The sequence below is a fragment of the Pseudalkalibacillus decolorationis genome (genome assembly GCF_024609785.1).
Classification (GTDB): Bacteria; Bacillota; Bacilli; order Bacillales; family Fictibacillaceae; genus Pseudalkalibacillus; species Pseudalkalibacillus decolorationis.
Map to the genome: position 1 here is coordinate 55,723 of NZ_JANHJQ010000008.1, position 57,671 is coordinate 113,393.

General features: G+C 39.5%; 54 protein-coding genes (1 of these 54 running past the window's edge). 19 read left to right on the plus strand and 35 right to left on the minus strand.

Going from position 1 to position 57,671, the window contains the following annotated elements; genetic code table 11:
• From NON16_RS09300 to NON16_RS09350, 11 genes are all read right to left on the minus strand, one after another.
• Positions 1-599, minus strand: a 599-nt coding sequence (locus NON16_RS09300) for an IS4 family transposase (protein WP_257348638.1), incomplete at its 3' end; no start/stop codon positions are given.
• Positions 600-722: 123 nt separating this feature from the next.
• The gene (locus NON16_RS09305; protein ID WP_257348640.1) at positions 723-1,283 is read right to left on the minus strand and encodes a DUF1206 domain-containing protein; all 561 of its coding nucleotides are present in this window, start codon (positions 1,281-1,283) and stop codon (positions 723-725) included.
• A 147-nt stretch (positions 1,284-1,430) separates the two neighbouring features.
• Complete coding sequence (locus NON16_RS09310; protein WP_257348642.1) at positions 1,431-3,233, minus strand: IucA/IucC family protein; 1,803 nt, start codon at positions 3,231-3,233, stop codon at positions 1,431-1,433.
• A gap of 227 nt (positions 3,234-3,460) precedes the next feature.
• Entirely contained in the window at positions 3,461-4,813 is a 1,353-nt protein-coding gene (locus NON16_RS09315; protein ID WP_257348644.1) for a lysine N(6)-hydroxylase/L-ornithine N(5)-oxygenase family protein, read from the minus strand.
• Entirely contained in the window at positions 4,776-5,339 is a 564-nt protein-coding gene (locus NON16_RS09320) for a GNAT family N-acetyltransferase (RefSeq protein WP_257348842.1), read from the minus strand. Before NON16_RS09320 ends, NON16_RS09315 begins: the two co-directional genes overlap by 38 nt.
• A 22-nt stretch (positions 5,340-5,361) precedes the next feature.
• Positions 5,362-7,170, minus strand: a complete 1,809-nt coding sequence (locus NON16_RS09325) for an IucA/IucC family protein (protein WP_257348646.1) — start codon at positions 7,168-7,170, stop codon at positions 5,362-5,364.
• Positions 7,163-8,707: a pyridoxal phosphate-dependent decarboxylase family protein gene (locus NON16_RS09330; RefSeq protein WP_257348843.1), complete on the minus strand. Its 1,545-nt coding sequence runs from the start codon at positions 8,705-8,707 to the stop codon at positions 7,163-7,165. The genes NON16_RS09325 and NON16_RS09330 overlap by 8 nt, the downstream gene beginning before the upstream one ends.
• A 5-nt stretch (positions 8,708-8,712) precedes the next feature.
• Positions 8,713-10,068, minus strand: a complete 1,356-nt coding sequence (locus NON16_RS09335) for an aspartate aminotransferase family protein (RefSeq protein ID WP_257348648.1) — start codon at positions 10,066-10,068, stop codon at positions 8,713-8,715.
• 373 nt (positions 10,069-10,441) lie between these two features.
• A complete protein-coding gene (locus NON16_RS09340) occupies positions 10,442-11,170 on the minus strand; it encodes an amino acid ABC transporter ATP-binding protein (protein WP_308216596.1) in 729 nt (242 codons plus the stop codon).
• Positions 11,167-11,811, minus strand: coding sequence for an amino acid ABC transporter permease (locus NON16_RS09345; protein ID WP_257348650.1), 645 nt, complete (start codon positions 11,809-11,811; stop codon positions 11,167-11,169). Before NON16_RS09345 ends, NON16_RS09340 begins: the two co-directional genes overlap by 4 nt.
• A gap of 155 nt (positions 11,812-11,966) precedes the next feature.
• Positions 11,967-12,740 (minus strand): transporter substrate-binding domain-containing protein, encoded by a 774-nt coding sequence (locus tag NON16_RS09350; protein ID WP_257348652.1) that lies wholly within the window; start codon positions 12,738-12,740, stop codon positions 11,967-11,969.
• A 263-nt stretch (positions 12,741-13,003) separates the two neighbouring features.
• On the opposite strand from NON16_RS09350, the gene NON16_RS09355 reads away from it, so the two are divergent.
• The gene (locus NON16_RS09355; RefSeq protein ID WP_257348653.1) at positions 13,004-14,080 is read left to right on the plus strand and encodes an SEC-C metal-binding domain-containing protein; all 1,077 of its coding nucleotides are present in this window, start codon (positions 13,004-13,006) and stop codon (positions 14,078-14,080) included.
• Between the two features lie 219 nt (positions 14,081-14,299).
• On the opposite strand, the gene prpB is transcribed toward NON16_RS09355, so the two are convergent.
• The 5 genes from prpB to NON16_RS09380 form a co-directional block, all read right to left on the minus strand.
• On the minus strand, positions 14,300-15,199 hold the full coding sequence (gene prpB, locus NON16_RS09360; RefSeq protein WP_257348655.1) for a methylisocitrate lyase: 900 nt from the start codon (positions 15,197-15,199) through the stop codon (positions 14,300-14,302).
• Positions 15,200-15,213: 14 nt separating this feature from the next.
• Positions 15,214-16,656, minus strand: a complete 1,443-nt coding sequence (locus tag NON16_RS09365; protein ID WP_257348657.1) for a bifunctional 2-methylcitrate dehydratase/aconitate hydratase — start codon at positions 16,654-16,656, stop codon at positions 15,214-15,216.
• Positions 16,657-16,751: 95 nt separating this feature from the next.
• Positions 16,752-18,254 carry a tripartite tricarboxylate transporter permease gene (locus tag NON16_RS09370; RefSeq protein WP_257348659.1) on the minus strand — a complete coding sequence of 501 codons (1,503 nt, stop codon included), beginning with the start codon at positions 18,252-18,254 and terminating at the stop codon, positions 16,752-16,754.
• A 14-nt stretch (positions 18,255-18,268) separates the two neighbouring features.
• Positions 18,269-18,718, minus strand: coding sequence for a tripartite tricarboxylate transporter TctB family protein (locus NON16_RS09375; protein ID WP_257348660.1), 450 nt, complete (start codon positions 18,716-18,718; stop codon positions 18,269-18,271).
• A 61-nt stretch (positions 18,719-18,779) separates the two neighbouring features.
• Positions 18,780-19,784 carry a Bug family tripartite tricarboxylate transporter substrate binding protein gene (locus NON16_RS09380; RefSeq protein ID WP_257348661.1) on the minus strand — a complete coding sequence of 335 codons (1,005 nt, stop codon included), beginning with the start codon at positions 19,782-19,784 and terminating at the stop codon, positions 18,780-18,782.
• A 264-nt stretch (positions 19,785-20,048) separates the two neighbouring features.
• On the opposite strand from NON16_RS09380, the gene NON16_RS09385 reads away from it, so the two are divergent.
• Positions 20,049-20,372: a hypothetical protein gene (locus NON16_RS09385; protein WP_257348663.1), complete on the plus strand. Its 324-nt coding sequence runs from the start codon at positions 20,049-20,051 to the stop codon at positions 20,370-20,372.
• Between the two features lie 486 nt (positions 20,373-20,858).
• Here NON16_RS09385 and NON16_RS09390 read toward each other — a convergent pair whose 3' ends face one another.
• From NON16_RS09390 to NON16_RS09400, 3 genes are all read right to left on the minus strand, one after another.
• The gene (locus NON16_RS09390; protein WP_257348665.1) at positions 20,859-21,623 is read right to left on the minus strand and encodes an SDR family NAD(P)-dependent oxidoreductase; all 765 of its coding nucleotides are present in this window, start codon (positions 21,621-21,623) and stop codon (positions 20,859-20,861) included.
• Between the two features lie 137 nt (positions 21,624-21,760).
• Entirely contained in the window at positions 21,761-22,447 is a 687-nt protein-coding gene (locus NON16_RS09395; protein ID WP_257348667.1) for a response regulator, read from the minus strand.
• Between the two features lie 13 nt (positions 22,448-22,460).
• Positions 22,461-24,059: an ATP-binding protein gene (locus NON16_RS09400; RefSeq protein ID WP_257348668.1), complete on the minus strand. Its 1,599-nt coding sequence runs from the start codon at positions 24,057-24,059 to the stop codon at positions 22,461-22,463.
• A gap of 327 nt (positions 24,060-24,386) precedes the next feature.
• Here NON16_RS09400 and NON16_RS09405 point away from each other — a divergent pair, with 327 nt between their 5' ends.
• Positions 24,387-25,616: a helix-turn-helix domain-containing protein gene (locus tag NON16_RS09405; RefSeq protein ID WP_257348670.1), complete on the plus strand. Its 1,230-nt coding sequence runs from the start codon at positions 24,387-24,389 to the stop codon at positions 25,614-25,616.
• Positions 25,617-25,769: 153 nt separating this feature from the next.
• Here NON16_RS09405 and NON16_RS09410 read toward each other — a convergent pair whose 3' ends face one another.
• From NON16_RS09410 to NON16_RS09425, 4 genes are all read right to left on the minus strand, one after another.
• Positions 25,770-27,434: a M4 family metallopeptidase gene (locus tag NON16_RS09410; RefSeq protein WP_257348672.1), complete on the minus strand. Its 1,665-nt coding sequence runs from the start codon at positions 27,432-27,434 to the stop codon at positions 25,770-25,772.
• A 115-nt stretch (positions 27,435-27,549) separates the two neighbouring features.
• Entirely contained in the window at positions 27,550-28,143 is a 594-nt protein-coding gene (locus tag NON16_RS09415) for a CalY family protein (protein ID WP_257348674.1), read from the minus strand.
• A gap of 89 nt (positions 28,144-28,232) precedes the next feature.
• The gene (gene sipW / locus NON16_RS09420; protein WP_257348676.1) at positions 28,233-28,790 is read right to left on the minus strand and encodes a signal peptidase I SipW; all 558 of its coding nucleotides are present in this window, start codon (positions 28,788-28,790) and stop codon (positions 28,233-28,235) included.
• Positions 28,791-28,803: 13 nt separating this feature from the next.
• A complete protein-coding gene (locus tag NON16_RS09425; RefSeq protein WP_257348678.1) occupies positions 28,804-29,616 on the minus strand; it encodes a DUF4047 domain-containing protein in 813 nt (270 codons plus the stop codon).
• Positions 29,617-30,212: 596 nt separating this feature from the next.
• Between NON16_RS09425 and NON16_RS09430 the strand changes: the two genes are divergently transcribed.
• The 8 genes from NON16_RS09430 to NON16_RS09465 all read left to right on the plus strand — a co-directional run bounded on the left by NON16_RS09430 (position 30,213) and on the right by NON16_RS09465 (position 37,040).
• A complete protein-coding gene (locus tag NON16_RS09430; RefSeq protein ID WP_257348679.1) occupies positions 30,213-30,527 on the plus strand; it encodes a PadR family transcriptional regulator in 315 nt (104 codons plus the stop codon).
• Positions 30,528-30,543: 16 nt separating this feature from the next.
• The gene (locus NON16_RS09435) at positions 30,544-31,197 is read left to right on the plus strand and encodes a hypothetical protein (protein WP_257348680.1); all 654 of its coding nucleotides are present in this window, start codon (positions 30,544-30,546) and stop codon (positions 31,195-31,197) included.
• Complete coding sequence (locus tag NON16_RS09440; RefSeq protein ID WP_257348681.1) at positions 31,198-32,025, plus strand: undecaprenyl-diphosphate phosphatase; 828 nt, start codon at positions 31,198-31,200, stop codon at positions 32,023-32,025.
• A gap of 344 nt (positions 32,026-32,369) precedes the next feature.
• Positions 32,370-32,744, plus strand: coding sequence for a MarR family winged helix-turn-helix transcriptional regulator (locus NON16_RS09445; RefSeq protein WP_257348682.1), 375 nt, complete (start codon positions 32,370-32,372; stop codon positions 32,742-32,744).
• A 268-nt stretch (positions 32,745-33,012) separates the two neighbouring features.
• On the plus strand, positions 33,013-33,966 hold the full coding sequence (locus NON16_RS09450) for an ABC transporter permease (RefSeq protein ID WP_257348683.1): 954 nt from the start codon (positions 33,013-33,015) through the stop codon (positions 33,964-33,966).
• Positions 33,956-34,903, plus strand: coding sequence for an iron chelate uptake ABC transporter family permease subunit (locus NON16_RS09455; protein ID WP_257348684.1), 948 nt, complete (start codon positions 33,956-33,958; stop codon positions 34,901-34,903). Before NON16_RS09450 ends, NON16_RS09455 begins: the two co-directional genes overlap by 11 nt.
• Positions 34,900-35,658, plus strand: coding sequence for an iron ABC transporter ATP-binding protein (locus tag NON16_RS09460; RefSeq protein WP_257348685.1), 759 nt, complete (start codon positions 34,900-34,902; stop codon positions 35,656-35,658). Before NON16_RS09455 ends, NON16_RS09460 begins: the two co-directional genes overlap by 4 nt.
• Before the next feature lie 428 nt (positions 35,659-36,086).
• Positions 36,087-37,040, plus strand: coding sequence for a siderophore ABC transporter substrate-binding protein (locus NON16_RS09465; protein WP_257348686.1), 954 nt, complete (start codon positions 36,087-36,089; stop codon positions 37,038-37,040).
• A gap of 71 nt (positions 37,041-37,111) precedes the next feature.
• On the opposite strand, the gene NON16_RS09470 is transcribed toward NON16_RS09465, so the two are convergent.
• Positions 37,112-37,858: a MerR family transcriptional regulator gene (locus tag NON16_RS09470; protein ID WP_257348687.1), complete on the minus strand. Its 747-nt coding sequence runs from the start codon at positions 37,856-37,858 to the stop codon at positions 37,112-37,114.
• 121 nt (positions 37,859-37,979) lie between these two features.
• Between NON16_RS09470 and NON16_RS09475 the strand changes: the two genes are divergently transcribed.
• Positions 37,980-38,117, plus strand: a complete 138-nt coding sequence (locus NON16_RS09475) for a hypothetical protein (protein WP_257348688.1) — start codon at positions 37,980-37,982, stop codon at positions 38,115-38,117.
• 97 nt (positions 38,118-38,214) lie between these two features.
• Here NON16_RS09475 and NON16_RS09480 read toward each other — a convergent pair whose 3' ends face one another.
• The 4 genes from NON16_RS09480 to NON16_RS09495 form a co-directional block, all read right to left on the minus strand.
• Positions 38,215-39,039 (minus strand): MBL fold metallo-hydrolase, encoded by an 825-nt coding sequence (locus NON16_RS09480; RefSeq protein WP_257348689.1) that lies wholly within the window; start codon positions 39,037-39,039, stop codon positions 38,215-38,217.
• Between the two features lie 533 nt (positions 39,040-39,572).
• Positions 39,573-40,271 carry a nuclease-related domain-containing protein gene (locus tag NON16_RS09485; RefSeq protein ID WP_257348690.1) on the minus strand — a complete coding sequence of 233 codons (699 nt, stop codon included), beginning with the start codon at positions 40,269-40,271 and terminating at the stop codon, positions 39,573-39,575.
• A gap of 181 nt (positions 40,272-40,452) precedes the next feature.
• Positions 40,453-41,208 carry an AAA family ATPase gene (locus tag NON16_RS09490; RefSeq protein ID WP_257348691.1) on the minus strand — a complete coding sequence of 252 codons (756 nt, stop codon included), beginning with the start codon at positions 41,206-41,208 and terminating at the stop codon, positions 40,453-40,455.
• 60 nt (positions 41,209-41,268) lie between these two features.
• Positions 41,269-41,904, minus strand: coding sequence for a hypothetical protein (locus tag NON16_RS09495; protein WP_257348692.1), 636 nt, complete (start codon positions 41,902-41,904; stop codon positions 41,269-41,271).
• Positions 41,905-42,568: 664 nt separating this feature from the next.
• Between NON16_RS09495 and NON16_RS09500 the strand changes: the two genes are divergently transcribed.
• Together NON16_RS09500 and NON16_RS09505 are read left to right on the plus strand one after the other, a co-directional pair.
• Entirely contained in the window at positions 42,569-42,697 is a 129-nt protein-coding gene (locus NON16_RS09500; RefSeq protein WP_257348693.1) for a hypothetical protein, read from the plus strand.
• Between the two features lie 113 nt (positions 42,698-42,810).
• The gene (locus tag NON16_RS09505; protein WP_257348694.1) at positions 42,811-44,553 is read left to right on the plus strand and encodes an ABC transporter ATP-binding protein; all 1,743 of its coding nucleotides are present in this window, start codon (positions 42,811-42,813) and stop codon (positions 44,551-44,553) included.
• Positions 44,554-44,643: 90 nt separating this feature from the next.
• On the opposite strand, the gene NON16_RS09510 is transcribed toward NON16_RS09505, so the two are convergent.
• Positions 44,644-45,459, minus strand: coding sequence for a peptidoglycan-binding protein (locus NON16_RS09510; RefSeq protein ID WP_257348695.1), 816 nt, complete (start codon positions 45,457-45,459; stop codon positions 44,644-44,646).
• A gap of 182 nt (positions 45,460-45,641) precedes the next feature.
• Positions 45,642-46,157: a helix-turn-helix domain-containing protein gene (locus tag NON16_RS09515; RefSeq protein WP_257348696.1), complete on the minus strand. Its 516-nt coding sequence runs from the start codon at positions 46,155-46,157 to the stop codon at positions 45,642-45,644.
• A gap of 173 nt (positions 46,158-46,330) precedes the next feature.
• On the opposite strand from NON16_RS09515, the gene NON16_RS09520 reads away from it, so the two are divergent.
• Together NON16_RS09520 and NON16_RS09525 are read left to right on the plus strand one after the other, a co-directional pair.
• Complete coding sequence (locus NON16_RS09520) at positions 46,331-47,635, plus strand: MFS transporter (protein WP_257348697.1); 1,305 nt, start codon at positions 46,331-46,333, stop codon at positions 47,633-47,635.
• A gap of 114 nt (positions 47,636-47,749) precedes the next feature.
• On the plus strand, positions 47,750-48,733 hold the full coding sequence (locus tag NON16_RS09525) for an ornithine cyclodeaminase family protein (RefSeq protein WP_257348698.1): 984 nt from the start codon (positions 47,750-47,752) through the stop codon (positions 48,731-48,733).
• 263 nt (positions 48,734-48,996) lie between these two features.
• Here the strand turns inward: NON16_RS09525 and NON16_RS09530 are convergent, their stop codons facing one another.
• The 3 genes from NON16_RS09530 to NON16_RS09540 form a co-directional block, all read right to left on the minus strand.
• Positions 48,997-49,878: a GNAT family N-acetyltransferase gene (locus tag NON16_RS09530; RefSeq protein ID WP_257348699.1), complete on the minus strand. Its 882-nt coding sequence runs from the start codon at positions 49,876-49,878 to the stop codon at positions 48,997-48,999.
• 71 nt (positions 49,879-49,949) lie between these two features.
• Complete coding sequence (locus NON16_RS09535) at positions 49,950-50,462, minus strand: GNAT family N-acetyltransferase (RefSeq protein WP_257348846.1); 513 nt, start codon at positions 50,460-50,462, stop codon at positions 49,950-49,952.
• Positions 50,463-50,673: 211 nt separating this feature from the next.
• Positions 50,674-52,248, minus strand: a complete 1,575-nt coding sequence (locus NON16_RS09540; RefSeq protein ID WP_257348700.1) for a hypothetical protein — start codon at positions 52,246-52,248, stop codon at positions 50,674-50,676.
• 293 nt (positions 52,249-52,541) lie between these two features.
• Between NON16_RS09540 and NON16_RS09545 the strand changes: the two genes are divergently transcribed.
• The 3 genes from NON16_RS09545 to spoVB all read left to right on the plus strand — a co-directional run bounded on the left by NON16_RS09545 (position 52,542) and on the right by spoVB (position 56,042).
• Positions 52,542-53,507 carry a helix-turn-helix transcriptional regulator gene (locus tag NON16_RS09545; protein ID WP_257348701.1) on the plus strand — a complete coding sequence of 322 codons (966 nt, stop codon included), beginning with the start codon at positions 52,542-52,544 and terminating at the stop codon, positions 53,505-53,507.
• A gap of 83 nt (positions 53,508-53,590) precedes the next feature.
• Positions 53,591-54,052 (plus strand): SRPBCC domain-containing protein, encoded by a 462-nt coding sequence (locus tag NON16_RS09550; protein ID WP_257348702.1) that lies wholly within the window; start codon positions 53,591-53,593, stop codon positions 54,050-54,052.
• A gap of 454 nt (positions 54,053-54,506) precedes the next feature.
• Positions 54,507-56,042, plus strand: a complete 1,536-nt coding sequence (gene spoVB / locus NON16_RS09555; RefSeq protein WP_257348703.1) for a stage V sporulation protein B — start codon at positions 54,507-54,509, stop codon at positions 56,040-56,042.
• A 9-nt stretch (positions 56,043-56,051) separates the two neighbouring features.
• Here the strand turns inward: spoVB and NON16_RS09560 are convergent, their stop codons facing one another.
• Complete coding sequence (locus tag NON16_RS09560) at positions 56,052-56,870, minus strand: SPL family radical SAM protein (RefSeq protein ID WP_257348704.1); 819 nt, start codon at positions 56,868-56,870, stop codon at positions 56,052-56,054.
• A 189-nt stretch (positions 56,871-57,059) separates the two neighbouring features.
• Positions 57,060-57,671, minus strand: partial view of an alpha/beta hydrolase gene (locus NON16_RS09565; RefSeq protein WP_257348705.1) — the 3' portion only. The gene runs 336 nt beyond the window's last position; only the last 612 of its 948 coding nucleotides appear in the window; the start codon falls outside the window, past its right edge; its stop codon occupies positions 57,060-57,062.

A 57,671-nucleotide genomic window follows, 5' to 3' on the forward strand; every position in this document is an offset into this window, starting at 1 on the left:
TCATAATCCAGGTAGCCACGGTCAAAGACGTACATGCATTCTTTATCGTCTACCATGACTTCAAGCTGACTGCGATCATGTTCTTTCGCATTGGTAAGGACAGCTTTTTCAGGATACGATACGCCTTTTTCCGCGAACACAAGGCGTAAATGTAACTTCACGCCAGCCTTGGTTTTACGGAATTTAGCCCATTTGTGATTCGTTAAATTAAGTGGTAATGTACTCGAATCAATGATCTTTAAAGGCATGGTGATTTTTGCATGGTTCGTTTTCCTCTGAATTTGAACGACTAAATCTAGATATAACCGTTGAAAGATCTCTGGATTGATCGTATTGAGTCGTCGTGACAGCTGTGAAACACGAATTGAATCTAGGTTCGTACCGATTTGTAGCTGGTCATCGAAAAGACAATCGCTCAACGCGTGTAGACTTTCCGTTTCGTGCAGCTGTGCAAAAAGCAGTAACTTTAAAAATGAATCCGTCGTAAGTTTTTTCGTATAATGATCTAATTTCATCGTTTTCACGTTCTCTTCAAATAATTGAAGATTTATCGGTGAAAACCATTGTCCAAATGAAGTTTTTGGTGTAATCTTGTCCATGAGATTGGTCCTTTTTAGTGGATTTGGACGGGTTAGCACCTGACTTTTCCATTATAAAGGACTTTTTCTTTGCACAAAATTAAATTATTGAAGATTTTGAGTATTTTTATAATTAAGTTTTGTTTAATGCAACACTAGTGATCCGTTATAAATTTGATAACAACCAAATCCGATGATAATTATACCCACGATCCCTATAATCCATTGACCGAATGGTTGAGCTAAAAGCTTTGCAGTCCACGTTTGTTTAGATCCACCCGTGCTCCCAGCATGCAACGCAATCTTTGCTGCTTTTAACGCAATGAATGTATAGATAGTTGCAGCTATTAAATAGGCGAGACGGGTGAATAGCCCTTTAAAGTCAGTGCCTTTGTTCTCCGGGTCTAGGAAAACTTGAATGGCTTGCCACATAACGTAACCGATTAACCCTACAGCAACCGCCCACAATAAAACCTCGCCAAATGGCTTTGCTGCAACAGATGCAAAGGCTCCACTTGTATCCGTCGTCTTACCTCCTACTCCTGCAGCTGCCATCATTGCTAAAATTCCAATTAATATATAAACCATTCCCATAGACATATATCCAAACCGTGCAAATCCCCTAATCCAAGGCTTTACATCATTACTCGCTTGCTCTGCTTTCCGCTTTGTTTTGATTTTTGTGGTGTCGTCAATAACATCCATGCCCCCGTTCCCCTTTCCATCCCACGAAAAAAGTGAGTGATAGAAAGATACCCCTAAATCACGACCAAACACTGAGGCAAGGAACTGGTTCATTTGAATTAACAGGGCTATTTTTGTTGGTTACACTATTAACCTTCAGTGGAACAATTAGACGAGGCTGAATTGTGCCAAGGCATTCGTTACTTTGCCGAATTCGGAAGCGTGTGGCCGATCGTCTCCTTCTGCATAACCATAATCGACCATGCGATTACGGTTTAAGCACAGTTTCGTCAACTCTGGCTTGAAGAAATCAAACAGCTCATATCGTTCCTTTAGTTCAGGGAAACGTGACTGGTAATTCTGGATCGACTCAGCCAGCATCCTCCAAAACTCAGTTTCGCCCAATAATTCCTTGGAATCCAATATGCTTGATAAGTAACGGAGGTGACAAATGAATAATCCTGTGAAAATGAATTGTGTTAATCCTTCTGGTGGTTCGCTGCGTAATACCGCCTTCAACTCATCGCTCAATCCGGAAAGCTCTTGAAAAGACTGGTCACTAATGTTCACATCATCTACAAAGTCTTTCACTGCCAATCGGTGTGGGTGATGGCCTTTCAGTACAAGAATCGTATTTTGTCCGTGCGGTGAAAAGACCGTCCCATACTGATACATAAAATGAAGCAATGGATTCATCACAACCTCGAAAAATTGCGCCATCCATTTTTCCGCTGTCAATCCTGACTCCTCAATCAAGCTTTCAACAAAAGGCTTCCCGTTTTTATCTACATGAAGCAATGCTGCGAGCGTAATCGCCTGCTCGCCATCTTCAAGATAGGTGTATATGCTTTCGCGCCAAATAACACCAAGCATTTCCAAGTATTGATACGGGGCATGATTCAAAGCCTCATAATACTTATGCCCATAGTCAATACTCGCAATTTCACCCGGTAAGATCACTCGACATTCCTCTTTTAAAAATGAATCCTGTGCATGAATGCCTTTAATAAATTCTGTGATTTGGGGTGCAATCTGTGTTCGTTCAGACGGAAGTCCACGATAAACTAGTGTATTGAGGATGCTCATCGGAAGTTTGACATGGTGCTTGTTATGATCACTTTGATTCACAAATGTACGAATCGATTGTTGTGGCAAATAAGAGTCATCACCATCTCCAAGGGCAACGATGTTCCCAATGGCTAGGTCTTCAGCAAAGTTTTGGATGATAACATTTTTCCACTGCCATTCATGAATCGGCATAAAAAAGTAATCTGTCCGATTCAATCCTTTTTCAGTTAAAACCTGTTCAAAACGCTGACGTGTTACTGCATCCAGCTCTCCTTCAAGCAATTCCTCCACTGCTTTCCCTTCGACAGCCTGGAACGATGCTCGACTATTGTGAACTGCAATCCACGATAACTTCACATCCCGCTGATTTTCAGGAGCATAATCGAGATAGTCGTCATAACCGAAACCAATTCTGCCTTTGTTGTAAGTGATCCATGGGTGTCCCGTCATCTCACCCTCAATGAAACGATAATCCTCGTGAATCAGCTCATCTGAAGTCTTCGAATCTTTTGTTAAGATATGAGCATCTGCAAGCAAGGTATGGTTCAATTCTTTTGTTAAATGAGCCGTTGTCTCGGAAGTCATTCCGATCAACGGTTTCAGATCAAGAAGCAACTCAATCGCACTCGTTACGGCGACCCACTCTTTATCTTTTAAAACTTGAATGGAATCAGGCTGGACGTCAAAGCTGTCAAAAAGCCTTGGGATAGCACTGAATCGATATCTCTTCATGCTAGAAATAGTGAGTTCATAGGTTGATTGTTTCCCGATCGTTTCAACTATTTCCGGGTGAATCATATCCTCATACATATATTCTGAAAGCATCTTTCCTACTAATCTTTTGTTTACCAACTGCCATTTTTCTTTTTCTAACACTGCATTAATCTCATTCTTAAAACGCATAGTAACCCTACTTTCTACTCTAAAATTGGTGTGCCACCTGATGGTTTTGTATCCAAAACCTCGATTAAATTAACTATATTGTGCGGTTGAGACTAGATGTCCGGCGCTTGGACCTGTTTGTCCGGCGCTTGAAGCTGTTTGTTCGGCGCTTAGGACTGTTTGTCCGGCTCTCGGACCCCAATCTTCGGCGCCCGAGCCTCTATCTTCGGCGCTCGAGCCTCTTATTCTTATACCCGAGCCAACTCTCTCAAGCCTTTTTTCATACCACCGAATGTTTGGAAGACATTTTTTGATCGCACCGGGTAAATTTCACTCCCAGCCAACTGATTGATAATAACTGCGTTTCGGTTCGCACCTAAGCCGAGGTCAGGCGCTCCTACTCCGTGTGTATGTAACTCCCCATTCTGTACAAAAATCTCATTTCTACTCTCCTGCTTCATTTGTAACCGATAATCCCGAGAAACCTGATAACGTCCTTGTACATCCCAATCGATTACATCTTCTAAACCGGCTAAAAACTCTGGAACAGTAGAATTGTAACCCGTACCAAGAATGACGATATCGGATGAGTCTGAAACTGTATCCTCGGTCACTGTATGTGTAAAGTCAAGGCCCCAAGCATTCACCTTCTGCTCCATCTTGCTCAGTTCCATCATCGCCTGAAGTCGAATAGCGGGTTTTTCTCCTCCAATTGAACGTTCATACAATAGGTCATAAATATCAGCAATTGTTTCTGCGCTGATCCCTTTATATAGGAGATCCTGTTGCTTAATCAGCCCGTCCTTTTTAAACTGCGGCAGCTCGTAAAAGAAATCGGTAAAATCAGGTGAAAAATATTCTAGACCCAGCTTTGAGTATTCCATTGGGAAAAACCCTTGCGAGCGTGTATACCAGTTCAGTGAATACTCCCGCTCCTCTTGTTCCTTCGCAAGGTCATAAAATACCTCGGCAGCACTTTGACCAGAGCCGATCACTGTAATTGAATCTGCATTCATACACGTATTTTTACGATTCAAATAGTCGGCTGAATGAAAGACCGTATCTCCTAAATGTGGCTTCATCCACTCCGGTACGGTAGGAGATGACCCGATCCCAATAGCTAAATCTTTTGTCAAATACGTCTCGAATTCACCTGCATCCTCGTTCCACACCCGAACCTCGTATAAGCTTGTCCCATTCTGATCAATCATTCTTACGTTTTCCACTGATATTCTAAACCAGCAATACTCAAGTTGGTCAGCGACCCACTGGCAGTAGTGGTTATACTCTTTTCTCGGTATATGAAACTTTTCCAAAAAATAAAACTGATACATCCGGTCGTGTTCCTGCAAATAGTTCAGGAAGCTGTAACGACTTCGAACATCCGCCATACTGACTAGGTCCGCAAAAAAAGGCACCTGCAGTGTCGTTCCATCAATCAACATACCTGGATGCCAATTGAACGTATTCTTTCGATCAAAGAATAAAGCATCCACTTCATCAACCTCATCCAACAATGCAGCCAAACCGAGGTTGAACGGTCCAATTCCGACACCGATCAGATCATAGATGTGATCCGGTTCTTGATTTCGTCCTGTCATTCTTCCTCATCCTCCCAAACCGTTCTCTGTCACAAAACATGAGTAAACCTGTTTTATCTGGCAGCTTGATCGGTTTAATTGCTTTGAATCCGCACTTTTCAAATACGTGTATCATCTTGTCATTTCGTATATCCGGCTCGGCGATTACCTTTTGGGTTTCACTTTCTCGAAATTGAAATTCCACCATAGCCTCAAGCACCTGCTGGGAATATCCTTTACCTAGAAAATCTGCTTCCCCAATCAAAAGGTGGATACCCTGGTCTTTCATTTCCGGCTCATAACATTTCTCAACAACGTCCCCGTTAACCCAATAAGCCTCCCAGTAGCTCATCGGCACCCCGTCCATGTAACCAAGATAAAGCGTTTGGTGTTGATCATCGAGAGCACGTTTTAAATGAACTTCAAATTTCGAGAACGGCATATTCAATTGCCAATAAGGAATGACATGTGGCTCGTGCATCCATTTATAAATCAATTCCAAATCTCGTTCGTAGTCAACCGGTATAAAGGATATCGTTTTCTGGATGATGTCATTGTAGACTTGATATTCACTTTCCATTTACTAGCTCCACTCCTTGTACAAGCGGATTAGCGATCTTCGTATAGACAGATTGCGTTTCAAGTGATCCGACTAATTCATCCATATCGTGAAAACGAGTGAGCAGGTTCGCTTTACACGGCAATTCAGACTCCTCTAGTAAACTTTTCAAAAGACTTGATGAATTCCCGCTTTCCTCTAATTGTTTCTCAAGCCTAACTCGTAAAGATCGTAACAGCTCCCCTTCCCCTACAAGTCCGCTCACGCCAAATCCATTTACTAACCCAAATAAATGATTGAAAAAGAAATAATAACGCAACCGCTCTTCCGCTACTTCGTCGGCACAAATGGTTTGGCTTTTACGATTCAAATCAGGTAATAGTTTCACAAGTTGATCTGCCTTCGATTCACAATAATAGTAGCCTTGGTTATCTCGGTAATAAAAACGTTCTGGATAACCATCCTCCAATTGAATGACTGAATTTTGCTGGTGGGCTTCGACTGCAATCCCATACTGATGATAGAGCGACAGGATCGGATCAACGACAACGTTCATATAGCGTTCGAACCAATCGAGGCTTATGTCTTCCAATGTTCGGTTCTCTTTAACAGCAATCTCTTCGATAATTGCTCGGATTCGCGAATTTCCTCCAAACGCATGATCCTGGCAGAGACCTGCAATCAGACTTGCTTGCTGACCAGCAACACCTTTAAAAGGATTTTTCCGGATAACGACATCAAACCCTGACGTCTCCCCGTCACCAAAGTCAATATTCAAATACGCGGGATCCTCCACGATATTGAAACATGGGAATGATTTTCTTAAGTAATCACCTAGCTCTGTTTCCATTAGGCGTGCTACTTCCACCCCACGGTCCAATTCCTTCTGCAAATTCGCACGTAACGAGTTCGTGATTTTCACGGGTACTGAAAACTTCAACATATAATCGGAATTCTTGTTATACAACGTTCGAAATGAGGAAGTTGCCGTATACTTCGGCCCAATAGTACCCAAATATTCGAGTGTCCCTTTAGCGATAGACTCCTTCACTTTGGACCTTTCCATTAGATCTCTTGCTTGTAACGGATGTATTGGAATTAACACTCGATTTTCATATTTACTCATCCATTCATGATCAACGAAGTCATCCCGCTGCAGTTCATCCTTCACGATTTCTGAAGCCTGTTGCGAGATACTGGAATCCTCAAGTACTAACGAAGGATCCGCGCTAAAATAATGCAACTGGAATTCGCCTTTCAACTCTGGGGAAAAGATCAATTCCTCTATCTCGGTTATTCCCTGCTTGCTTTTCGGTGTTGGATGCAGTAAATGTCCCAGCAGCAACGATTGCTCTGCTTCGATAAAATGAAAATCTGTATCGGATAATGATACCGCATCCTCGATTCGCCCCTCTATGTATCGCTTAATGTTCCGACAGCTTAAGATAACCCGAAGGATCAATTCGTCCTCTGCTCCAACCATCGATTGTTCAATCATCAACTCTTTCGTAATAAGGGAAACAAGCGTTACATAATCAAGCTCGAGCAGTTCGTTGTGATCGGTCATTTTGTAGAAAACCGGATCGTTCAACAAGTGCCTTCCAGTCAATGACCAAGTGTGGATAGGTACAATCAGCTCGATATTCTGGTGGGCCAACGGACAGCTAATGATTTTCTCAATCTCGCTTTCCGCACCACCGATACGGACTCTCAGCTCATCATCCATCTTCTTTTCAAAAAAGTGGCCTGTTTCACGTAAATAACAGTTAAGAAAGCTTTGTATTGTCGCCTGTTCTGCAATTTGCTTCGAATTAGTCAAGGTTCTTACCTCCATTTGCGATTAACCTGCTTCCGTGTTCCTCAATTTTTGTAAGGATTTCGTTAATATCCTTCATCGTTGTTCGTGGGTTTAATAATGTGAATTTTAAAAAGGTCGCCCCATTCACTGCGGTTTTTGCCATTACCGCCTCTCCATTCTCAAACATTACTTTTTGAATCGCTTTATTCAGATCGTTTAGTTTCGAGTCGTTTAAAAAAGCAGGCTGAAATCGAAACACAACTGCATTCAGCTCGGGTTTAGTATTGATAACCGTAAAGGCTTCTCTCTCCTCTATTTCCTTAACGGTATCCTGAGCAAGGCGGAATGTGCCATCGATCATCGCTGCAAAACGTTCAGTTCCGACGATTCGAAGGGACATAAACAGTTTCAACGCATCAAATCGCCGTGTCGTTTGTGTCGACTTAGATACCAAATGGACGATGCCAATCTCTTCATCGGACTCTGGATTCAAATAATCAGCTGTATGATGGATAAACCGAAAATTCCGCTGGTCATTTACAAGAAACGCTCCGCAACTAATCGGTTGGTAAAAGAGCTTGTGAAAGTCAACAGTTATACTATCCGCTTGTTCAATTCCAGATAATTGGTCCGCATGAGATTTGCTGAGGATGAGAGCACCACCATATGCTGCATCAACATGAAACCAGAGCTTATGCAATTTCGCAATGTCAGCCAGTTCTTCTAATGGATCAATGCTTCCGAAATCAGTCGTCCCACACGTACCAACCAATGCAAATGGTAAAAGCCCAATTTCCTCGATCTGATTCAGCTTTGTCTGCAAATCTTGCATACACATCCGTTGCTGCTCATCCGTTTTCACCATAACAACTGAACGCTCCCCAAGGCCAAGCTGTGAGGCTGATTTTTTCACAGTAAAATGAGCACTTTCTGAACAAAGGATTCGTAGCTTATTTGCCTCACCCGGTAAACCATCCATTTGAATGTTGTGCTGCCAATGCTTCATACAAAATGCATCCCGGGCTAGAAGGAGACCCATATAGTTAGACTGGGTCCCACCACTTGTGAACGTTCCACCTGACTTAGAAGAAAGCTTGAACTGACGGGTAAGCCAGTTGACCATCTCCTCTTCTAAGTAGGTTGCAGCTGTACTTTGATCCCATGAATCCATCGACTGGTTAAATACGGTGAGAATCATTTCCGCTACTAATGCCGGTAACAATGGTGGACAATGAAGATGAGCCACACTTTTCGGATTAAAGATATTGATATTACTTTTGAGAATTGTCTCTTCTATGTCCCCAAGCAAATTCTCCAACGTATCACCTTGCTCTGTTGCAATCTCTAACTGTTTAATTTCATGTTCGATTGCCGCAGGAGATTTTCCGATGTATGGTTTCGATTCATCAGACAACACATCTATTAGCTTTTTAGAAACAAGACGGGTTGCATGGTCATATGCAGCAATCCCCTCTCCACCATGCAAAAACAGTGAATCAAATGTAAATCGATCAACATTTTCTTTCCTAACATCCATCCGTTTCTCAGTACTATTCATCACGTTTACTCACCCTTAAGCAAGGCAGCTTGGACTGCATCCTTAAAGATCACCATAACTTCATTCACCTGCTCGCGAGTAATAATAAGCGGTGGTAGGAATCGGACAACTGAACCATGTCGTCCACCCACCTCAAGAATCAAACCACGGTTGAAACATTCTTTTTGGATTCGGCTTGCAAGTTCAGGATTTGCTGGATAACTCCCATTTCGTGCTTGTGATTTGTTAGGATCAATTATTTCAGCACCAATCATCAGCCCGCGTCCCCTTACATCACCGATTTCTATAGTCGTCTGTTGGAGAATTTTCAACGAAGACTGAATGATATCCCCCATCCGCTCTGCATGCTCGGGAAGTTCGTTTTCTTTCACATATTTAAGCGTTGCCGTACCAGCAGCCATCGCCATTTGATTACCACGGAACGTTCCAATGTGTGCACCCGCACCCCATTGATCTAGGTCCTTATCATAAATGACGACTGACAAAGGAAGGCTGCCCCCGATTGCTTTTGATAAAACAATCATGTCTGGGACAATCCCAGCATGTTCAAACGCAAAAAACTTTCCTGTTCGGCCGATACCCGTTTGAATTTCATCAACGATCAATGGGATTCCACGTTCTTTCGTAATCCTTCTCATTTCTTGCAGCCACTCGATTGGTGCCGGAATTGAACCGCCTTCCCCTTGGACAACTTCTAAAATCATCGCTGCTGGTGGGAGAATCCCGCTTTCCGGGTCATCGAGCAGGTTCTCAATATAATGGCTGCTAATGTAATGTCCTTCATCACCACTCATCCCAAATGGGCACCGGTATGCATAGGGGTATGGGAGAAAGTGAACATCCGGCATTAATCCTTGAACTTTTTGCTTCGGACCCAAATTACCGCTTATCGCCATCGTTCCATGTGTAGCACCGTGATAACCTCCTTGAAAAGAAAGGATACTTCGGTTACCTGTTGCAGTTTTAGCCAGTTTCATTGCTGCTTCAATCGCATCTCCACCTGTTGGACCGCAAAACTGGATTTTCGCACGCTCTGCAAATCCGACAGGAAGATTCGAATAGATTTCGTTGACGAATTCTTCTTTTACAGGGGTCGTAATGTCTAATGTATGTAGAGGACGTTTATCACGGATCACCGTTTCCATTGCTTCAATAACAACTGGGTGATTGTGACCTAACGCCAACGTTCCAGCCCCCGCTAAACAATCATAGTAACGTTTCCCATCAACATCTGTTACAAAGATCCCCTCCGCTTCTTCGATTGCAATTGGAATTCTTCGAGGATAAGATCTAGCATTGGATTCGCGACGCTCTTGTTGATCCAATAATGAACGATTCGTTGCTTGTTCTTTTATAGTCATATGAAAACTCCCTTTCGTAATTGATAATCATTTTCAATAAGCGCTTTCCTCAACTACCTTAAATGATAATGATTATCATCGTCAATGAACCTTGAGAACTATTCTCAATTATCTCCTGTCCATTATCAACCTTCCGAATAGGTATATCGACCTTGTTATGTTCCAATTTAATTTCTAAAAATGCTCAAATAAAAAGGTTATTTTCTGCAAAAAAAAAAACACACTACCCGGTTATGAGTAGTGCGTTTCCTATTATTTTATAAAATTTAACAGTTAAAACTCATCGATTTTCTTATTTTGAAATAGTAATTAGATACACATCTAACAAATAGGCCTTTTGACCCTCATTCTTTTACTACTATACATCTATTTCTTAAAGAACTTTACTTAAGAAGGCCTTTGTCCGCTCATGCTGAGGATTACCGAACAGTTCGTGCGGGACGTTTTCTTCCACAATAAATCCACCGTCCATGAAGATTACTCGATCCCCTACCTCCCTTGCGAATCCCATTTCGTGTGTTACGACTACCATCGTCATACCTTCTTGAGCAAGCTGTTTCATAACCTCAAGAACATCCCCAACCATTTCTGGGTCAAGTGCTGATGTAGGCTCATCAAACAACATGATTTTTGGATCCATCGCAAGTGCTCGAGCAATCGCAACACGTTGTTTTTGACCACCAGATAATTCACCTGGGTAACTGTTAGCCTTCTCACTTAAGCCGACCTTTTCCAATAACCCGAGTGCCTTTTCCTTTGCTGCGGTTTTAGATTGAGATTTGACTTTAATCGGAGAAAGTGTAATGTTTTCAAGAACCGTTTTATGAGGGAAAAGATTAAACTGCTGGAACACCATTCCAACTTCCTGACGAACCTGATTGATTTTCACATTTTTGTCTGTAATGTCATGGCCGTTAATAATCACATGACCGCCTGTAATTTCTTCAAGACGGTTTAAACAACGAAGAAATGTACTCTTACCAGATCCTGAAGGACCAATAACGCAAACCACTTCTTGCTCTTTCACTTCCGCATTAATATCCTTAAGGACCTCGAGATCCCCAAATGATTTCTTTAGATTGTTTACTTGAATCATACTCATCGGAGTTCAAATCTCCTTTCCATATAGTTTGCTAGAATTGATAAAATATAAATGACAATAAAGTAGATTATACCGACCGCAAACCAAATCTTAAACGGTTCAAATGTAGCAGCCATCTGAACCTCACCACGTTGAGTTAAGTCGGCAATACCGATGATTGAAAGCAATGATGTATCCTTAAGACTGATGATCGATTGGTTCGTAAACGCAGGAAGCATTCTTCTGAATGCCTGTGGCAAAACAATATAACGCATATTCTGACCACCCGATAAACCAAGGGATCTTGCTGCCTCACTTTGCCCCTTATCAATCGACATGATCCCTGCACGAATAATCTCGGCCAAGTAGGCACCTGCATTAATCGCAACCGTCACTATCCCAGCTGTTATACTGTCCATCGATACCCATTCAAGTGAGTTAAGTCCAAAGTAAATAAAGAACAATTGCACGATAAACGGTGTCCCGCGAATGGCATCAATAAAGAATGTCGCTATCCAGTTTAATATTTTCAAAGGTGCTAAACGGAACAAAGCCATAACAAGGCCAATAATAAATCCTATAATAAGGGCAATAATGAAAACATAAAGTGTGGTCTTTAGACCTTCTAATAAATACGGTAATGCTTCTATAATTGTATCCATTTTTCCCTCTCCTTTCAAAAAAGAAAACGCGCTACTCGCGCGTTTCTTTTACACGTTAAGAAAGTATAAAAATACTTTCTATAGTATAAGCGCAACTAAGGCGATCGCCTGCGCTAAGGCTTGGCGCTAGCCAAGTTTTCTTTAAACTTTACGATTTATTCCCCGAGGTAAGTTTTAAGTATCTCGTCATATTTACCGCTTTCTTTCAGCTCTGCGAGACCTTTATTAATCTTTTCTAACACATCTTTATTTTCACCTTTAAGAACTGCGATCCCATATTGGTCACCATTTAGACGATCCCCAACAATTTCAAGTCCAAGATCTTTTTGTTTGATTGCATATGCGATTACTGGATAATCCTCAATTAACGCGTCGGCGTTACCGTTCGCGACTTCCTGGAACATAGATGGACTATCGTTAAACTGCGTGAGTTCAATGCCTAGTTTATCTTTGTTTTCTAAGGCATAAGTGGCACCCGTTGTTCCCTTTTTAACGGCTACTGTTTTTCCTTTAAGGTCATCAACTGATTTAATTTCAGAGTTACCTTCTTTTACTACAAGACTTAAACCAGCATCAAAGTATGGATCTGAGAAATCCACTACCTTTTTACGCTTGTCCGTGATACTCATTCCTGCAATTGCGATATCTAGCTCACCAGCTTGTAGTGCTGGAATGATACCCCCAAAATCCATCGGTTTCAATTCAATTTCAAAGCCTTGGTTTTTCGCAATTGCTTTGATTAAATCAATATCGATTCCCTTGTACTCTCCACCTTCTTTAAACTCAAATGGTGGGTAAGTCGTATCCACTCCGACTTTGTATACCTTGCCTTCTTCACCACCGCCAGCGTTTTCTCCTTCTGAAGAACCACACGCCGCTAATACAAGCGATAGAATGAGAAATAATGAGATAAAACTAAACTTTTTCATACATTGACCTCCCTTTAAGATGTTCGTAATTTCAATTAAATCGTAACAATTTTGTAACAACTAGTTATAAATATACCATAGAATTAATTTTCTTGAAACTCTGATATCTTTGTTAAGTCAAACTATTCTCCTACTTAATGTATACATACCCTATCCATTTACACATGATATTTTAAAATAGAACAGCTAGCCCTTTCACTAATTTTCTACTTATAAAGACAAAATGTTATGATTGGGTCAGATTATTCTGTGGAGGCTTTACAATGGTAAAAATAAATCGAAATGACCCGTGTCCGTGTGGCAGCGGAAAAAAGTACAAGAAGTGTTGTTTACCTAAAAAAAATAATGTGGTCGATTTTTTACAAGAGAAACGTGCACGTACTTACCTAACTCTCTTTGACCGCATAATGGAATTTTCGTTTACTGACTATGACAATCAAATAGTCGATTCCATAGAGCGTAGAATTGACCTATCAATAATTGAAAAAGAATTTCGGGGCAACTTAATGGATGTGTTAATCCTGTGGGCTGTATTCAACTTACCCATATCCTTCAATAAGACTCCAACGGAACGATTTAGCGAAATCAAACCCCTCAGCACTGAGGAAGATGAGATTATTAGACAATGGAAGAGCACAAAACCATCCATTTACGTGGTAGTAAAACATATAAAAGGTCAGCGTTACTATGTTAGTGACTACTGGACGGAAGAACAACAAATTATCAAATTTCCGGAGCTGAAAGATTCATTAGTCGGGTTGCATTTTTTAGGTTTACTTTTACCTATAGGGGAAAAATCACCACTAATTGTACCGCCGATCTTTTTCCCAAATGAGGACATGTACACTGTATTTAAACTGGTTGAAGACCTTAAACGAGATCAGCAATTAGATACTATACCTGAAACAATCAATTCGAACTTTCCAGAGGTAGCTTTATATGTACATTCGCTTACAGTAGGTTTGAGCATAAGTGAGGAATTAGAAAGCTTCGAGGAATTTGAGGAATTATCCTACACTGAAGAATCGGTCATTCACTTGTTCAATGAAAACACAGAAAGCGTGTATCCTGACGACTTAAGGTATACAATCAATAAAATATGGGCACGTTTTTGTAAGTTCACCCAGCCACAAATCAGAAAACCAGAGGCATTTACGGCAACATTGGAATATTTAGTAGATCAATACTACGGGACTGGATCGTTAACCCAATCGAAGCTGGGAAGAAAATACAATGTGTCCCCATCAACCATCTCAAACCGGTATAAAGAAATAATAGAGGTTTTGAGTATAATAGGCATCCAATCCGACAACGGTGAAAATAAAAATAGCCTTAAATAGACAAGTGCGACAAAGAAAACGAACACTATTTTGCGCTTTCATATCTTAGTAAAAAACCATGTGTCAGGTAGGATACATGGTTCTTTACTTCGTATTAAGTTCAGAACTTTCATTAGTCCCGCAGGTAGTCTAGTTCCTTCTTGGCTACTTTTTTACACGTTAAGAAAGTATATAAAAATACTTTCTATAGTATAAGCGCAACTACGGCGATCACCTGCGCTAAGGCTTGGCGCTAGCCAAATTTTCTTTATCCAGCTTTTCATAGTCAAAATAGTGAATGGTCTCATATAGTTGTCTACGGGTTTGCATTTTTTCCGTGTGTCCCTTTTGAGTACCTATTTGTAACAATTCCGCATACACCAACTCGACTGCCTTTGCAGCAACCCTTAAGGATGTTACGGGATAAATGACCATGCTGTACCCAAGAGCTTCAAACTCATCGTCAGTAAAAAACGGTGTTTGACCAAATTCGGTCATGTTAGCGAGGAGTGGTGCTTTGCAATTTTCCTTCATCTTTTTGAAATCCTCTGCAGTGGTTAGTGCTTCAGGAAAAATCGCATCAGCTCCTGCTTCCAAATAGTAATTCGCCCGGGCAATCGTATCGTCAATCCCTGTTACTGCTGCAGCATCTGTTCGTGCGATCACTACCAATGAAGGGGCTACTTCTTTTATCACCTTTATTTTCTCAACCATTTCCTGTACCGGGACGAGCCTTTTCCCATTCAAATGACCACATTTCTTAGGTAGATCTTGATCTTCAATTTGTACCGCTGCTACCTTTGCTTCAACCATCTCTTTCGCTGCGCGGGCTGTATTCAAAATACCACCATATCCGGTATCAATATCCACGAGAATTGGTAGGTTTGTTGCACGGACAAGGTCTCGGGCTCGGTGACTTACCTCGTCTGAGGAAACAATGCCGAGATCCGGTAATCCACGACTAGCAGTATAAGCAGCACCAGATAAATAAATCGCTTCGAAGCCAATCTGTTTTGCAAGTAGTGCAGACATCCCATCATGTGCACCAGGTAATTGTAAAATCGGCTTCCGTGTCATCAACGTTCGAAACTGGCTTGATAGCTCCTCTTGAGACACTTCTTTTCCAACAATCCAGCTCATATCATCACCCATTCCTAAATGACAAATTCATTTATAAAATCATGTACGTTCATTGCTTCAAGTACTTTTTGATCTTCACACATCTGATAGATTCGCTCGCTTTTTTGTCCTGGAAAACGAGTTTCAAGATTCATATAAAACTTTTGTAATAGGAGCGGGATCCCTTCATTTCTACGGAACTTGTGTCCGATCGGATAGTCCACAGCAACTTTATCTGTACTGGTTCCGTCTTTAAAGAAAACCTGAACCGCATTCCCTATGGAGCGTTTCTCTTCGTCTAAATATTCTCTCGTATAGCGTTCATCCTCAAGAACCTCCATCTTATTACGTAACTGGTCGATGCGAGGATCGTTTGCCGTAGCATCCTCATAATCCTCAGCCATAACCGTTCCAAAAATCAATCCGAGTGCTGTAATATATTGAAGGCAATGATCCCGGTCAGCAGGGTTCGTTAACGGACCTTGTTTATCAATAATCCGAATTGCGGATTCCTGTGTCCAGATTTTCACTTTATCGATCTCATCAATCCTTCCTTTAACATCATCATGTAATAAGATCGAACATTCCGCTGCTGTTTGGGCGTGAAATTCGGCGGGGTACGAAATTTTGAATAAGATATTTTCAATCACATATGATTCTAAAGGTTGACTTAACGTAATGTTTTCACCGCCAAATAACACATCTTGAAATCCCCATTTTGGAGCTGTCAAAGCGGTTTGATAGCCCATTTCACCTTTTAGGGCCATTAATGCAAAGCGAACTCCACGGCTTGTTGCGTCTCCTGCTGCCCATGACTTTCTTGATCCCGTATTTGGGTAGTGGCGATAAGTCCGTAAGCTGGAGCTATCGATCCACGCATTGGATACTGCATTAATCACTTCTTGCTTTGTCCCACTAAGCATCGCCGTTACGACCGCTGTGGTAGCCACCTTTACAAATAAAACGTGATCGAGCCCGTGACGATTCAAGCTATTCGTTAGTGCAAGAACCCCTTGAATTTCATGTGCTTTCACAATCGCGTTCAATACACTTTCCATTGTTAACGGCTCATTGCCTTCGGAAATCCGCTTTCGACTAATATAGTCAGCAGTTGCTAAAATCCCGCCAATATTATCAGAAGGATGTCCCCACTCTGCAGCCAGCCAGGTATCATTGTAATCCAGCCAGCGAATCATACAGCCAATGTTAAAAGCCGCATGAACCGGGTCCAGCTCAAATTGCGTCCCCGGCACTCTGCTTCCGTTCGGGACAACCATTCCCGGGACGATTGGGCCTAGATGTTTCGTGCATTCGGGATGCCGCAGTGCCAAAAAACCGCAGCCTAACGTATCCATCAAAACGTATCTTGCTGTCTCCAGCGCCTTTTCACTTGTGATTTTTTTATTGACGGCATATTCAGCAATCTTCTCCAACAGTTCATCAGTTTCACTCGATTGTTTCGTCTCTAACGTTTGCATCTGTCTTACGCCCACCTTTCAATCTTTACAAAAATGCTAGATTTAATTTACTTATCGCTTTGAATCACCGCAGGATAGGACCATTATTTTAAATGTTAAATTTCCATCTGATTATCAACATCGTATTTTTTCTTTTTTCTATTTTTCAAAATCGGTACGATAAATGATAGTAGGGCTACCGCAAGGAGTGATAGAGCAATCGGACTTTCAACGAAAATACTGAAACTTCCGTTTGAAATGGTCAAAGCTTGCCTTAAGGATTGTTCCATCATACCGCCTAATATAAAGGCAAGCAGTAAAGGTGCAGGCGGGAATTTCACAAGCGCCATAAGGAAACCGAGAATCCCGAATGCGACTAATAGATATAAGTCAAACGTACTGAAGCTTATTGCATACACACCGATCAGACAGAAAATGATGACGAGTGAAGTCAATAAAGGCCGTGGTACCCTCAATATTTTTGCGAAAAGCGGAATTAGAGGGAGGTTTAATATAAGCAAGATAATGTTGCCGATATACATACTTGCAATGACTCCCCAAAACACGTCAGGATGATCACTCATTAATAACGGTCCTGGTTGAATTCCTAATACGATCAGCGCTCCGAGCATGACGGCTGTAGTCCCTGAACCTGGTATCCCTAAGCCTAAAAGAGGTACGAACGCACCACTGGAAGATCCATTGTTCGCCGCTTCCGGTGCTGCTAAGCCCCTTACGGATCCTTTTCCAAATTCCTCGGGTTTTTTCGCCAACTTTTTTTCACTTATATAAGCTAAAAATGAAGCAATGGTTCCACCAGCTCCAGGCAATACTCCGATTAAGAAGCCCAGTACGGATTGTCTTCCCATCGGTCCCGCCATTTCACGATAATCTTCTTTCGTCAACCTTAAGCTGCCGATTTTGTTCATATTCGCTGCCTTTTCTTTTCGTTCTAAAATGAGAGAACACACCTCGGCTAGTGCAAATAAACCGAGCGCAATGACTAAGAAATCTATTCCTTCTAACAAATTCGGATTCCCAAATGTATATCTCATTGTTCCTGTTTGCGAATCGATTCCGATCGTTGCAAGCATCAAGCCTACCGTTGCTGAAATTAATGATTTGATCGTTGAATCATCAGAAAAGCTTGCAACAGCTGTAAGTCCCATCAACATTAAAGCGAAATATTCCGGAGGTCCGAATGAAACGGCAACCTTGGCCAGCGCCGGTGCAAAAAATGTTAAGAGAATAACACTGATTGTCCCTCCGACAAAAGAAGCGATCGCCGCTACAGCTAATGCTTTTCCCGCTTTCCCTTGCTTCGCCATTGGATAACCATCAAAAGTGGTTGGTACGGACATCGATTCCCCAGGTGCGTTCAACAAGATCGAGGAGGCAGCACCACCGTACGCAGCACCATAATAAACACCAGCCATTAAAAGTAACGCCATTGCAGGGTCCATCCCATACGTAATCGGAATCATTACGGCAATAGCTGTAATTGGTCCTAATCCGGGGATCATTCCAATAAGTGTTCCGACGATCGCACCGATAAAAACAAAAAGAAGTCCCTGCGCACTAAATGCAACTTGAAAACCTGTCCATATTCCTTCAAACATCGTGATCCCCCTTTCTAAAACGGTAACATTCCTTCAGGTAACGTTATTTTTAGGAAATTGCTGAATAGTAGATAGATGAATAATGGAATTGCCAGTGCCACAATTACGTTAGTAATAAACTTCTTGTATCCGAGAAACCACGAACAGAAGAAAATAAAAAGGGCAGTCGCAACTATAAAACCTAGTATTTCAAGAAGAAAAATATATAAAAGAACAAACCCAAGTACAGCAAGTATGACCATGACTTCTTTCTTCGGTATTGCCTTTTGTTGGCCGGTTCCTTCTTCCTTGCTGAAAAAAAGTGCGATCGATAATGTAAGGAGAATGAATCCGAGTGAAATCGGTACAACGTCTGCGTCAACAGGGACATACGTATATGCCGGCAAACGAAAGCTTGCAATCAAATAAACAATCGAAACGATCATTAAAAATAAAGACATTTTTTTATTTAATGTGTTCAACACAACTAGCACCACCTTTAGTGAAAGGAGCCAATGAATGACCATCGGCTCCCGATCAGATTACCTATTTACCTAAACCTAGTTCATCAATTAACTTCTTTAGTTCTTCTTTTTCTTTGGCAAGGAATTCTTTATATTGTTCACTATCCATATACATTTCCGTCCAGCCAAATTTGTCTCTGATTTCTGCCCAGCCTTCGGATTCACTTAGCTCCTTGAACTTTTTCTCATAAAACTTGATTTCAGCTTCACTCATATCCGGTGGACCAAAGAATCCACGCCAGTTGACGAATGTTGCATCAATACCTTGTTCTTTAGCAGTCGGATAATCAGATAACACTTCTCCTTCAAGGCGTTCTTCAGACGTTACACCAAGTACTTTCAGCTTGCCTGCCTTTACCTGTTCAACCGTTTCGGCAACTCCTGTCGAGTACACATCAGCACTTCCGTTTAAGACCGCTGTCAGTGCTCCACCGTCTTGGTCTGATACGTATTTAATTTTCTTAATGTCCACACCCGCAGCCTTTGCCACTTTTACAAACTGAATGTGGTCCATACTTCCGGGAGAAGACGCGCCGATTACGGTAATACTTGATGGATCTTTCTTCATATCTTCAAACAATTCTTTAAGGTTGTCCCACTTCGCATCAGCCGCGACAGCAATCGCACCATAATCAGCAATCATATTCACAAGTGGAGTAAAATCCTCATAATCGTACTCTGATTGACCGTTTAGTGGTACGAGAATCATCGGTGGTGAGTTGACAAACAAATGATGGGGATTCCCCTTTTTGGCGTGGATATACGCCCATCCGACTGCTCCTCCTCCACCAGGTTTGTTCACAACTCCAATGTCTTGATCAATAATTTTTTCTTCCTCAAATACTTTAGCAGCCATACGTGCCGTCGTATCCCAACCGCCCCCAGCCCCGCTTGGAGCGACAATTTCAATAGATTTTTCTGGTTTCCATTTGCCATCCTCTCCACCACTCGAAGCTGAATCAGATGAACAAGCAGTCACTAGGACCATCGTTAAAATTAGAAAAATAAAACCAAATTGTTTTTTCATCGTTCCCCCTCTTTCCTTGAATGTTTTAGGTGAGTCTTTTGCTATCTTACCGGATCACCCTTAAAATGTAACCGTTTTCAAAATTAGAAACTTTAATTGTATTACGTGCATTTTGTTCATTGTGTTCACAGAAAGGCGGAGGCGGCCTGGTTAGCCCCGAAGGTCACTGGAAGGCCAACGAGGAGGCTCGGTCCAAACTAGTTCGGCCCTGCGTGGGAATACACAGGATGCAAATCAGTGTGTTGCCGCCGCAGGGGGACTGAAGTGACCGAGGGGCTGGGCGCTGCAGCTAGACACAAGAAAAGCGGAAGCGGCCTGGTTACGTGTGATAAAGAAGACTTGGTAAATACGAAGGCAATTATCATAGTCGCACTTATGCCTGTGGTGAAGGCACTGAAGGTTCTGGTGCGCAACACTCTTTTGGTTTTTGTAGAAGAATCGAAGCGGCGATCTGCGCACCTGGGCGCTGAAGCTGGACATGCAGGAAAAGCGAGTGCCCTGTTCAGGTGCAAAGAGTACTGGAGGGTCTGGAGCACAACACGCTTTTTGTGTTTGCGGAAGAAGATGAAGGGTCAAGCAATGGTTTGAAAACGTTGAGTGGTTCGTCAATGTGATTGTAGAAGGTGATACCATAAGAGGTTGTTCAAAAAGTCCGGTAAAAATAGCTGTCGAATTTCTTCGTTCCTTGAAAAAGGAGAACACTTTTCCTGCGTGCGAGGTACCGCTTCCGTAGGTTACTCTTGTGTTCGATCTCTGCGGTCCTCACGTATTAAAAGCATACGTTCTGGTCCTCGAGATTTTCACGCCTCGAACTTCTCGGCTCTTTTTGTCCTCCTTAATTGAACACGCACGATAAGGAAATATATGAAAAAAGTCAATATAGTTGTTACTAGAAATGATCTTACACATTATGAAGAAAAGGGGAAAGAAGAATTTGAAGGAATGTATTGTATACGCTACAGTAGCCCCCTCTAAAACATTGAATGACTAATAAAAAACCAGCCACTTCAAATAATAGGGGAAGTCCCTACATAACCAATCATGTCGACCGTTTGGGGATGAAGGGACAAGGACTCATGGGAGATTAATATTTACCGAGAGCCCACCGTCAATAATATTAGTAGCGCCTGTAATATAAGAGGATTCATCACTTGCAAGAAAGAGAACAAGATGAGCAACGTCTTCTGGAAGACCAATCCGCCTAGCTGGTATCGCATTAATAAGTGCTTGTCTGGATTCTTCCGTCGGAGCATTCTTCACCGTTTTTCGAATGGTTGAACCTGGAAGTACAGCGTTTACTCGAATACGGTCTGGCCCTAATTCACTAGCAGCTGAATAGGTTAAGGCTTCAATCGCACCTTTGCTTGCGGTATAAGGTGAAAAACCACTAGCATTGATCCTACTTGCTATAGAGCCGACATTAACAATAGAGCCACCGCCTGCCTTTTTCATATATGGAACCATCGTTTTGATGCCGACAAATTGACCCCATGCATTCACATTTAATGCTTTATTCCAATAATCAAACGTCACCTCCGTATAAGGTTTCGTGTGAAAAACAGCAGCATTATTTATCAATACTGTAATCTGTCCAAATTGACTCACAGCTTCTTCGGCAATGTGCTGCCAATTTTCCTCGGAAGATACATCATGTTTCAAAGGAATAGCACTTTCGGGAAACTCTTGATTTATTTTCTCCACCATTCTTTCAACATTTTCATATTGAATATCAGTTGCGATGACCTTCGCCCCTTCTTTAGCAAATAAGTAGGCCTCAGCTGCACCTTGACCATTACCAGCCCCTGTAATTACTGCAACTTTACCAGCTAATCTCCTCATTAATAATACTCCCCCTCGTTTGAAAACGGTTTCCTAAGTTCAGTTAAATTATACCATCGGATATCGAATATTCAAACTTGGTGATTTACTCAGAAAACTAAGAATTAATTGACAAAAAGGAATCAAAAACGAGATTTTCAGCAAGATGTTTCTTTGATTCGATATTTTCGCTCCGGTCTTCCGACAATCCCATATTCTAATTCAGCAGAACCCTCACCAATCGAGGTCATATACTCTAAATATCGCCTAGCGGTTGTACGCGATGCCCCCATCTCTATTCCCATATCCTCGGCTGATATTCCACCTAGATAGTTAAGCATTATTCCCTTCACCTTTTGTAGCGTTAAAGGATCGATTCCTTTAGGAAGCAACTCATTATGCCCTTCGGTTTGTTTTTTTGTATAAAAAAATTGATCAATGAGTACCTGGTTCATTTCCTCATGAGTGTTAAATACCTTCACCCGCTCTTTATATTCATTAATTGTTTCTACAAAACGTTCTAGGGTGACAGGCTTAATAATATAATCGATAACACCATAACGTAGAGATATTTCTACAAGTTCACGTTCTGTCACAGCTGTTATCATAATCACATCTACCTCAGGATGTTCTCTACGCACTTTTTGTAAAAGCTCTGTTCCAAGCTGATCAGGCATATAGATGTCCAACAAAAGGAGATCAACATTTCCCCGATCCAAAATGGAGAGAGCCTCTTTTCCCGTTAATGCTTTTCCTACTAGCTCTACGTCATCTACCTTCGATAAGAACTTTTCATGGATTGCAGCTACCCTAAAGTCATCCTCTACAATAACAATTTTTATCATTTTATCCCTCCCCTTACCCTGCAACCTTTAATTCTTTTGGAAGAAAAATTGAAAATACTGTCCCACCTTCCTTTAATTGCTGAATCTCGATCGATCCATCCAATTCGTCCACAACCTCTTTTACAATTGCTAACCCATAACCTCGATCTTGCCCAACCTTAGTCGAATAACCTTGTGTAAACACATCCATTTCCAGAGGGGCCTCGATTCCATATCCAGTATCAGCTATTTCAAAAACAACATCCTGTCCCATATCTGTTGCAAAGAAAACCACTTCTTTAACTTTACTGTTAAGAACAGCCTCAAAAGCATTATCGATAATATTCCCAAGAATCGTAATCAACTTGGAAATATCAATATGTTTTGGTAACGGACCAAGTGAGCTCTGACGGTCAATCGTAAAGGTGATTTTCTTTTCCGATGCCTTTCCGACTTTTCCTAAAATGATAGCTTGTACCTTTTTATCATGAATTTGTTCAAATAAGATCCTATTTTGATAGCTATGTTCTTTTGACTCAAATTGGATCATCTCTATCGCTTCCTTATAGTCTCCTAACTGAAGCAATCCAGAAATAACGTACAACTTGTTCGTAAACTCATGAGTCTGAGCACGAAGGCCTTCTGAATATTGACGAACCTCAGATAATGTATTGACCATTTCTGTAACTTCTGTTTTGTCACGAAAACTCGCAACTACACCTACAATTTCCCTTTTTTCATAAATAGGCGTCCTGTTAACAATCACCACACGATCCTTTAGAAGCATTTCTTGGTCGCTTTCAATCTTTCCAGATTGGAGTACCCGGAACATTTTGGTATTGGGAAGCACTTTTTCAATCGGCTTATTAATAGCTTCATTATTTAGGTCAAGCAGCTTTTTAGCTGAGTGATTCATCATTGTAATTATGCCTTTCTCATCGACTGCAATAATCCCTTCTTTAATTGAATATAAGATTGCGTTTCGTTCTCGATATAAGGCAGCAATCTGATGAGGTTCCAGTCCGAGAATATCTTTTCGAACGTTTCTCGCTAGCAAGACAGCGCCGATTCCTCCAATTACTACAACGAGGAGCGCTATTCCACCAATTTTCACAAACTTTTGATAGACGGTTGCCTGAATATCCTCCTGCATAAACCCAACTGACACGATTCCAATAATATTTCCCTCGTCATTATATATCGGTGCCTTCCCTCTTAACGATGGTCCAAGTGATCCAATTGCTTTGGAGGTATAATAATCCCCACTTTTTAGTGCTTTGGCATTATCGCCGCCTACCATTTTTCTACCGATTTTCCACTCATCAGGATGAGAGTATCGCACGCTCTCTTTGTTTCCCACGACAACAAACTCTGCTCCGACCTCGGTACGGATCTGCTCGGCGATGGGCTGGATAACAAGGGAAGGCTCTCCTAATTCAAAGGCATCCTTGATCATCGGCATGAATGATACAGTCGTAGCAACCTGCAGAGCAAGTTGGCCCATCTGCTCCTCTGTTTGTTTCGACTCCCAATAGGAATAAACGCCAGTCAAAACGATAATGACGAATAAAAGCAACGACAATATCAACCCGAGAAGCTTCGTCTGCAAGGATACTTTTAATAGGCTATTCAATGGTATACTTCCCCCTTTCATGTAACAGTTACATTTCAGTATTAAACAAATGTAACTTTCTTAGCTGTAAAAACGTATACAGTTTGAGGCTCTATCAATCTATGTTCATTTTACTGAATAATCGACACTATTTTCAAGTTTATTTCAGAGTATTCTAATAATTGTGTTGATAAATCTAATTATTATAATTCTCGCATAACAAGGATTTGCCCACGATAACATCGAAATCAGATATCATATACAATATTTACCTTCATATTCATTGCTTATTCTGTAGCTATTTACTTTTTTCACACTACTATATGTATGCTAAAAGGGGTTTTCAGCATGTACGAAGGCAAAATCATTAAATTTTACCGCGAAAGAGCCGGAATAACACAGGAACAGCTTGGGAAGGACATCTGCTCTGCAACTCATGTAAGTAAAATTGAACTTGGCCAAACTCACTATTCAAAGGATATTCTCAATCTCCTATCCAAACGTCTTAACATTCATATTGAACGAGAAATTGATTCATTTAAATCGATACAAAAACAATTGGAACAATGGCACGAAGCAATTATTATGCAGCGGAATCAAGAAATGGATCGCCTCGCATCCGAGTTGGAATCACGTGAGTTAATCCATATCTCAGATTACAAAAATCTTTACACACTTCTGCAAGCCAGATATCATTTTTCTAAAAACCAAGATCAACACGCGTTGAAATTTATTAAAAAAATTCAAAAGCTTGAACGTAAATTGTCATCCTATGAGCTTAACCTTCTTAACCACGTATTAGGAATTTATTATATAGGGAACCAAGAATTTCAAAAAGCAATTGAATCATTGAAATTAATTAAAGAGAATACTTATCAAAATACAGATTATTACTATCATCTCGCTATTTCCTACCATGCCAATAATTCAGATCTTATGGCTTATTCTTGTGCGGAGCAGGCTCTTCAGTTTTTTAGAAAAACGAATAATTTCCTTAGAGTCATAGATACAGAAATGTTATTACTGGTCATGCAAAGGAAAGACACAAATTACAATTTTAATGAACGTTTAAAAAAATTCGAATCGTTACTACAAAGCTGTGAACTATGTCACTCTTCAATTAGGAGGGCTACAATTTTACATAACTTAGCATATGAATATTACTGCTTGGGAGATTATGATAACGCAACAAGGCACTACCAGAATTCCATGAATTTGAAAGAAAAGAAAACGGGAACGTATTTAAATTCCTTAGAGGGTTATATTGAAGGTTCCATAAAAGGCAATTTATTATCTAGAAGTGAACTTTTACAGCTTACCGAAAAAGGATTATCGATTGCTGAAAAACTTAATGACCTGTTATACATTAACCTTTTTAAACTGCCACTATACAAAATCCAAGAAAAACACACTGTTTATTATCAATATTTAAGTGATCATGCGTTACCCTTCTTTAAAACGTATGGCCACTCGTTGTTAGTAAATCGATACGAAAAAGAAATGTTTCATTATTATTCTAAAACAGGTCAATTGGATAAGGCAGTAGACATAGCCCAGACCGTGATGAACGACAGATAATAAGAAAAGCGTAAGTGATGGAGCTAGACAGTACATTTAGGCAACAAAATTTCATACTCGTCATAGTTACCACAACTTATGAATTTTATAGGTAAACATTAAAAAAACGACACCGCCATTAAATCGGCAATGTCGTTTTTGTTTTCAGGAAGTTTATTGAACTCCTACAGCGTCGTAAGCTCCATTTACAGCTGCTACCTCAGCTGAATCTGCACCATAAAGATCTGTTGCTGCTTGAATAGCCGCTTGGCGCATCATGCTGAAGTCAGAGGTTGCTGTTAAGTATTTCGTAAGTGCTCGATAGTAGATATGTTCAGTTGCTTCACGTCCAACACCTTCAACAGTAACATCATAGTGTGTTCCACCTTCAGAAACGAGGTAGGCTGCTTTGTTGTTGATACTAGAGTTAATGTGGACACCGCCATTATCTAATTCACCCGTATAGATTTTGCTATAATGGTCTGGATATGGACCTGTGATGCCGTTTGTATATGAAGCAGGATCCTTTAATGTACGCAATGCATCTCCTTCAACTCCAGGAGTGTATATATCCTCACCTAGCTTCCAGTCCTCACGGTCGACCATGGTACCCATAATATCTGATAATGATTCATTCAATGCTCCTGATTCATCTTGATATACTAACCCTGCAGTAACATCCGTTACAGCATGTGTGAGTTCATGAGCGATGACATCTTTACTGCCAGATAATGGAATGAATACTTCCCCATCACCATCACCATACATCATTTGCTTGCCATTCCATGCTGCATTGTTCCAACCATCTCCTACATGTACAGAAGAGATAAGTTTTGCACCTGCATCATCGTAGGAGTCTCGTCCGAATGTTTCTTTATAATAATCGTATACGTCCGCTGCATTGACTTGTGCAGAGACTGCCGCAGGATCAGAGAAAAATTTATGTCCACTCGTGATCTCTTCTCCAGTATATCCAAATAATTGGGAAAGGAGATTAAAAATAAACGGGCTCATATTCTGTGCATGAAACGTATGGATACCTTCACCACGAGTTCCATCGAACAAATAATATTGTTGGTCATCTCCTTGAGTCACTTGAAACTTAGCCTTTTCCCCATGAACATCTTTTCCGAAGCCGGTAACTTGATCGATTTCATTTATTTTATCTACAACATTACCGTTCTGTGCGTCAATAAAATAGTGCCAGTAGCCTGGTTTAGGTTCAGATGTCGATGCTTTTACAAGATAAGTAAGATAATATTTGTCACCTTTTTCGTAGATATAGAGTTCTTTACTGATATCTCCATCATAAGACTCTACCTTACCAATTTCCGATTCAATGGCTTCTTTTGCAATTTCCACTGCCTTTTTACCTGAAATCGAAGCTTTTGTTGGAATCTCCTTATCTTTCAAGTTAGGAACAACTTGTCCAAAATAAGCAGTAACCTGGTCCTTATCATTTAATGTAATTGTTTGATCGGAACCGTAAACTGGAATTCCCTCATGTTGCTCAACGAGACGGAGGTGATGTGTTCCGTTTTCCTTGTCCGTTGACTTCTTGACAACTTTAAAATGTTGTTTCATATTACCCTCTAGTTTAAACAGTTCACTCTTTGCATTTAGAAATGCGAATACGATCTCTTCTTCACTTAGTGGACTTGATTTTGCAATCGATGGAAGTTTTGGAGCTTCCCAGTTCCCGATAATGTAAGATGGTGTTTTCAATTCTTTGTTATACTGAATTTTATCGGCTTGATCTTGTGCGGATGCACCCGTTGCTGCAAACCCTCCAAGTGCAATCGATAACGCCATCGTTGAATAGATTACTTTTCTTTTCAATGAGCTCACTCTCCTATTTTAGTGGATTTATAGACTCACCCTTCTAACTGACTACCATCCCCAAAAAAAATTGCTATTTATGGACTAGCTTAAAAAGTTATTCTTATATATGTTGTTATTTCTCTTCGCCTTCTGTTTGCGTAGCATTAAACGTCCATTCAAGCTCAAGTCCATCACCTTGGAAGATGTTTTGGTCTTGTTCATTATCGACGAATTCGAATTCTACCCATAATTCGTTTGTATTACCTGCATCAAGACCGCCATGCTGTTCCCACATCGGATCCCATATGTCTTTTTTAACAACATCTGGATCCATATTCTTCAGCTCATACAAGGTTGTTTCGAAAATGGGCTCACTTTCTTTATCCCAGTTCCACATGAAATTCACCTTTATGTGCTTACCTAGATCAGCACCAGCATTGTTACCCTCTGCATCTACTACACTATAGTTTGTTAGTAGATCCACTGCTTTAATATCAAGAGTACCGTTGTTGGTTAAGACAAACTCGCGTACCATCGTGTCACCTGGTTTTAGATTGTTAACGTCTATAATGGTTGTCGGATCAACAGATAGATCTAATGTACCTGCTGCAAACGTATTGTTCGTTACCTCTGTGTCGCTAAAGTATGCGTATGTTCCCCCACCAATTAGCGATAAACCAAGGGATGCTGTCAATACACTCATGCCAAATTTTTTCTTAAGACTCATTACAACTTCCTCCTCTTACGAATTTTTTATTAAACTCTTATGTATTTAGGAATGCATAAGAAGGATAACCAAATGTTCTGAAAAACCCATTAAGTAGATTGACTTGTTTTCTTCCCATCAATCTCTCGAATAGCTTTATAGACTGAAAAGATCGAGTAGAGAACAAGGATTACACCAGGAACGACTAAGAGCAGTGCTGCCCCAGCTTTAGAGTTTGCATAGTTTAGTAGATAACCAACATAAGGAATCGTAAATTCTGTGTATTTACCAATTACATTCTGTGATAGAACGGGGTCTAAATCGGCTCCATCGTTATTATCACCTTTTGTGGTGTACATCATCTTTCCATTTACCTGCTCCACTTCAATGATTCTATGTGTAATGATTTTGTCGTCTTTATCCCTAAATGTAATTACATCGCCTTTATCATACTTCGAACTGCTTTCCGCGGGTTTTATTGCAATGATTGAGCCAGTCTGGAAGGTAGGTTCCATTGAGCCTGAGAGTACTGTTTTCAATTGATAGCCGAATATCGTCGGTTCGCCACCACTAGCTTTCGAAGATATGACTGCAAAGGCAAAGATAAGCATGACACCGATTATTACAAAAGAAATGAGGCTGCTAATAATCTTTAACGCTTTTTTCACTGGAATCCCCCTTTTATTCTGCGGCGACTGGATCTTTTTCAGTAGGCTTTGTTTGTTCTTCAGGTGGCTGTATGTCTGAATCTTGTTTGGCCGAACCACTCACGGGTCGTTTTGGTGATTCTTTGTTTGTCTTTTCCGTAGATTCGTCGGTAGTCTGTTCAGATGATTCTTTGGTAGATTGCTCGGTTTGTGGTAATGTCTTTTCTGAAGTTGTTGAAGGTTGTTCTGCTGTATCAGATGGTGAATCTTGTTGAGATCGTTTTGTCTTCCCGGTATCTGATTGAGACTTTTTCGATTCAGTTGAGTCTTGCTTCTTTTTCTTCACTTTATCTTTTAAAACGTCTATTAAGTGATCGATTTCTTGAAAATCTATTTGTGTCTTGGAATCAGTGTAAAGTTGCTTAATTACGCTATAACCAGTTTGTACATACTCTAGTTGACTATTTCCCGTACCATCTTTTAGGGCAATCTCTACATCCTTTTTTGCTGTTTTCGAATACTGTCTCATCTCGTCAAAAATTGCTTTTAATGATTGTTTATTTTGTTTTAGTTGTTTTTTTACTTTTTTTAATTGATCCACCTGTGTTGCTGCTTCGTTTCCGGATAAATCAGCTGTGGTGTGGAGAGCTTGGTCATATGTATCATTCATGCCTTTCGCTAGATCCCTTGCTTCCTTAACGAAGTGGCTAACTGTCTCAGGAAAAACAACTGCAGTATTGATCGTTGAGCCTCTCATTTCTCTCTCGAAAAATTGGGCTTCTGTTTCGGTTACGATAGCTGCAGATAGATAGAATGTCATACAGCATAAACTTACTAAGGCTGCCATTTTACTCACTTTTCTGAATTTTATGGAGACTAGTGTGCGATTAAAGAAGTGCTTCACATTTTCACCTGCATTTCTTTGTTCTACGTTAAGAAAGTATAAAAATACTTTCTATAGTATAAGCGCAACTACGGCGATCACCGGCGCTAAGGCTTGGTGCTAGCCAAGTTTTCTTTACAAATAGTTGGGATGACGCTTATCCCGTTCCCCTACAAAAAGGATAAACCTTATATCCTGTAATTGTAAATCGGGGGAATATATTGTAATCACCTGTAGTAAACCGTCGGTAATTAGGATTAATAAAGTAGAATAGTTGACCTTAAATTCGTATCCGCAAAATTTCGACTTTATTCTATCCGATGAAAGAACTATACAAATCCCCCGATTGGGCATAATATCCTGCCAGTTGCAGGTAACTATCGCCTCATATAAAAGAGAAACTTAAAAGGCACAATGACAATCAAGTTTTTACTCAAATTGCGAAAAGAATAAGTTCTTGTTTAATCAAAAGAATTACCTTGCATTATTAAGTATTCTATTTTATAGTATTAATTGTTAAGTACTTAGTATTATTAAGTAATTATTCGGAGGTCCTGAGTTTGAATAAAGAAATGCTGAAAGGCACGATCGACCTTCTCATTCTTTCCTTGCTAATCGAAAAGGACAACTACGGATATGAAATTTCGCGCGATTTAAAGGAGAGAACGGAAGGCGTTTTTGAAGTGCAAGAAGCCACTTTGTATTTATCCTTGAAACGCCTCGAAAAGCACCAATCGATTGAATCCTACTGGGGAAGTGAAACACAGGGCGGAAGAAGGAAATATTATCGAATAACTGAAGAAGGAATGGAGCGATTGCAGCAAATCAAGCAGGATTGGAAGCAAATAGCTGAGATCGTTGCCAAATTTGTTTAGGGAGGGCATAATGCAGATGAATCCACTACGAAAAAAGATTTTCAGTTTAAAGGATATTACATATAGCTGGATACTCATAGTTTCCGTCCTGCTTTTCATCGTTACAATGTATTTAGACCTCTATAATGATCCAACGAGTGTCCAAGTTCTACCTATGGGAAGTTATTTACTTGCTTTTCTCATTGCCGTTTTGTGGGGTGTCCTGAACTATATTGGACATATCCGAATTAATGCTATGCACCAGAAATACAATGATATACAAGCTTTTGTAAGCAATCTCGTGTTGGACAATGAGGAGAAACTTGAGCTTCAAGCCTATTTAGAGGATTTTTCCCGCGATTTAGTTAGCAAAGGATTAAGCAAGCACGACTCCGATAAAGAAGCAATCCAACAATTTAAAGTAGAAGAATTCAACTCACTATCAAAAAATACAACACTTTTTAATCTGCATGCTCACTATTATTTATGGGGTTACGTTTGTATCACTTTGATTTCGTTTACCTGTTTATTCTTGTTTTCAGAAATGGTATTCTTATCTTCGTTGATTATAAATGTATTGATCGCAACATTTTTTTGTTATGGGGTTGGCCTTGGAGGTATGTTTTTCCTTTATAAATTGTTTGATGCAATGTTATACAAAAATGTACATGTTGAAAAAGGAGATTTATAGATGAACATTTGGGAATTATTTGTTGGTTTTATACTCGGGGTTGTTGAAGGATTAACCGAATTTGCCCCAGTCTCTTCTACAGGACACATGATTATCGTCGATGACTTATGGCTACATTCGAAGGATTTAATTGGGAAGTACACGGCCAATACGTTCAAGGTTGTTATCCAGCTCGGATCGATTTTAGCCGTCGTCATTATTTTCAAAGATCGCTTTATTAATATGCTTCATCTCAATAAAAAGGCGGTTCCAGTTGCACAAAACAAGCTGAAATTGTCACATGTCATTGTCGGTATCATTCCAGCAGGGGTGATCGGCTTCTTATTTGAGGACTATATTGATGAGCACCTTTTCTCAGTTGAAACCGTGATAATTGGTCTGTTTATGGGGGCAATCCTGATGATTATTGCCGACCGGTATAATAAGAAAAAGAAAGCCGTTACCGAAACCGTTGATAAAATGTCATACAAGCAAGCACTTGGAATGGGCTTATTTCAATGTATCGGATTATGGCCAGGATTCTCAAGGTCTGGCTCCACAATGTCCGGTGGTGTGTTGCTCGGAATGGGTCACCGCGCATCTGCAGACTTCACGTTTATTATGGCTGTACCAGTTATGGCTGGAGCTAGTGGACTATCACTTATCAAAAACTGGCAGTATTTCACGATTGACGCCCTGCCATTCTTTATTGTTGGATTTATAAGTGCATTCATCTTTGCGCTCATTTCGATCCGCTTTTTCTTAAAACTAATCGATCGCGTCAAGCTTGTACCGTTTGCCATTTACCGAATGATCATCGCAGCATTGATTTACATTTTATACTTCTAAAATGTAAGAAAAGCGCAAGCGCCCTGCTTAGCCACGAAGGTCACTGGAAGACCGACGAGGAGGCCCGGTCCAAACAAGTTCGGCCCTGCGTGGGAATATACATGTTGTAAACCAGTGTGTTGCCGCCACGGGAGGCCTGAAGTGATCCAAGTGGTTGGGCGCTGAAGCTGGACATTACATCCATGCCGCAAACTTTTATACTTTCTTAACGTGTGAAAAGGAGCAAAGTAGATTGCTACTTCTGTTCCTTTTTTCACAAAAGTAGAGGAGAGATTATCATTAATAATAAACAATATTATTTGGATGACTCACTTGGCTATAAGTTATTTCATGCTTCGCGATTAATGAACAGCAGGTTAAATCAAAATTTTGACAGCAATGGTTATCCAGTTACATATGAACAATGGCAAATATTGAGTCGACTATATGAAGAGGATGGTCAAACACAAAATCAAATAGCGCTATTAATTGAAAGGGATCAAGCAAGTGTTTCACGATTAATTGATAATATGGTTAAACGGCAACTAGTTAAGCGAGTCCCTCATCCCCATGATCGGCGTATTAAACACATTTTTTTAACTGAGGAAAGTAAACATATGCAGAGGGAACTTGAGGAACTAGCATTAAAGACAATTTCAAAAGCATCTGACCACATACACCAAGAAGATTTAGAGACTTGTTTAAGGGTACTTGATCAAATTAGAAAGAATTTCAAATAACTTTTATCCCCTTCTTCAAAGAAACGATAAAAACAAGTAAACTCCTTCTTTCTTTAATTTTTAAAAACTCATTGACAATGCGAATGAAAATCGTTATCATTTACGTTAGAAAATAGTTAGCAATTAAATTTTTTTGAGAATAAACTTGTTTAAACAAGTAACTGTTTAGTGGTTTAAATCACTAAATTTTTTATTACTTCTAATTGAGAATGATTATCTTTACCTGCACCTGTCCCCTACCCTTTTATTTAGTTAGGAAGAGAGATTTATGAAACTAGTGTATTTAGTAATTTTACTTATTGTTTTATCCATTACATCCCTCTTTATTGGGGTATCGAATGTATCACCTTTAGACATTTTCAATTTAAGTGAAGATCAAATTGAAATTTTGCTCATTAGTAGAATACCCAGATTAATTAGTATTTTAATAGCCGGTATGAGTATGAGTATTGTTGGTCTAATTATGCAGCAGCTAAGTAGAAATAAATTCGTTTCCCCAACCACTGCTGGAACAATCGATTCTGCTAGATTAGGAATTTTAGTTGCGTTGATTCTATTCCCTTCAGCTGGAATGCTCGAAAAGATGGGGATTGCCTTTACTTTCGCATTGCTCGGAACCTTTATATTTATGAAAATCTTAGATCACATCAAATTTAAAGATGCGATCTTTATCCCGCTCGTTGGTCTCATGTTTGGTAATATTGTAGGCTCTTTGACAACGTTTTTCGCCTATAAATATGATCTCATTCAGAGTATTGGTTCATGGCTGCATGGTGATTTTTCAATGATTCTCAAAGGAAGGTATGAGCTTTTATACTTCAGCATACCTGCCGTAATCATTGCTTACATATTCGCAAACCGCTTTACTATAGCTGGAATGGGTGAAGATTTTTCGACCAATTTAGGTCTGAAATATAAACAAGTAGTAAATATCGGCTTAATTATTGTAGCTCTCGTATCTTCTGTAGTTGTACTTACAGTAGGTACCTTACCTTTCTTAGGTCTGATCATTCCAAATATCGTTACAATTTATCAAGGTGATAATCTAAAAAACAGTTTGTACCATACCGCTATATTGGGGGCTGTTTTCGTATTATTTTGCGATATCCTTGGTCGAACAATCATCTTCCCATATGAGGTTTCTATCGGACTAACCGTTGGTGTGATTGGAAGCGGCATTTTTCTTTATTTACTCATAAGGAGAAGAGCACATGGGTTATAAAACTAAGATTTTCATTCTCGCTATTTTATCAATTGTATTAACGTCTTTATTCTTATTTTGGGACATTGGAGATCATTGGGAATACATTCTTCCGAGAAGGACAGAAAAGATATTTGCAATCATACTAACTGGAAGTTGTATCGCTTTTTCAACGATCGTTTTTCAAACGATTACAAACAATCGAATATTGACACCAAGTTTAATCGGATTAGATTCGCTCTATATGTTGATACAGACAGCAATTGTTTTCTTATTTGGTAGTACTACCCTTGCCATGATGGAACGTGAACAACATTTTATTCTATCGGTTGGATTGATGGTATTGTTCGCTTTACTTTTGTTTAAATTCATCTTTAAAAAAGGTGGCCGCCAAATTTATTTTCTTTTACTAATTGGAATCATAATGGGAACATTTTTTGAAAGTATTTCTTCTTTCATGCAAGTACTCATCGACCCCAATGAATTCTTAGTCGTTCAAGATTCAATGTTCGCCAGTTTTAATAATGTGAATACGGACCTACTTGTTATATCAGTAATATTGATCATTTTGGTCTCCCTTTATTTCATTAGGTTCGTTAAGTATCTTGATGTAATTTCCCTTGGCAGAGATCACGCACTAAATTTAGGTGTGAACTATGCTTCCGTCGTTCAACAGCTATTGATTGTGATCGCTATTCTCGTATCCATCTCAACTGCTTTAGTAGGACCGATTACATTTTTAGGACTACTAGTAGCAAATGTTGCTCACGAGTTTTTACGAACATACCGGCATTCCTATTTAATTATTGGGTCTATCTTAATAAGCATTGTTGCCCTTGTTGGAGGTCAATTGATTGTAGAAAGAGTGTTCACCTTCTCCACAACCGTAAGTGTGATCATTAATTTCATTGGTGGAGTTTACTTCATCTATTTACTTTTAAAGGAGAATAAATCGTGATAGAAGTAAAAAACATTTCAAAAACGTATGGAAAAAAGCGAGTTGTTGAGGATGTATCGATCAACATAGCCAAAGGGAAAATCACCTCTTTTATAGGTCCAAATGGGGCTGGTAAAAGTACGTTATTATCAATGGTCAGCCGGCTAATTCCAGGGGAGCAAGGCCACGTTCTTCTCGATGGCAAAAAGATTACGAAGTACAAAAACAATGAACTAGCAAAAACAATCTCTATCCTAAAACAGTCGAACAATGTAAATATTCGAATCACGATTCGTGAGCTGATCAGCTTTGGACGGTTTCCCTATTCACAAGGCAGGCTTACATCAAAGGATTGGAAATACGTAGAAGAAGCGATTCAATATATGGAATTAGAAGAGCTGCAACATAAATTCATCGATGAATTAAGTGGTGGTCAATTACAAAGGGCTTATATCGCAATGGTAATTGCTCAGGACACAGATTATATTTTGTTGGATGAACCGCTGAATAATTTAGATATGAAACATTCGGTACAAATTATGAAATCATTGAGGAAGATGGTTGATGAACTAGGGAAAACGGTGGTCATCGTGATCCATGATATTAATTTTGCCTCCTGCTATTCAGACTACATTGTTGCACTTAAAAATGGTGAAGTCATTAAGGAGGGTGATACAAATGAAATTATATCAAATGATGTATTAAAAGAAGTCTATGATATGGATTTTAAAATACAAAACATAGACGGAAATAGAATTTGTGTGTTTTTTACATGAATATAGAAATGGTGCTGGTCAGCTTCCCTAGGCAGCTGAAACAAGGAGGATTCGTCCCCTTTTTGTGCACATGATGCAGCTCGTGAGCATGAATAAGTACGATTCGTTTCCTTTCTATGCACAAGATGCAGCTGGCGGGTATGAGTAAGTGCGATTCGTTCCCTTTTTATGCACAAGATGCAGCTCGTGGGAACGAGTAAGTGCGATTCGTTCCCTTTTTATGCACAAGATGCAGCTTGTGGGCACGAATAAGTGAGATTCGTTCCCTTTTTATGCACAAGATGCAGCTCGTGGGAACGAATAAGGAGGATTCGTTCCCCTTTTGTGCACATGATCCAGCTGGCGGGCACGAATAAGTGCGATTCGTTCCTGTTTATGCAATGGTTGATTCAAAAGAGATCTTATTTAAAAATTTTAGGAGTGAGGATATGAAGAAAAATCTATTTTCAGCTTTACTTATTGCAATGGTATCAATTGTTTTGGCGGCATGCGGTTCATCATCAGAAACATCTAGTAAAGCAGCATCTTCTGGATCAAGTGAAGAAGAAATAACAATTAAACATGAATTAGGAGAGGCTGTAGTAAAGAAAAACCCTAAAAAGGTTGTTGTCTTTGATTTTGGAGCTTTAGATACGTTAGACAAGCTTGGTGTAGATGTTGCTGGGGTAGCAAAAAGCAGCACATTGCCTGAATATCTATCAAAATATGAAAGTGACCAATATGAAAATGTTGGAAGCTTAAAGGAACCAGATTTTGAAAAAATCTACAGTATGGAACCAGACTTAATTCTTATCTCTGGAAGGCAGTCATCCGCATATGAAGAGTTAAATGATATCGCCCCAACGGTATTTATTGGTGTAGATCATACAAATTACATGGAATCATTTAAAAACAATGTCAAGACATTAGCTAAGATTTTTGATAAAGAAGAGTTAGCTGAAAAAGAACTTACAAAAATCGATAAAAAAATTGATGCTTTAAATGAAAAAGTCTCCTCAAGCGATAAAAAGGGATTAATCACTCTAACTACTGGCGGCAAGGTGAGTGCATATGGTCCTGGTTCAAGATTCGGAATTATTCACGATGTATTCGGTGTAAAAGCAGCTGATAGAGACATCGAAGCTTCTAATCATGGCATGAGTATTACGTTTGAATATATTGCAAAAACAAACCCAGATTACCTTTTTGTTATCGATCGAGACAAAGTTGTTAGCGGAGAAGGTAATGCGAGTAAGGTGTTTGACAACGAGCTAGTAAATAAGACAAAAGCAGCACAAAATGACAAGATCATTTACTTAGATCCAGCTGTATGGTACCTTTCTGGTGGCGGTTTAACATCCGTTTCTGAAATGGTGAAGGAAGTAGAAGAGGGAATTAACTAACTTTCCTTTTTTAATGACTAAGGGATCTTAGGCAGCGGAATATAACTTGCTTAAGATCCCTTTTTATTCCATTATTTTTTATTATTATCTGCATAAACTGCCATGGTATCACGCATAAATTTCGCAAGCCCTTCACCAAACTGGTCAATGTTTTTTGTGAAGCGTTCGTCATCAACGTACATTTGACCCAACCCTTTGAATGCATCGAGTGAGTAATCACCCATGTTGTTCAGAAATTCATACCATTCTTTAATAGCCGCTTGTGCCTCCTCTGAGTCTGGTGAGCCATTACGAAGATCTGCAAGTTTTCGGTAGATGGCATTCATTTCATCTCCCATTACTTTTTGTTGATCTTTGGTCATGTTATTGATCTTGGCATTGGATTGGTCGACCGCCTCATCACCCCACCGCTCACGTGCTTCTTTTTCATATGGATTATGACTAAAATCAAACCCTTCAAACTTTGCTTTGTTCGACATTTGAATTTCTCCTTTCGTGTGTTGGATTGTATTATCAATTGTCGTAATCATTTTATCGAGACGACTCCGTTTCTCAAGCAACATTTTCCGATGTAACTCTAGCGCCTCCTGCCGATCAAATGAAGGACTACTGATAATTTCAATAATTTTCTTTAAAGGGAAGCTAAGCTCTTTGAAAAATAAGATCTGTTGTAACGTCTCAAGATTCTCATCAGAATATAGCCGATAGCCTGACTCAGTTGTCTCGTCTGGGGTTAATAACCCGATTTCATCATAATGATGCAGTGTGCGCACACTAATTCCAACTAAATCTGCGACCTCTTTTACTCTCAATGTCATTGATGTAACCTCCCTTCACTAGTTACTATAAGGTATCACGTAACGTTAGAGTCAACAAAGAATTTAACTTTTTTTCATATAAAAACATATAGTATATTAAAAATGGTTAGGGAGATTATGTATGAGCTTTATTGGACCCCAGAACGGTGGTATTTACAACTATGTCTTTCCACTAGTTGGACTTGGAATCCTGCTCGCTGTTGTCATTGTCATTTTCACTTTGATTATCGTCACCAACTCACTAAAACTATTTTATTAAGCTAAAATATGGATAATCCAATCCCTCCAATAAAAAACTATCAACAGGCTTTTCATTCCATGTTGACAGTTTTTTTGTTTGATTATTACCATTCAACTTAGGTTTTAAAAAGTGTTCCTTGGAGGGCGCTGATGTATCTTTTTGCAGAACGCTGAACCGCTTCGTTTGCGTTCGTTTTTACAGTTTTATGGAAGGCATTGTAGATTCGGTGGAACTTTAGGTCCTTCACTCTTGCTGCAATATCCGCCACTTTTTTGGCAGGTAGTGGAATTTGATTCGGATAACTGTACATGAAACTAACCCACTCGGAATCCGCAACAACCTGAATAATGTCCCCCGTTATCAGAATTCCTCTGCCCGAATTCCCGTTTGGCCAATGCAAGACCGCTCCTCCTTTAAAATGACCGCCTAATCGATGCAGCGTTAACCCCCTAGTAAACTCTAATTGTTCATCTGACCAAAACTCGATTCGGTCACTCGGTTCCATCACCCACTCCTGGTCGTCCCGGTGAATATAAATGGGAGCATCGAATGTCTCTGCCCACTTCACTTGTGCGGAGTAATAATGCGGGTGAGAGAGGGCGATCGCATCAATGCCGCCAAGCTCATTGATTTTTCGGATCGTCTCCTGATCAAGATAAGTAATACAATCCCAAAGCACATTGGACCCATTTTCTCGTATAAGGTATGCTGTCTGTCCGATTCCAAAACTAGGAGTTGTCGTAATGCTGAAGAGATTTTCTTCCTCTTGAATGATTTCATTTTTAAAGTCACTGTTCGCTTGCATTACCTCAAGTGTCGTCCAATCTTGTCCCAACGGATTTACATACTGGCGCTCCTCCTTACAAATCCGACAAGATTCGGGCGGATGTTCACTCTCAGGATATTGGACTCCACAAGTGGTGCATATGTATTTTGACATTATCATTCACTCCCTAAATCGTTCTAATATTCTTTGTACTCTTAATCCTACTGAACTGTGAGTTGCAAAAAAAGGTTCCATTGTTGGAATCTCTCTACAACTTTGGTCTTAGTTAAGTGTTCGATAGTTTGTAAAATGTGGAATCGGGTCATCGCCTTCTTGCTACTTCCTTTAGGATAGATCATTTTTTGGTATATTCGAAAAATCATTGTGATATTTATGACCACACTTTACTTAACATTCACAAGGTCTATCTCATACTCTTGATACCCTCACAGATCGGAGTTGATACCGTTTACTGTTCGTTATACCATACCCAGCGTCTGGATAACCTTTTAATATTCTTTTGGCGACATCAGGTGAAGCAATACGTAAATAGTTTCGTGCTTCCCTGTTGGAGATCGTTGGAGAAATGACCAGAGAGTAGTCTTCTAAAGCTTTAATATGGGCATCCAGGGACTTGGAATTACAATACTGACACAGCCACATTTTTGGAACACGGAACATTGAGTATTTAAGGCAATTAGAACACTCTACTCCTGGTAGTAATCTGATTTTAGGATATTAAAGCGGTCGAGGATTTCCTGATCAAGTTCTGTGTGCAATTCTACGATTTTCTCGGAAATGTTCTTCAACTCTTTCATAGATCTCCTTCTTGTCTTATATTTTTCATCTAACTTCTGAATTCTATTGGGTAATACGGGGCTTGGCATTACTCTTTCTGAATAGCAAGATTGATCAGGTATATTAATTACAGTCCTTTCATTTGCAACTATCACTAGTCCTTCAATATAAATGGATGAGACACCATGGTGTTGTAACCATTTATTCAATTGATATTGTTGTCGTCCAATTTGGATTAATGGATCTGTAAAAGCCTCCTCCTTTCCATCTATTTGCCTTACTAACTGTCTGCTAGCACAGTTGAATGTGATAGTGCCAGAAATATTTCTCACCTCTAAAATCAAAAAATATTGTTTAGTAAGAATGAGGGTATCAATTTGAAAGAAGTGAGATCCATCAAAGAAGCGGATATCGTGAATGATAAAATAGTTCTTGGGAGAAAGAAAGCTTAATGGATAATCAATGGATTGTTCACTCTTGAATCCAGCTTGCATTCGATTCAAGGATTCTTTAACTGTGGAATGTTTCGGGTGTTCAGGGGGAATTCTTCTGTATAAGGCTTCTAACTTCTGTAATTGGAGAGGCTTTGTACGTTTTTTGAGAATCAAAAATTCACTTCCTTTTAAATAAATATTTCCTTAATCTTTTCTACGTAAAAAGTCTTAATCCTTTTAGAAATTGTTTAAATTGACCGAAAACGGGTGCCTCCAAGCGTTTGTCCGGCGCTTGAGACCGTTTGTCCAGCGCTTGAAGCTGTTTGTCCGGCGCTTGGAGCTGTTTGTCCAGTATTTATCGAAAAAGATGATGCAGTAACCGATCTTTATCTTCAAAGAACTGTTTCATAATCGAATAGTGACCTGTATCTTCTAGTGTTGTTGTGCTTATTCCCTCTTCTGTAAGCTGAATTATTTTTGCATCCGGGTAGGCCATGATTATCGGTGAATGTGTCGATATGATAAACTGCGAACCTTCATTAACTAGTTCATTGATTCTAGCTAGCATAGACATCTGCCTTAAAGGGGATAAAGCTGCTTCTGGTTCATCCAAAATATATATGCCTTTACCTTGAAATCGGTTTATAAATGCAGCAAAAAAGGACTCACCATGAGATTGTTCATGCAGTGATTTTCCACCAAAAGATTCTATGATTTTAGGTCCACAAGATGGTTCCTGGTCTAACTCTTCAATATTTGTTGCTAAATTATAAAACGTCTCCGCTCTAAGAAAAAAGCTATCTTTTGGTTTATTGACTCCCTTTACTAAGCGGAGGTATTCGTCTAAATTGGAATGCGAATCGTAATTAGAGAAGTTAAAATTCAATGTACCTCCTTCAGGATTAAACCCCATAGCAATTGCTATACCCTCAAGTAACGTGGACTTTCCCATTCCGTTCTCACCAACGATATAGGTTACATACGGATGTAAGGATAATTCCTGCAAATTCTTAATTACGGGTAAATTAAATGGAAAAGTATCAAATGAGGGTATCTGTTCCCTTTTCAAATAAAGACTTCTAATGTATTGATTTTCATGATCTAACATCATTAACCTTCAATCCTCTCGGAATATAGTACTCGTTTGGTACAATTTTAATAGATTCACTTTTTAACGTAACGGATATTTCAATTCTATTTCCTTCACATCTTTCAAAGCTTTATAGTACCAATAGTTATGGTCAGCACCATGAATGCAGAGGATTCTCTTTCCTGCGTTTTCTTTAACTACGTTCTTCACTCTTGCCGTCATGATAAAGTGCCTTATGTTCCAAACAATATTTTGAACGTCTGGATTGATTTCAAAGAGCCAATCATACATTTCACTCGTAACCTGGTCGTACTTTTTAGAATTCAGAGGAATTGAACCATCATTCCATGTTGCAAGTTGTTTCTCGTTCCACTGATATAACTCGGCTACCAGTCGTTGCTGCTCTCCCTCGGGAAACTTATCAAATGGTTCTTCATCAAACACATCGGGCTCAAACCAATTCACAGGTACAAACTTTATTCCACGTTCCTGGCATAATGGAAAGATCAAATTCGGATATTCATCTTGAGTTTCTCCTATGATTCCGTTCGGTTTCCCTTCTTCTATAAAAAGCTCCCAACTATCAGGGTGTACTTCCCCACAAATAACATCTGGATCAAATTCGAGAATAAATTCCTTTACTAGTGACAAAGGGTATTGATACTTCCTCTGCATTTCTTCATCGTGCGTCATTCCTAAAATGCCTACAATCGTCATCCAATCCCTCTTTCTTATCTTATAAAAAGTGATCCCTTACGTTTAAAATAATTTGCTTGTACTTTGTCTCGATTATAATAATCTATGAGTCTCCGCCCGCATCTTCTAGCGAAAACTTATGTTGTACTTTAATTGATAATGTTATATGGTAAGTTCCGATACTCACTGATACTGCCTTAAAAAAATGTTTTTTCTTTCAGCGGCAAGAGTCGAATTCTCCTGTCCAAAAAATAAGGCTGTTTCAAAAATGTTTTCCTATCCTACCTAGCGTTACACATAAAGTTACGATAAATAAGTTGTTTAATGATTGCCCAAATAAGGTGAGCAGATTGTTACATAATAACCATCTAAACTATAAATTAATTTTAAAATTAGCTAAATTATAGCATGTATTTTCTGTTGTGATTTCTTATCAATTGCTATGTTAGTTAATCCCGCCGAGGAAGTTATTTTCATTTTTAGCTTTTTTAAATCTTGCCTTTAATATGTATTTACCATTATTCACATTAAAATTTGAAGCCATTATAAGATCGAGCTGGTCATCCGATTTTTTTGTTGTATACTCTTTCCAAAAAGAAATAAAGTCATCTTACCGAATTATACGGTTCACTCCTACATAAAATCGTTTACAATGGAAGTATTAACATACAAGGAGGAAATTTACATGAAAAACATGACGAACCAAACCGTACAAACATATAAGGGTGGAACACTTTCTTATACGTTAGGAAGGTATAACTTTTCAACAAGAGGAAAAATCAAGGTTGAGGAAAAGTTTACGTCCCAGGTATAAGTACAACTAAGACTCAGCCTGCACAAAGGCTTGTCTTGCCAAGTTTACCTTAATTGTACACGGTGAACTCCCTTATATGTGTTTATTTAAATAACACAAAAAAGGGGTAAATCATGCGTTTTCCAATAAAAAAATTCTTCTCATATTATAAGCCGTATTTAAGATCATTTCTTACGGTATTGACCTGCGCTTTTATCATGTCTACTGTGGCTCTAGTATTTCCGCTGCTCGTTCGGCATATTACGAAAGATGTTCTGGATGGAGACTTGTCCACCGCACTAAGTGAAGTGTATTGGATTGGTGGGCTGATGCTTTTTTTGACTGTGATCCAAAGTCTCACGAACCACTTTGTGGACTACAAAGGGCATGAAATTGGGGCTCGTATGGAAAGTGATATGCGTAGCGAGCTGTTCGCGCACATGCAAAAGCTCTCCTTCAGCTTTTACGATAAGGAAAAGACGGGACAGCTCATGTCTCGAATTACAAACGATCTGTTACTGGTTTCCGAACTATATCACCACGGTCCAGAGGACTATCTCAAATATCTCGTCCGCTTTATCGGAGCGTTTGTCATTTTGCTCTTTATTAACGCACCATTAACGATTGCCGTATTCTGCTTTTTGCCATTCTTAGGTGTCTTTGCTTTATATTTTAATAAGATGTTGAACAAGGCTCTAAGAAGAAACAAAGAGCGAATTGGGGACGTAAACGCACAAGTGGAGGATAGTCTAGCAGGGATCCGCGTAGTTAAATCGTTTGCCAACGGTCACGTAGAGATCGAGAAGTTTAACCGAGAAAATGATCGTTTCCTTGATAGTCGAAAGAAAACGTATAAGGCAGAAGCGTACTTTTTCAATGGTGTTGAAACGTTTATCCAACTGATTACGATTACTGTTATTATCTTTGGCAGCGCCAGTATCGTCAACAACACGTTAGATTTAGCAGATTTGATCACTTTTTTACTGTATATCAGCTTTATGATTGAGCCGATTCAACGACTGACTCATATGAGTACGCAGTTCCAAGAAGGAATCACTGGCTTCCAGCGCTTTATAGAAATCATGAATCTGAAACCGTCAATCGAAAACAAACCGAATGCCGTAACACTGACAGAGGTACAAGGTAAAATTGAGTTCAAGCAAGTATCCTTCAGTTACGAAGATAATTTGGACAATGTCTTTGTAAACATGTCGCTTCAAGTACAACCAGGAGAGTATGTTGCGTTAGTTGGTCCATCTGGTGCGGGGAAAACTACATTATGCTCGCTCATCCCTCGCTTTTATGAGGTGAATGATGGGGAAGTGTTATTGGACGGGATCAACGTCCGTGATATTGACCTGCAATCCTTAAGAAACAGTATCGGAATTGTACAACAAGATGTTTACCTTTTCGGTGGAACGGTGATGGAAAACATTCGCTACGGCAATCCAACAGCGAGCGAAGAAGAGATTATTGCAGCAGCCAAGCACGCCAATGCCCATGACTTTATCATGAGCTTGCCGAATGGCTACCGAACCGAAATCGGCCAACGAGGTGTCAAACTGTCTGGGGGTCAAAAGCAGCGACTCAGTATCGCTCGGGTATTCTTAAAGAATCCACCAGTGCTTATTTTAGATGAGGCCACGAGTGCACTAGATAACGAGAGTGAAAGTATCATCAAGAAATCACTAGATTCGTTAGCTAAAGGACGTACGACTCTTGTTATTGCCCATCGCCTTTCGACAATCCGCAATGCCCAGCGGATTATCGTACTAACGGAGGACGGTATTGTGGAACAGGGTACGCACGATGCGTTACTTACACGTGATGGAGCATATGCAAACCTGTATTCCAAGCAGTTTGAATTACACGTATAAGCTCTTTGAACATAAAACGGCTTCTTATACCTTATAATTGAAAAACATCACTGACGGTAATCGGCAGTGATGTTTTTAACTAGTGTTTATCTATTCAATCACTTTAATATGTACATCTCTTCGACCCCACTGCATCGCATCGCCACGGTCACTTACAAACACATCAATTTTATTACCATTAATGGCACCGCCGATATCCGCTGCAATCGCTACCCCGTAGCCTTCAACTTGAACAAGTGATCCAAGTGGAATCACACTCGGGTCAACAGCAATTACCTTTGCATCTGGGTATTTATTTAAGTTTATACCCATTTTGGTTATACCTGAGCAACCTGAACAATCCGCGGTATAGGCTGTACTTTCAACCGTCAATTCTTTACCTACTGCAACTGAACGTGGAGCTGCTTTTCGGTTTAAAGCTGCTCGAGTATTCGGTCCAGCAATTCCATCAACTGTAAGTCCAGCTTGTTGTTGAAAACTTCGGATAGCACTTGCGGTTCCAGATCCATAAATTCCATCAACACTTGAACGAGTATGGCCTGTTTTCTTTAATTGGCTCTGGATTTCGGCAACAGGATTTCCAATGTTTCCTTGTCTTAAGACCTTAATCGCATGATTCGTTTGTGGCCCAGCAATACCATCCACTTGTAGATTCCTAGATTCCTGAAAGTCTTTGACAGCCTGGTTTGTAATACTACCAAAGTATCCAGTCGAAGTGTGATAAGGAAACACTCCTTTTGTCATTAGGTAATCTTGTAATTCAGCGACATCTTCCCCAGATGACCCTTCTTTTAAGGTGCGATCTCCTAATGCTGCTTCCGCCCAAGAAGGGGTTGCTATTAATACAATTCCAACAACAAATACCATGAATGCAGCTTTCATCTTCATTTTCAAATTCATATTCATTTCACTTCCTCCAATCCTTTGTACTTGAAAGGATTCGTTAGAAAGTGACACTATTCGTCGATTAAAGGCGAATTCACTACAATATACCCTCGTAAATACATTATTTTGTAATAATGTATTCTAAATGTTCTATATAGAATTTTTGTATTTATTTCTCCCAAAAAACCATTTCATCTCCTAAGTTAGTTTTTTGACGACACTACTAAAAATCGAATGACGTTTTCTGTATAGTTGAACCAATAATGCATTTTACGTCCATCGAATAAAATAGATTCTTTTTCACGTAATTGTGACCGTACACCATCAATTTCAACAGTTAACAAGCCCTCCACTACAAATAAAAACTCGTATCCACGATGTGAAAACGCATTCGATTCATTTTTACCAGGATGGAGCGTCACCATAATAGGAGAAAATCCTGCATCATGAACACCGTAAGATAAGTCTTTATAATGAAAGAGCTCTCTGTGAACAGCCAAATCGTCTTGTGTATCATCCTGTACAAAGAACACACTAGGATTCACACCTAACGCATCAGCAATTTTTTTCAACGATTCCAAGGTGACACTCGATTTTCCACGCTCAACTTGTGATAAAAAACTGATAGATACCCCCGTTTGTTCTGCTAAACCTTTTAACGTTAAGTTCCGCTCTTTGCGAAGTCTTTTTAATGTAACACCTACTAATCCGTGTGCCATAAGAATTCCTCTTTTCACTGTGACATTATCTATATATCATCATACATCACTCAAAACGCGAACATCAATCAAAGAAAATTGAGACAATATATTGACAGAAAATTTATAACTGTCTAAAATAAAGCAAGAAAGTAATTAAAGTGTCACTTCAATTACATAAGGGGGGATTTAAGATGAATAAAAAACAAACGCGTCGCATCTTAATTGCTAGTTTAGTAGGGAGCTCAATTGAGTGGTTTGACTACTTCTTATATGGAACAGTCGCTGCACTCGTTTTTAACCAATTATTTTTTGTCAATGAGGATCCGACAGTCGGACTTTTATTAGCATATGCATCATTTGCTTTAGCCTTTTTCATTCGTCCATTTGGCGGGATAATTTTCAGTCACATTGGTGACCGTATTGGACGTAAAAAAACACTTGTCTTAACGTTAAGCTTAATGGGGGTTGCTACTTTTGGAATGGGCTTATTGCCAACATATCAAGCAATCGGTGTATGGGCACCAATCCTACTGATCACACTTCGTTTAGTCCAAGGTTTAGGGATTGGCGGCGAGTGGGGAGGCGCATTACTACTAGCTGTAGAGTATGCACCACCTGAAAAACGTGGATTGTTTGGGAGTATTCCGCAAATGGGCGTAACAATTGGAATGTTAATGGGTACAATCGCTTTATGGTTAATGACATTGTTACCAAATGATTCATTTATGACATGGGGCTGGCGTTTACCATTTATCTTTAGTGCGCTATTGGTTATTTTTGGATTATGGATTCGTAAAGGTATTGACGAAACGCCTGAATTCAAAAAAGTACAAGAATCTGGCGATATTCCGAAGCTACCAATTGTCGACACACTAAAATACCACTGGCGTGAAGTGTTAATTGCCATTGGGGCAAAAGTTGTTGAAACTGCACCCTTCTACATTTTTAGTACATTCGTGGTATCGTACGCGACAACAAATTTAGGATTCTCGCGAACATCTACGTTAACGGCCGTCATGGTTGCAACAGTTGTAACGACAATTTTAATTCCTGTGATGGGGAACTTATCGGATAAAGTAGGACGTAAAAAGTTATACATTGCTGGTACAATTGGAATGGCACTGTTTGCATTCCCATATTTCTGGATGATACAACATGGTTCAGTAGCGTTGCTAATTATTGTGACAGTGATTGGATTAGGAATCATTTGGTCACCCATTACCGCAGTTCTTGGAACAATGTTCGCTGAAATCTTTGATGCAAAAGTTCGCTATACTGGTATTTCATTAGGGTATCAAATTGGTGCCGCGGTAGCGGGTGGTACAGCACCACTTGTTGCAACGGCATTACTAGCCCGTTTTGATAATTCGTATATACCAGTGGCGCTATACATCATCTTTACTGCACTCATTTCTCTTGTAGCAATTTGGGCAGTGAAAGACCGTAATAATCAACAATTAGACCGAAACGTTATCGCAAAAGAGAACCGCGCGTAAGCGGCTCTTTTTGTTTAAAGATTGGAAAATGCTCCTTCAGTCTAGCTCCAAACGGCCGCACCTAAGCTTATGCACTCATAGGTGCTTTGCACTTTTCTTATAGGAGGAATGACCATGCTTGTTGTAAATGAAAAGCAAATTCAACAAATTTATAAAATTCACAATGCCATTCAAGACATCACAGAGATGTTAAAAAGTAAAGAAGCGGGGAAAATTGACAATCCACATCGTACCGTTCTCGAATTCCCAGAGCATGAAGCTTCCGCATTATACATGCCGAGTGCTGATTTAATTGGCAAGGTATCTGTGGTAAAAATCGTGACAATCTTTCCAAATAACCCTGTCCAAGGAAAACAGACCACACAAGGTGTGATGTTACTTTCGGATGCAACAAATGGAGAACATATCGCGATGATGAACGCATCATATTTAACGCGATTACGGACAGGGGCACTAAGTGGCATTGCGACTGATTTATTAGCAAAGAAAAACAGTCGCGTACTCACGGTAATTGGCACAGGCGCAATGGCTTTTGAACAAGTGCTCGGTGTGCTCGCAGTTCGAAACATCGAGAAAATCATTCTCGTAAACCGGACGCCAGAAAAAGCACAAGCATTTGGAGAGAAATTACTTTTATTTGGCGTAGATGTATCGTTTGAGGTAGAAATAGATGTTGCGAAAGCAGTAAAACAAGCGAATATTATTTGTTGTGCTACACGTTCAAAAGAACCAGTTTTCAATGGCAGTGACGTGCGACCAGGCACTCATATTAATGGAGTAGGTTCTTACTTGCCACATATGCAAGAAGTAGACGAGACCACTATTAAAAGAGCTGACAAAATTGTCGTCGACGATTTGGCGGGTTCTAAAGAAGAAGCAGGTGAGTTAATGCATGCGGCCGAAAGTGGCAGGTGGTCGTTTGATGATGTCCATGCACAACTCGGAGAGCTCATTATGGGGAATAAAGAAGGACGACAATCAGATGAAGAAATCACTTTCTTCAAGTCCGTTGGGGCAGCCTATTTTGATCTCGCAGTAGCGAAAGGTGTTTATACGAAGGTGAAAAACGCGGGTGTAGGAGTAGAAGTGGAAGTGTAAAACGAATTCCTCTTTTTCGAAGACGTCACTTCTCTGCTTGGGAAGATTCAGCTTTATTGTTGCTTTTAACGTAAGTTGGCCAAATCATCCAGCGTATTAACTGCTAAAGAGATTGACGATGTGGTTTGGCATTTAATGATACAAAAAAAGCTACTTTCTATGTTCAAATATCCAGGAAGAGAATGTTTTTTTTTCATTCTCTATTTCTTCCCAATACTCTTTTTGTCTAGTTAGAGGTCATCTATTAACCTACTCTGTGTTAACTAACCAAAAACTTGCGCTGCAATTCCGTAATAGGTTTGATTTCTTTCAGGCATTTTATCAGCATTCAATATCATAATTGGGGGTTGATTTACTTTTTCAAAACCGCAACCTTGTATGAATTTTAAAAACAAATCGTGGCCTGAGGGAACATCAATTCTAAGTTTTCCGTTATGATTGCGGCTTAATTCATACAATAAAATCGATGCAGCATCATTGCTTGGTGCAACGATCGGTCCCAAAATTAAATTTACTGGACCTAAAATCGATAGACCGTAGCCTATTACTTTTCCCCTCCTATCCTTTAAGACTATACAATCCTTTGCCTGATCTATTCTATTCAGAAGAAATTGTTTTCTAATATCTCCATAAGCTTGTTTATCTAAATGTGAAATTTCATCCAAATCCCCAGTTCTTAACGGTTCTATTTTAAAATCTGCAGTAGCTGCCAAAGGTTTAGAAGTGCGATGTTTTTCGCATAGAAATTTATGGATACAATCAACCTCACTAAATCCCATGCTTTCATATAAAGGGATTCCTTCATTTGTGGCAATTAGCATTATTGCCATTTCGTCAGGTACAGCATCAATACATGTTTGCGTAACATCTCTTCCTAGACCTTTTCCTCTGTATGCAGGATCAACAATAACCATCCCAATCGAAGCTAAGAATGTATCATAGGGAATAATTGCACCAGAAGAAACGATTTTTCCATCGTTATTCTTGTGGCCAAAGATTTTCCCAGATGATAAGACTGTATGAATTTCACGTTCATCATAATCCCATCCGACCAATTGGGATAATGCTATTAATCCAGGAATATCATTCTCATCAAAAGTAGTTAAGGTTGTATCTTTAGTTTCTTTGCACCGTTTATTATCCATGTCATAAACTCTCCATAGTACTTAAATTCTTGTTCAATTTTTGCTAGTTTAAATATAATGGCAAAATACTATTAAACTTTCCTCCGATAACGGTTGGAAATGAATTGTTCATCATGATTGTTCGCAAAACTATCTTGTTCGTTATGAAAGACAAATCCTCTTGCTTCATAAAAGGGGATTCCTTTTTGATTTCCTTTAGCTACCGACACCCATTGTTCTGTAGCTCCTTTTTCTTTTTGAACCTTTGTAAAAGCATCTAATAGAAGAGTACCGATTCCTTCATCTCTACGGTTAGGATCTAAATATAGAACATAGATTTCTCCTTTATTTTGATCAAACATACCTCCTCCTATAGCGCCAACCACTTCATTATTTTCCAATGCAACAAACCAGCCGTCCCAGCCATCACCCGGCTCTGTGATTTCCTTACTGATTCGATCAAAATTATAAAACTCATTATTTATTCGATCGATGTACTCTTTAGAATGACTCTCTTTATAAGTAGATCGATATCCATCCGTGCAAACTTTGGAAATACCCTCTACATGCTGAAGATGAGCTCTTTGCACACTGAATCCTCCCACGACTAAAGCCGTGGGGTTCGAATACGTAAGACCTTCTTCTAAACCGGCAGCCACAGTCCACCCCTTACGGATGCTCGGCATTTAGGGACTTAGACACTGAGCCTAACTCTATCCGAACGTTCGCAGTCCAAGCAACCTCTGCTGCCATTCGCGACTGCTTCTTTCTACTCTCACGAGCTCGGTGGGATCACACCGCTTATTTTATCCTTGGCTATTGATTGACCAGAATCCCTGAATTTAAAATCATTTTTTTCTGTGTAAGAATCTTACCAACGGCTTCATCATGGGACTGTTTAAAGAGGGGATACGTTTCTTGGCATTGTTTTTGAATCGGTTTGGTTCCAGCCTTATTGGAATTCATCAAGAGAAAAGCAGAATACAAATCCCGTTGAACGCGGGAACCATCCTCGAAAAGATGCCAACGTTGAGATAATGGCTTTTTTATGTAGGTACGACCCTGATGGCAGTATTGACTGGCTTTGAAGGTTTGGGTTTGGACATGGACGAACATCCCCCCAAGTCGTTTTACTTTTTGCTCTACGATCTGGACCAACATGGCAGGTGCCCGGTGGCCGATACTTTTTCCAAATCGCTTCTTCCGTTTCATCTTGCCGGTCTTCTCTGAAACTTCCGTGTCTTTTTTCCGTTTTTGGAGGGCTTTAAAATGCATCGTCTCGATGTAGAAACAATCACCAAGGTTTACTAAGAGGTTGGACAACTGGTTATGGGATTGTTTTCGAACGACTTTTTGCTTCCGATAATACTCTTTTAACCGTGACCGAAGGGTTTGATAACGTTTGGAGTAGGTCCAGGTTTTCTTCCCTTTCTTGATCCTCCCATTTTCGTGAAAGTTTTCTGGGTTGGAGGACCGTTTGGATCGGTCCATCTTGCGTTGAAGAAGACGAATCTCATGAGAGAGGGGTTGAACCTGATCCGCTAAATTCCATAAGCCGGCCTGGGTGATGGAGGAAACGGCAAGGGTTGAGGTTCCAATATCTAACCCTACTGATCCCTTTCCGAGTGTTTTGGTTTTTGTCGGTGGATACCCACCAATGACGAGATCGGCAAAATAACGGATGTTTCCACGGATTATTCTTTTCACTAGACGTACGTATTTCACACGATACCTTTCGTGAACCGTGATCAATTTGCCTTTTTCCGTTTTCGTGTAGGAGAAGGAGGCTTGGTTTTCAAGTTGAGACAGCATGGTCAAGGCATACTCGTCGTTGGGTTTGATACGTAAAGGCGTTGATTGATCTTTATAGACGAGGTGACGATCGACATATCGCCAGCCTGTCGTATTCGTTTTCCCTTCTAGGCTCACCATCTCGCCCTTTCGAATGAACCGGACTTTGGTTGCTTTCCCGAATAGTTTCTGACGAAAAGCGAGCCACGCACGGGAAGCCATTTTTTGGGCAATCGCCGCATTGACTTGATTCCCAACGTGTTGTCGGATGGGTTTGATCCATTGATGGGCAGCATATTCCGTGAGTTGGTACTTTTCGCGAAGTTGGTTCAACTGAATGGATACGTTTTTTCGTTCTTCTATTAGAGTAGGATTGTCCTCATCCAAGCGAAGTTTGTGATGGATTCCCTTTAATTGACGAATACACCGTTTATATGCTTTCTCTCGTTTGAATTGTTGTTCTCGCTTTAGATACATTCCGAGTACCGTGTTATAGATCACACGGCAAACTTCCAGTTCCTTTTCAATGTTGGAAAATAACCGTGGGTTCCGTTCCAATTCAAGTGTGAAAACAAAGCTCGGAGATTGACCTTTCGCCACCTCTACCCCTCCTCCTAAAACGAACATTTGTTCTATAATAAGAATACTACAAGAAAGAAGAAATGACAAGGTTCTACCGCAATTTATTTTTAGCAGAGATCGAAGAAAGCCCATCGCTAAAGCAATGGGCTTTCTTCGATCCCCTTTCTGTAAAATTTCAGACAGTTCTCCAAATTCTTTATAATTCCAGTATAATGCAAATAAGTACCATAATGAAAAAAATCAAACTTTATTTATCACGGTTGTAAAGGGTTATGTGAAATAGAGATCCAAGGGGAAGGAATACATAAAACATGTCTAAAATGGTGAATATGCTTTCTATTTTGTGGTTGCTGAAAACGAGAAAACGAATGACTGCTAAACAGCTTTCTGAGGAATTAGAAATCAATATCCGTACGGTTTACCGTTATATTGATACTTTATGTGCAAGTGGGGTTCCGGTTATTTCAGATGCAGGTCATAACGGTGGATACAGCCTGCTTCATGAATTTATTAGAACACCATTGTTTTTCGACTTGAATGAACAAAAAGCCCTGATTCATGCAGCCAAATTTGCACAAGAAGCAGGATATCCTTTTAGTGAAGTATTGAATGGAGCAGTTTCTAAACTAAAAATGTACACGAATCCAGAGCAATTGGAACAGATCAATCGGCATACGGCAGGATTTGATGTAATTCACCCACCTGTTAACCCTGCTCTGGAATCTAGTCTTCAAGAAATAGAAGTTTCTGTTGCAGAAGGTTATTCGCTATTAATGAAGTACCATAAGGGGAATGAAAGTGATCCCCATTCACGGCGAATTGATCCTTATGGCCTTGTTTACTGGAAAGGAAAATGGTATGTTGTCGCTTATTGCCATCTACGTCAAGAAATACGTAGTTTTCGGATTGATCGTATTCAAAGCTTATGCCGGACAGAAGATCTATTTGATCGTCCAATGGGTTTTTCAGCGCGTTCTTTCTTTTTAAAAGGACTTTTACCTGATTCAGATCAACTTGGGAACCTCACTTCCATCCATATTCAAGGAAAGACGCATGCGCTTGATGATCTTTGCCAACATTGGCTATTTGGTCATTCTCTAATAGAACGTTCCGACGAACAAGCTCACTTTAAGATGGAGCAAGATTCTATTTATACCTATGTTCCCTACTTCCTACTACCATATGGAAAATCCATTACTATACTAGAACCATCCTTCTTAAAAGAGAAATTGGTAACCATCACCTCTGAATTAGTCACTCATTATAAAAATCCTTAGCTTCACTGACCGTATTTGTCAGTGGAGTTATTTTATGATGGATATGTATCGCTAGAATTAAAATTTTTAGGAGGTTTTCGATCATGATGGATTTGAAGTATGATTTTTATACTGCCGCGACACCAGAGAAAGTTTGGAATGTACTGATCTCACCAGAAGGAACAAAACCAATTTTCTACGGAAGCGTGATCAGGTCTACTTTTAAAGTAGGTGATTCTCTGGAATATGTTGGTCCAGGTACAGATGGTGATGAAACAGTTCACGTTTATGGTAACGTTTTGGAATTTGAACCGAATCAAGTACTCCGTTTTACCCACTATGCAGGTAAATCATATACGCAGGGTGATGATAAAGAGTACGAGTCAAGAATTTCCTACTTCCTTGAGCCTGTTGGTGCATGTACAAAGTTAACCCTTATACATGACGAATGGAAAGAAGACGATCCTCATTATGAGAATAGCAACAGTGCCTGGTGGATGATTCTCAGTAATACAAAGACTTTAATTGAAACAGGGAAAACCCTTGATTTCGGTGCAGGTTCATAAAATAAGCCACTTAGAATGAGGAGTAGTCACATCGGTAACTACTCCTTTTTATGTTTACTGTCACCTGTATTTTTTTTTGTAGGGGTTTAACTAACACTTTTAGAACATTCCATCTGAATAAATGCTGTTTAATTTCTTGATCATCACTTTTAATTCTGCTCAAATGTTTCACCTTCATTTACTAAAGTATCTAGATGACTTGGATCTAAGCCTTTAAAAATCCTGACTAAATAGCTTTTTCAATCTCTATGGATAGTTCGAGTTCATCTATTCCTTCGTTAATTCTTTCATGCCAAAAACAAATTGAGCCTTCGCCGATTTTTGGATGATTTACTAATAAGAGTTCTAAGTGATTTTCAAAAAAAAATAAAAATGAATGCTCAACTTTGATCTTAAACCAACAACCATCCTCATATACATCAATTATGGACAAGGTATGGGGATGTGAATAACAATGACGAAACAAAGTCTTCTTAAAGGGACATTGATTTTAACAATAGCAGCATTCATTACGAAGATGTTAGGATTCGTTAATGGAATTGTACTCGCACATGTAATAGGACCTGAAGGTGTTGGACTTATCATGATGGCCATGCCTGTTGCAGGTCTATTAATTACATTAACGACATTAGGTTTACCGATATCAATATCTAAACTGGTTGCAGAAGCTGAGGCGAGGAATGATCAGCGACGAATTAAAAAGATCTTGATCGTTTCCTTAGCAACGACAGGTATCATCAGTATTGGATTAATTATAGTCGCTTTATTTGGCGCTAGAATAATATCATCCATTTTCCTAACCGACCAAAGGGCTTATTACTCATTGCTCGCCGTTATTCCAATCATACCAATTGTCGCGGTATCGGCAGTCATTAAAGGTTATTTCCGTGGAAAACAAAACATGACACCGATTGCAATGTCTCAGGTTATAGAACAAGTTGTTAGAATCGGATTTATTTTTGTTGTGGTACACTTACTTTTACCATATGGAATTAAGTTCGCAGCAGCAGGGGCAGTCTTAAGCGGCATTATTGGGGAAGGGGTTTCTCTGCTATACTTATTTTCAATGTTTAAATGGACGAAACGGAAAAAATTCAGGTTACGTCAGTCATTTTTCAAACAAGTAAGCAACGGAAAAGAGACTTTGTTCGATTTATTGCAAACAGGACTTCCAACAACAGGTAATGGATTAATTCATTCTACGGTCGGCCTCATACAACCGATATTAATTACTCAAAGTTTGGCAATCGCTGGAATTGGAACTGCTCTCGCCACAAAACAATATGGCATATTGATGGGCTTTGCGATTCCTTTAATGCATCTCCCAGGTTTTGTAACACATTCATTATCCGTCTCTTTGGTTCCTGCGATAAGTGAGGCAAATGAAAGAAAGGATCATAAGTTAATAAACAAAAGAATTCACCAAGCTATCCGAATCGCTCTTATTATAGGAGTACCATGGACGATTGTTTTATATATTTTCTCTGAACAGCTAACAACTCTCATCTATAAATCACCAGATGCAGGTACTTTTATAAAAATTATGGCCCCATTCTTCCTATTACATTATTTCAAAACCCCTTTACAGGCTGTCATTATTGGCCTAGGAAAAGCAAATGTTGTCATGATCAATAATTTGGTAGCTTCCGTACTCACTCTTCCCATGATATTTCTTTTAGCATCCAATCCGAAGTTTGGAATTTATGGAGTAGCTATAGCGATAAGTATGGGTGTAATTCTAGGGACAGCACTTCACTTTTTTACTATCTCAAAATTAATTGGTTTCAACATTAATTCAAAAGACTTTCTTAAAGTTATCTGTTCCGGGCTCATTATGGGCTGCACCGGTTATATTACATATCATTATATTGGAAGTGAATTACCATATGAATTTATACAACTGGGTATCTCTTTATTGATTTCAGCCCTTATTTATCTCGTATTTCTGTTATCTTTTAGGATTATTGACTTTAAAAAATTACAAAGATAGCATAACATACTATGGTAAAAACCCTTCCTGACTCACATAGACCTGATCATTTGTGAATACTTTTCTTAGTCTGTCGTACACAATACGATATGCTGAAGGGTTATACCATTCTTCTAATCCCAAATCTTTATACAGAGATAAAACACCTAAATTTTTAGTACGTTTTCCACCACTACCGTCTCCCATGAAGTAGTCATCCACACAAACTCGGTTGACTAGCTTTACTAATTTTTCTGGAAATTCTTCTGTACTGGGCAAGACTGGAGCAATCGTTGCTTGAGTCGGCACACCTGCTTCTGCTAATAACTGTAATGCCTTTAGTCTAGCAGTGATCGGTGGTGCATCAGGAGAAAAATGCTTCCTTATATCTTCTCGATCTGTTTCAATGGTCATGCTCACCCGAGCTTGATCCTTTAAAAGGAGAAGCAAGTCAATATCTCTACTTACAAGAGGGCTCCTTGTCTGTACGAACAAAAAATCCGGTATATTTTCTACCATTACTTCTAACAAAGATCTTGTTACTTTTTCCTTATATTCAATAGGCTGGTAAGGGTCTGTACTCGATGACATGAAAATGGTCACTTTTCCCTTTTTCTTGGCTTTGGTGAGCTCTTTATCCAGCAACTCTGCAGATCCTTGCTTAATATCAACCCATGTTCCCCATTCTTCTTTACGGAATGTTGCAACAGGCATCTGCCGTACGTAACAGTATGAACAGCCGAATGCACAACCAGTATAAGGATTTAGGGAATGACTATAACCAGAAAGGAAACCTGACCCTTTATTTAGAAGCGTTTTTGGTTGCTTGTAAAAAAGTTCACTCTTCACATCAATTCCCCCAAGATTATTAGATGATTAATCCGTTACATATGTATTTATGATTTCCTAGTATTCATACGCGATTATTTATAGAGAATTCTTTACTGATACTAGCTTTGTAAAATAGGTTCGATAAAAATGGGACAACCATAGTTGGAAGTCCCATTTTTATAAGTAATAAGGATGTTTTAATCCAGTTCACTCATTAATATAATCCACAGCTTCCTTTAAAAGTTGGTCAAAGTTCTCTGGATATTCATGATCAAGATCATCAACTACTTTAAATTCGTGGGGAATGCTCTTTTGATTTAAGAAACTAGCAAATTGATTTGCTCCTTCAAAACAATCTCCATCGTTGTCCCCAATAATGATGTATCCTTTGATATCATTTTCTTTAAGTTGATCGAGCGATTCCTTCCACTCCTCAATTTCAGGCAACCATGGTGCTACAAATACAAATCCTTTTGCAGGAATTTTGCCATTAATGATAATATTAAGCGCCACTCTACAACCAGCGGAGAATCCCCCAATGATAATATTGTCTCGATCGATTTTATAATCATTTACGATGCTTTCAAAATGCTCTTTAAGCTCATTTGATCCTTTCTCGACATCGTTCCAATCGAATCCGTCTGAAAACTGGATTTGAGAAGATTGAGGTAGAGCCACCGTATAACCTTCAGTAACAATCGAATTCCAGTAAGGTTCAGTCATATGAATATTTTCTTGGTCACCATGCAGTGCAAACATTAAAGGCTTCTTGTCGTCATTTCCGCTATTGTCCTGTAAAATCCTTAACTCTGGTTTTGC

Coding starts and splice junctions, on each gene's coding strand:
- NON16_RS09335 (WP_257348648.1), bottom strand. CDS start 10,068: ATGACTATAAAAGAACAAGCAACGAATCGTTCATTATTGGATCAACAA.
- NON16_RS09440 (WP_257348681.1), top strand. CDS start 31,198: ATGAACATTTGGGAATTATTTGTTGGTTTTATACTCGGGGTTGTTGAA.
- NON16_RS09455 (WP_257348684.1), top strand. CDS start 33,956: ATGGGTTATAAAACTAAGATTTTCATTCTCGCTATTTTATCAATTGTA.
- NON16_RS09310 (WP_257348642.1), bottom strand. CDS start 3,233: ATGCGTTTTAAGAATGAGATTAATGCAGTGTTAGAAAAAGAAAAATGG.
- NON16_RS09370 (WP_257348659.1), bottom strand. CDS start 18,254: ATGTTTGAAGGAATATGGACAGGTTTTCAAGTTGCATTTAGTGCGCAG.
- NON16_RS09305 (WP_257348640.1), bottom strand. CDS start 1,283: ATGGATGTTATTGACGACACCACAAAAATCAAAACAAAGCGGAAAGCA.
- NON16_RS09445 (WP_257348682.1), top strand. CDS start 32,370: ATGAACAGCAGGTTAAATCAAAATTTTGACAGCAATGGTTATCCAGTT.
- NON16_RS09500 (WP_257348693.1), top strand. CDS start 42,569: ATGAAAAACATGACGAACCAAACCGTACAAACATATAAGGGTGGAACA.
- NON16_RS09490 (WP_257348691.1), bottom strand. CDS start 41,208: ATGATGTTAGATCATGAAAATCAATACATTAGAAGTCTTTATTTGAAA.
- NON16_RS09345 (WP_257348650.1), bottom strand. CDS start 11,811: ATGGATACAATTATAGAAGCATTACCGTATTTATTAGAAGGTCTAAAG.
- prpB (WP_257348655.1), bottom strand. CDS start 15,199: ATGAGCTGGATTGTTGGAAAAGAAGTGTCTCAAGAGGAGCTATCAAGC.
- NON16_RS09550 (WP_257348702.1), top strand. CDS start 53,591: ATGATGGATTTGAAGTATGATTTTTATACTGCCGCGACACCAGAGAAA.
- NON16_RS09425 (WP_257348678.1), bottom strand. CDS start 29,616: ATGGCAGCCTTAGTAAGTTTATGCTGTATGACATTCTATCTATCTGCA.
- NON16_RS09480 (WP_257348689.1), bottom strand. CDS start 39,039: ATGTCAAAATACATATGCACCACTTGTGGAGTCCAATATCCTGAGAGT.
- NON16_RS09470 (WP_257348687.1), bottom strand. CDS start 37,858: ATGACATTGAGAGTAAAAGAGGTCGCAGATTTAGTTGGAATTAGTGTG.
- NON16_RS09350 (WP_257348652.1), bottom strand. CDS start 12,740: ATGAAAAAGTTTAGTTTTATCTCATTATTTCTCATTCTATCGCTTGTA.
- NON16_RS09355 (WP_257348653.1), top strand. CDS start 13,004: ATGGTAAAAATAAATCGAAATGACCCGTGTCCGTGTGGCAGCGGAAAA.
- NON16_RS09465 (WP_257348686.1), top strand. CDS start 36,087: ATGAAGAAAAATCTATTTTCAGCTTTACTTATTGCAATGGTATCAATT.
- NON16_RS09380 (WP_257348661.1), bottom strand. CDS start 19,784: ATGAAAAAACAATTTGGTTTTATTTTTCTAATTTTAACGATGGTCCTA.
- NON16_RS09395 (WP_257348667.1), bottom strand. CDS start 22,447: ATGATAAAAATTGTTATTGTAGAGGATGACTTTAGGGTAGCTGCAATC.
- NON16_RS09450 (WP_257348683.1), top strand. CDS start 33,013: ATGAAACTAGTGTATTTAGTAATTTTACTTATTGTTTTATCCATTACA.
- NON16_RS09515 (WP_257348696.1), bottom strand. CDS start 46,157: ATGGCACACGGATTAGTAGGTGTTACATTAAAAAGACTTCGCAAAGAG.
- NON16_RS09495 (WP_257348692.1), bottom strand. CDS start 41,904: ATGACGATTGTAGGCATTTTAGGAATGACGCACGATGAAGAAATGCAG.
- NON16_RS09530 (WP_257348699.1), bottom strand. CDS start 49,878: ATGGATAATAAACGGTGCAAAGAAACTAAAGATACAACCTTAACTACT.
- NON16_RS09545 (WP_257348701.1), top strand. CDS start 52,542: ATGTCTAAAATGGTGAATATGCTTTCTATTTTGTGGTTGCTGAAAACG.
- NON16_RS09330 (WP_257348843.1), bottom strand. CDS start 8,707: ATGAATAGTACTGAGAAACGGATGGATGTTAGGAAAGAAAATGTTGAT.
- NON16_RS09475 (WP_257348688.1), top strand. CDS start 37,980: ATGAGCTTTATTGGACCCCAGAACGGTGGTATTTACAACTATGTCTTT.
- NON16_RS09315 (WP_257348644.1), bottom strand. CDS start 4,813: ATGACAGGACGAAATCAAGAACCGGATCACATCTATGATCTGATCGGT.
- NON16_RS09510 (WP_257348695.1), bottom strand. CDS start 45,459: ATGAATATGAATTTGAAAATGAAGATGAAAGCTGCATTCATGGTATTT.
- spoVB (WP_257348703.1), top strand. CDS start 54,507: ATGACGAAACAAAGTCTTCTTAAAGGGACATTGATTTTAACAATAGCA.
- NON16_RS09525 (WP_257348698.1), top strand. CDS start 47,750: ATGCTTGTTGTAAATGAAAAGCAAATTCAACAAATTTATAAAATTCAC.
- NON16_RS09520 (WP_257348697.1), top strand. CDS start 46,331: ATGAATAAAAAACAAACGCGTCGCATCTTAATTGCTAGTTTAGTAGGG.
- NON16_RS09340 (WP_308216596.1), bottom strand. CDS start 11,170: ATGAGTATGATTCAAGTAAACAATCTAAAGAAATCATTTGGGGATCTC.
- NON16_RS09415 (WP_257348674.1), bottom strand. CDS start 28,143: ATGAGTCTTAAGAAAAAATTTGGCATGAGTGTATTGACAGCATCCCTT.
- NON16_RS09405 (WP_257348670.1), top strand. CDS start 24,387: ATGTACGAAGGCAAAATCATTAAATTTTACCGCGAAAGAGCCGGAATA.
- NON16_RS09365 (WP_257348657.1), bottom strand. CDS start 16,656: ATGCAAACGTTAGAGACGAAACAATCGAGTGAAACTGATGAACTGTTG.
- NON16_RS09505 (WP_257348694.1), top strand. CDS start 42,811: ATGCGTTTTCCAATAAAAAAATTCTTCTCATATTATAAGCCGTATTTA.
- NON16_RS09435 (WP_257348680.1), top strand. CDS start 30,544: ATGAATCCACTACGAAAAAAGATTTTCAGTTTAAAGGATATTACATAT.
- NON16_RS09390 (WP_257348665.1), bottom strand. CDS start 21,623: ATGAGGAGATTAGCTGGTAAAGTTGCAGTAATTACAGGGGCTGGTAAT.